Here is a 55,312-nt window from a genome sequence, read left to right as displayed (position 1 = left end):
ATGAAGCTCGCGACAAAGGTGGTGGCAGGGCGGTTGTAGACCTCTTCGGGTGTTGCGAACTGGTCCATCACGCCACCGTTCATCACGATGATCCGTTGCGCCAGCGTCATTGCCTCGACCTGGTCGTGCGTGACGAAGAGCGATGTGATGCCGAGCTCGCGGTGCAGCTTCTGGATCTCCAGACGCGTTTGAGCGCGCAGCTTGGCGTCGAGGTTGGAAAGCGGTTCGTCGAACAAAAACACCTGCGGTTGTCGCACGATGGCGCGACCCATCGCCACGCGCTGCCGCTGGCCTCCGGAAAGCTCGCGCGGCTTGCGTTGGAGCAGGCTGCCGAGTTCGAGAATTTTGGCGGCCTTGTCGACACGCGTCTTGATCTCGGGCACCGGCACCTTGGCGATTTTCAGGCCGTAGGCCATGTTGTCGAACACGCTCATGTGCGGGTACAGCGCGTAGTTCTGGAACACCATCGCGATGTCGCGCTCCGACGGCTCGAGGTCGTTGACCACGCGGTCCCCGATGCGGATTTCGCCCGCTGAAACTTCTTCGAGCCCCGCGACCATGCGCAGCAGCGTCGATTTGCCGCAGCCCGAAGGCCCGACGATGACGATGAATTCATGGTCGGCAACCTCGGCGCTCACGCCGTGGATAACCTGATTCGCCTTCGGCCCGATGCCGTAGCGCTTGATGACGTTGCGTAGTGAAAGAGAAGCCATATTTTCTTTGTCTTATTTTTCAGTGTCCACGAGGCCCTTGACGAACCACTTCTGCATCAAAACCACGACCAGCGCGGGCGGCAGCATCGCGAGGATCGCGGTCGCCATCACCACGTTCCAGTCGTTGGACGCGTCGCCTCCGGCCATCATGAGCTTGATGCCGACCACCACCGGGTACATGTCTTCGCCGGTGGTCGCCAACAGCGGCCAGAGGTACTGATTCCAGCCGTAGATGAACTGGATCACGAAGAGCGCCGCAATCGAGGTTTTCGACAACGGCAGCAGCACGTCGATGAAGAAACGCATCGGGCTCGCGCCGTCCATGCGGGAGGCTTCGGTGAGCTCGTCCGGCACCGTCATGAAGAACTGCCGAAACAGGAAGGTCGCGGTGGCCGATGCGATCAGCGGGACCGTGAGGCCGGCGTAGGTATTGAGCATGTGCAGGTTCGACAGCACCTGGTAGGTGGGCAGGATGCGCACCTCGACCGGCAGCATCAGCGTCACGAAGATCATCCAGAACACGATCTTCCTGAAGCGGAACCTGAAATACACGATGGCAAAGGCCGACAGTAAGGAAATGCTGATCTTGCCGATCGAGATGACCATCGCGGTCACGAAGCTGACCCACATCATGTGGGCCACCGGCGCGTTCGATCCATTGCTGGTTTCGCGGCCGAAGAGCGCCGACTTGTAGCTCTCCCACATGTGGCCGCCGGGCAGCAACGGCATGGGGGCTTGCACGATCTCCTGTGCCGTGTGCGTCGATGCGACGAAGGCCAGGTACAGCGGGAAGCCGACGATCAGCACGCCGAGGACCATGACGACGTGGGCCAGGATGCCGTGGGTGCCGCGTTTTTCGACCATGTCAGTAATTCACTTTCTTCTCGACGTAGCGGAACTGCACCACCGTCAGCGCCACGACGATCACCATGAGCACGACGGACTGCGCGGCGGAGCCGCCCAGGTCCATCGCCTTGAAGCCGTCGTGATAGACCTTGTAGACGAGGATCGAGGTGTCTTGGCCTGGGCCGCCTTGCGTGGCCGCATCGACGATCGCGAAGGTGTCGAAGAACGCGTAGACCACGTTGATGACCAGCAGGAAGAAGGTGGTTGGCGTCAGCAAGGGGAACTGCACCGTCCAGAAGCGGCGCCACGGTTTGGCTCCGTCGATGGCCGCGGCTTCGATCAACGATTTCGGGATCGACTGCAGGCCTGCCAGGAAAAACAGGAAGTTGTACGACAGCTGCTTCCAGATGGCCGCCATCACGATCAATGCCATGGCCTGGCCCGAATTGAGCAGATGGTTCCAGTCGATACCGAACTTGCCCAGCGCATACGACACCACGCCGAGCGAGGGCGAGAACATGAAGACCCACAGCACTGCGGCCACCGATGGTGCGACCGCGTACGGCAGGATGAGCATCGTCTTGTAGAACATGCCGCCACGCACGATGCGGTCTGCGAAAACGGCCAGCATGAGTGCCAGTGAAATACCGATGCTGGCGACCAGTACCGAGAAGAAAGCCGTCGTCTTGAAAGACGCCGCATAGCTCGGGTCGGCGATCAATTGCCTGAAGTTGTCGAAGCCGACGAATTCGATCGAGGTGCCGAACGCATCCTGTTGCTGCAACGACTGAAAAACGGCTTGGGCGGCCGGCCAGAAGAAGAACACCAGGATGACCACCGCCTGCGGCAGGATCAGCAGCCAGGGCAGCCAGCTCGATCGAAAGACGACGCGTTTTTCCATGGGGTCCCTTACGTAAAAATCCCGCCCGGCCGTCCTGAGAGAAGGACCAACGGGGCGGGCGATATTAGCCGGAGCCGGGCACGGCGCCGGACGCGGGCCCGGCGAGGACGACCGCGAGAGTCAGCTCTTGTTTGCCTTCTGGAAACGCTCGAGTTGTTCGTCGCCGCGCTTGACGATTTCGTCGAGCGCTTCCTTGGCGGTTTTCTTGCCGTTCCAGACCTGTTCGAGCTCTTCGTCCTCAATGGTGCGGATCTGCAAGTAGTTGCCCAGGCGAATGCCACGGCTCTTGTCGGTCACCTTGCGGATCATCTGCGTCACTGCGACATCGGTGCCCGGCTTTTCCTTGTAGAAACCCGACTCTTCGGTCAGCTTGTAGGCCGCCGTGGTGATGGGCAGATAGCCTGTGCGCTTGTGGCTGGCCGACTGCACTTCGGGTTGCGAGAGGAAGGTGAAGAACTTGGCGACGCCCTTGTACTTCTCCGGCGTCTTGCCCGACATGACCCAGAGGCTGGCGCCGCCGATCACGGTGTTTTGCGGTGCGCCCGGTACGTCCGGGTAGTAGGGCAGCGGGGCCAGTCCGTAGGCGAACTTTGCGTTCTTGGCGACGTCGCCATAGAAGCCGGACGAGGTCTGGATCATGGCGCACTCACCCGAGGTGAACGACGCTTGCGGCACGCTGCTGCGGCCCTTATAGACGAACAGGCCCTGCTTGGCCATGTTGGCCAGGTTCTCGATGTGGCGCACATGCAATGGCGAGTTGACCTTCAGGCGCGCGTCCAGGCCTTGCAGTCCGTTGCTCTTGCTCGCGAACTCGACGTTGTGCCAGGCCGAAAAGCTTTCGAGCTGGGTCCAGTTTTGCCAAGCGGTGGTGAACGGACATTTGTGGCCGCTGGCCTTGAGCTTGGCGGCGGCGGCCACCACTTCGGGCCAGGTGGTCGGCGCCTTGTCGGTCGGCAGGCCGGCCGCTTTGAAGGCGTCCTTGTTCCAGTAGAAGATGGTCGTCGAGCTGTTGAACGGAAAGCTCAACATCTGGCCGTTCGGCGCGGTGTAGTAGCCCGCCACCGCAGGAACGTAGCCGCTCGGATCGAACTTCTCGCCGGCGTCCTTCATAATTTTTCCGACCGGCACGATGGCGCCCTTGCTGGCCATCATCGTCGCTGTGCCGACTTCGAATACCTGCAGAATGTCGGGAGCGTTACCGGCGCGAAAAGCCGCAATGGCCGCGGTCATCGACTCGGCATATTCGCCCTTGAAGGTCGGGACGATCTTGTATTCCTTCTGGCTTTCGTTGAACTGCTTGGCCAGATCGTTGACCCATTCGTTGTTGACGGCGGTCATCGAATGCCACCACTGGATTTCGGTTTGGGCGTGTGCCGTGTGGAACAGCGTGGCGGCCAACGCCGAAACCAAGGCGAGCGTCTTGAATCGCATGAAGACTCCTGAAAATTGGGAAAACGAAGGGGCGGATGCTAGGTCATCTTTGTGACGGTTCCGCGTTGCTGTTTGTCGCATGGAAGACTTGCTGCAACCAGCCGGGGAAACCCTTTTTGAAGCGCCGCCATCCCGACCGGAGCCCTGCTTGCTGCGATGCACCATGCTAGCCTTTAGATATGAGCAAGACTTCCCTCGACAAAAGCAAAATCAAGTTCCTTCTGTTGGAAGGCATCCATTCTTCGGCACTCGAAGTGATCCGCGGCGCGGGGTACACGCAAATCGAAACCGTGCCCAAGGCGCTCCAGGGCGAGGAGCTGAAAGCCAAGCTGGCCGACGTTCATTTCCTGGGCATACGCTCGCAAAGCAAGCTCACGGCCGACGTGCTGTCGGCGGCGCCCAAGCTGGTGGCGGTGGGGTGCTTTTGCATCGGAACCAACCAGGTCGATCTGAATGCGGCCCGCGAGCGTGGTGTGGCGGTGTTCAACGCGCCGTATTCGAACACCCGCTCGGTCGCAGAACTCGTGCTTGCTGAAGCCATTCTTTTGCTGCGCGGCATCCCCGCCAAAAACGCGCTGGTGCATCGCGGCGGATGGATGAAGTCCGCCGCCAACTCGCATGAAATTCGCGGCAAGACGCTCGGCATCGTCGGCTATGGGTCGATCGGCACGCAGTTGTCGGTACTGGCCGAAGGGCTGGGAATGCACGTCACGTTCTATGACGTCGTGAGCAAGTTGCCGCTGGGCAATGCGCGTCAGATTCCGCAACTGCACGACCTGCTGGCGCAGAGCGACATTGTGAGCCTGCATGTTCCGGAGTTGCCGTCGACGAAATGGATGATCGGGCCAGCCGAGATCGCCGCGATGAAGCCGGGCGGCATTCTGATCAACGCGGCGCGTGGCACGGTGGTCGATATCGATGCGCTGGCCGAGGGCATCAAGAGCCAGAAACTCTGGGGCGCGGCCATCGATGTGTTCCCGGTCGAACCTGGCAGCAACAACGAAGAATTCCAGTCGCCGCTGCGAGGTCTGGACAATGTGATTTTGACGCCGCACGTAGGCGGCTCGACGATGGAGGCACAGGCCAACATCGGCGGCGAGGTGGCTGAAAAGCTGGTCAAGTACAGCGACAACGGCACCTCGGTTTCGTCGGTGAACTTTCCGGAAGTGGCGCTGCCGGCGCATCCGGGCAAGCACCGTCTGCTGCACATCCACCATAACGTGCCGGGTGTTCTGTCGGAGATCAACAGGATCTTTTCGGACAACCACATCAACATCGCATCGCAGTTTCTGCAGACAAATGAAAAGGTCGGGTACGTGGTGACGGACATCGATGCGGCTTCTTCGGATCTGGCTTTGGAGAAGTTGGCGCAGGTGCCTGGGACCATTCGAAGCCGGGTGTTGTTTTAGTTGTCGTCGGTGGGGAGCGTTTTTGTCGATGGTTGGCGGGTGGAAGCTCTGCTGCTGCTCCCCTCGGAAAGCGGGGTCCGCGCAAACATCGGACGCGAAGCGCATCAACACCACCGCTGACCTAAAATCACAGCCCCGGCAAGAGGGTGCGCAGCGCCCGACCGAGGCCCACTTTCCCCGATGAATGCACCGACCGCTTTGACTGCGTTGTTGTCGCAGGCCGCAGAGCCCGCACGATTGCGTGAGATCCCGTACAACTACACCAGCTTTTCCGATCGCGAGATCGTGATTCGCCTGCTGGGCGAACGCGGCTGGGAGTTGCTGCAGAACCTGCGATCCGAGCGCCGCACCGGCCGCTCCGCGCGCATGCTTTATGAAGTGCTCGGCGACATCTGGGTCGTGCAGCGAAATCCATACCTCGTCGACGATCTGCTCGACAATCCGCGCCGCCGCGGTCAGCTGGTCGATGCGTTGAACCACCGGCTGACCGAGGTCGGCAAGCGCCGCACTCCTGATGTCGATGCCGAGCGCGACGCGTTGGTTGGCGAACTCACCGCGCTGGTGAGTCACGCCATCGTAGCGTTCGACGCCATGTTCCGCGATGTCGCCGCCTTGCGTCGTAAAGCCACCCGCGTGCTGCGCCGACTGACAGCCAAAGACAACATCAAGTTCGACGGACTCTCGCGCGTGTCGCACGTGACCGACGCGACCGATTGGCGGGTCGAGTATCCCTTCGTCGTGCTGTGCCCGGACACCGAGGCCGAGATGGCGGGGATGGTCAAGGGCTGCATCGATTTGGGCCTGACCATCATCCCGCGCGGCGGCGGCACCGGCTACACCGGCGGCGCGATTCCGCTGACCTGGAACAGCGCGGTCATCAACACCGAAAAGCTCGAAGCCATGACCGAGGTCCAGGTGATCGCGCTGCCCGGCCTCGATGCACCGGTGGCCACCGTCTGGACCGAAGCCGGCGTGGTGACGCAGCGCGTCGCCGATGCGGCCGAGCGGGCGGGCTATGTCTTCGCGGTCGATCCGACTTCGGCCGAGGCCTCGTGCGTCGGCGGCAACGTCGCGATGAATGCCGGCGGCAAGAAGGCCGTGCTGTGGGGCACCGCGCTCGACAATCTGGCCTCGTGGCGCATGGTGACGCCGCAGGCCGAGTGGCTCGAAGTCACGCGCATCGGTCACAACCTCGGCAAGATTCACGACGCTGAAAACGCCGTGTTCGATCTGCAGTATTTCGCGGCCAATGGAACGACCAAACTGCGCAGCGAGCGCCTGACGATTCCCGGCAAGACCTTTCGCAAAGAAGGCCTTGGCAAGGACGTGACCGACAAGTTTTTGTCGGGCCTGCCGGGCATCCAGAAAGAGGGCTGCGACGGGCTGATCACTAGCTGCCGCTGGATCGTGCACAAGATGCCGGCGCACACGCGCACCGTGTGTCTGGAGTTCTTCGGCAACGCCAAGGACGCGGTGCCGAGCATCGTCGAGATCAAGGACTTCATGTTCGCCGAGCAGAAGCGCAGTGGCGTGCTGCTGGCCGGCTTGGAGCATCTGGACGATCGCTACCTGAAGGCGGTCGGCTACGCCACCAAATCGAAGAAGCACGGTGGCTTGCCGAAGATGGTGCTGTTCGGCGACATCGCGGGTGACGACGCCGACGACGTGGCGCGCACCACCTCGGAAGTGGTGCGCATCGCCAACTCGCGCAACGGCGAAGGTTTCATCGCCATCAGCCCGGAAGCGCGCAAGAAGTTCTGGCTCGACCGCAAGCGCACGGCCGCCATCAGCAAGCACACCAACGCCTTCAAGATCAACGAAGACGTGGTGATTCCGCTGCCGCGCATGGCCGAGTACACCGATGGCATCGAACGTATCAATATCGAGCTGTCGCTGCAGAACAAGATCGCATTCACGGATGCGCTGGAAGCGTTTTTTACGCGCGGTAGTCTGCCGCTCGGCAAGACAGACGATGCCAACGACATACCTTCGGCCGAACTGCTCGAAGACCGTGTGGGCCAGGCAATCGATCTGGTTCGAGAAGTGCGCGCGCTGTGGGCCGGATGGCTCCAAAGCGTCGATGCGCTCTTCCCACAGTTGCAGGACCATTCGTTGCGCGCCAGCTGGAAGACGCAGATCCGTCTGCCGCTGCAAAGCATTTTCACCGGCGCGGAGTTTCAGCCGATCCTCGACGAGTGCAACGCCATTCACCAGCGTGTGCTCAAGGGCCGCGTGTGGATCGCCCTGCACATGCATGCCGGCGACGGCAACGTACACACCAACATCCCCGTCAACAGCGACAACTACGACATGCTGCAGACCGCGCACGCAGCGGTGGTGCGCATCATGAAACTGGCGCGGGATCTGGACGGCGTGATTTCCGGTGAGCACGGCATCGGTATCACCAAGCTGGAATTTCTGACCGATGAGGAACTGCAGCCGTTCACCGACTACAAGATGCGGGTCGATCCTGAAGGGCGGTTCAACAAGGGCAAGCTGTTGCGCGTGACAGCGCAGAGCGCGCTCCACGCGGACCTCACCAACGCCTACACGCCAAGCTTCGGTCTCATGGGCCATGAGTCGTTGATCATGCAGCAGAGCGACATCGGCGCCATTGCCGATTCGGTCAAGGATTGCCTGCGCTGCGGCAAGTGCAAGCCGGTGTGCGCGACACATGTGCCTCGCGCGAACCTGCTCTACAGCCCACGCAACAAGATCCTCGCGACGTCGCTGCTGGTCGAGGCTTTTCTTTACGAAGAGCAGACGCGCCGCGGCGTCAGCATCAAGCACTGGGAAGAGTTCGAAGACGTGGCGGACCACTGCACCGTGTGCCACAAGTGCCTGTCGCCGTGCCCGGTCAAGATCGATTTCGGCGACGTGTCGATGAACATGCGGAACCTGTTGCGCAAGATGGGCAAGAAGAGCTTTCGGCCCGGCAATGCCGCCGCGATGCTCTTCCTCAACGCGACCAACCCGCAGACCATCAAGGCGATGCGCGTCGGCATGGTCGATATCGGCTTCAAGGCGCAGCGCCTGGCAAACGACCTGTTGCGCCGCGTCGCGAAGAAGCAGACCGCCGCGCCGCCATCGACGCTAGGCCCCGCGCCGATCAAGGAACAGATCGTTCACTTCATCAACAAGAAAATGCCGGGTGGCCTGCCGAAGAAGACCGCGCGGGCGCTGCTCGACATCGAGGATGCGGACTACGTGCCGATCATTCGCGACCCGAAGACGACGACGTCGGAAACCGAGGCCGTCTTCTACTTTCCGGGGTGCGGATCGGAGCGACTGTTCTCGCAAGTCGGCCTCGCAACGCAGGCGATGCTGTGGCATGCCGGTGTGCAAACCGTGCTGCCGCCGGGTTACCTGTGTTGCGGCTATCCGCAGCGCGGCAGCGGCCAGTTCGACAAGGCCGAGAAGATGATCACCGACAACCGGGTGCTCTTCCACCGTGTGGCCAACACGCTCAACTACCTCGACATCAAGACAGTGGTGGTGAGCTGCGGCACCTGCTACGACCAGCTGCAGGGCTACCAGTTCGACAAGATCTTCCCGGGCTGCCGGATCATCGACATCCACGAGTACCTGCTCGAAAAAGGCATCACGCTGGCGGGTGCGGTCAATGGCGCGATGAACGGTGCCAAAGATGGCGCGGCAGGCGGCTACCTGTACCACGACCCCTGCCACAGCCCGATGAAACTGCAGGACCCGATGAAGACCGTGAAGGCGCTGGTCGGCAACGCCGCTGGAGACAACGTGCTTAAGAACGACCGCTGCTGCGGCGAGTCGGGCACGCTCGGTGTCACGCGGCCCGACATCTCCACTCAGATCCGCTTTCGAAAGGAAGAAGAACTGAAAAAAGGCGAGACCGACTTGCGCGCGACCGGCACGGTCGCGGCACAAGGCAACGTCAAGATATTGACCAGCTGCCCGAGTTGCCTCCAAGGCCTTAGCCGCTATGGCGACGACCTGAACAACGGCTTGCTCGAAGCAGACTACATCGTGGTCGAAATGGCCAATTTGATCCTCGGCGCAGACTGGCTGCCGAACTACGTGGCCGCGGCCAACCGTGGCGGCATCGAGCGCGTACTCGTATGAACAGGAGTTTCTGATGGCAGGTTTGAAGGTCGGCGCACCGACGCCACAATCGGTCACCGTGCATGGTCAGTCGCGCGTGCTGGAGGTCGGTTTCTCGGATGGGGCGAGCTTCCGGATTCCGTTCGAGCTGATGCGCGTCTATTCGCCGTCGGCGGAAGTGCAAGGTCACGGGCCGGGTCAGGAGATCCTGCAAACGGGCAAGCGCGAGGTGACGCTGGTCGAACTCGAATCGGTCGGCAACTACGCGGTCAAGCCGGTGTTCAGCGATGGGCACGAGTCCGGCATCTACTCATGGGACTTGCTGTACGAACTGGGCGCTAGGCAGGACGACTTATGGGCTGAGTACGAGCGTCGCCTTGCCGCTGCGGGTGTCGATCGCGACGCACCGATGCCCGGCAAGGGCGGCCACGCCTGCGGCAGTCATTGACGCTCTGGGAGCAGAGTCACTGATGCAGTAGCCATTGGCTTTGCGGGGTCGTCGTCTTGATGTCCATGCTTCCGCCCTAACATCGGGCGCATGAGTACCACCCATTTCGGCTACGAGAAGGTCGACGAGAAAGAGAAAGCCAGTCGCGTGCGCGGCGTTTTCGACTCGGTCGCGACACGCTACGACCTCATGAACGACCTCATGTCGGGCGGCCTCCATCGCGCATGGAAGGCCTACACCGTGATGGTCGCCAACGTCGGTGAAGGCTCCAAAGTGCTCGACATCGCGGGTGGCACCGGCGACCTCGCACTCGCGTTTGCCAAGAAGGTGGGCGTCACCGGCGAAGTGGTACATACCGACATCAACGAAGCCATGCTGCGCACTGGCCGCGACCGCCTGCTCGATGCCGGCGTCGCATTGCCGACGATGGTGTGCGATGCAGAAAAGCTCCCGTTTGCCGACAACCATTTCGACGTCGTGGCCGTGGCGTTCGGTCTCCGCAACATGACTCACAAAGACGTGGCACTGAAGGAAATGAACCGCGTGCTGAAGCCGCGCGGCAAGCTGCTGGTGCTGGAGTTTTCGAAGGTCGCCAAGCCGCTCGCCAAAGCATACGACTGGTATTCGTTCAAGGTGTTGCCTGCCCTTGGCAAGCTGGTGGCGGGCGACGACGCGAGCTATCGCTACCTTGCCGAATCGATCCGGATGCACCCCGACCAAGACGACCTCAAGACCCTCATGAAAGAGGGCGGTTTCGGGCACGTGGACTATCACAACATGACTGGTGGCGTGGTTGCCTTGCATGTTGGAATCAAATGTTGAAAAGGCGATTTTTCGCCGAAGAGGAGACGATATGAACAAGCTATGGACGGTATTGGTTGCAGGCGCCCTGGTGCTGGGCAGCGTGCAGGCCGACGCGGCTCGACTGGGCGGCGGCGGCAAGTCTTTCGGTCGCCAGTCGGGCAACGTGACGCAGCGTCAGGCGACCGTGCCAGCTACGACGCCAGGCTCGCCTGCGGCGCCGGCGCAGAACGCCAGCCCGACGGCACCGCGTCCGGCCACGCCCACGCCCGCCGCTGCGGCACCGAAGCGCCCTTGGGGTGCCATGCTCGGTGGCCTCGCCGCCGGTCTCGGCCTGGCGTGGCTCGCGCACTCGCTCGGTCTCGGTGCCGGCTTCGGCAACATCCTGATGATCGGCTTACTCGTGCTGGCAGCCGTGGTCGCATGGCGCACGTTCGCAGCCCGCTCGCGCAACGGCGCATCGGCTGGCGGTAACCGGCAGGGCGGTCTGGCTTTCGAAGGCGCAGGCAACCCGGCCAACGTCAGCGCCCCTGCGCAGTACAGCCCCGGCAATGTCGGCAACGACGCGTCGGCACGGCCTTGGGAGCGTCCTGCGCCCGCCGCTTTCGATGCGACGCCGGCTTCGTCCGGGCTTGGTGGCAGCAGCTTGTCTGCCGCTGGTGCCGCAGCCGGTGCAGCTGGCGGCAGCATGATCGGTTCAGCACTGGGCGGGTCTCAGTCGTGGGGCATCCCGTCCGGCTTCGATGTCGACGGCTTTCTCATTGCGGCCAAGCGTAACTTCGTGACCCTGCAAGATGCCTGGGATCGTGCCGACGTGTCCATGCTGCGCTCGATGATGACGGACGACATGGTCGAAGAAATTCGCACCCAGTTGGCCGATCGCGCCGGTCACACCGGTGGCGCATCGAACAAGACCGACGTGGTCGCGCTCGACGCCAAGCTGCTCGGCATCGAAGAAATGCCCGACGTCTACCTGGCCAGTGTCGAGTTCTCTGGAATGATCCGCGAAGACGCTTCTTCCGGGCCAAGCCCATTCCGCGAAGTCTGGAACATGACCAAGCCGACCAGCGGTACCAGCGGCTGGCTCGTGGCTGGCGTGCAAGCCCTGCAATAGCCGACGGCCTACGCGCTGGCGGCTCACTCGAGTCGCCCGCTCACGCAATAATGGGGACATGGTCAAACCGTCGTCCCCATTCGCTTTTCTGAATGATCTGCTCAACCGCGTCGGAAGTAGATTGCAGCCGCCGCCGTGGGCCGTCCACGAGGTGCAACACCGCGCCGTTCTGTTCCTCAACCACGTCCTGCAACAAGAGCCCGAAGCTCAGCAGCGAGTGTTGCGGCAGCAGGGCAAAGTGGTGCAGTTTCAGTGGCGCTTTGTCAAGATGGCCTTGGTCGCGACGCCGGCCGGCCTGCTCGACTTGGCTGCCGAAGGCGCCGTGCCCGACCTCACGCTCACACTGACCGAGGCATCGCCTTTCGACCTCGCCCGTACCACCTTGAGCGGCGATAAGCCGCCGGTGCAAATCGTCGGCGACGTGCAACTGGCGGCAGAAGTCAACTGGCTGGTCGACCATGTGCGCTGGGACGTCGAAGACGACTTGGCGCGCGTGATTGGCGACGTGCCGGCACACACGGTCAGCAATGCGGCGCGCCGCGGGGTCCAGGCCTTGCGCAAGTTCGTTGGCGACCGCCGCGCCGCCACCGGCGCAGCCCCGGGCACCGACGCGGGCAGCGTCGGGCCCTCAGGCACCGCATGAGTCGTTTCTATCGGGGCATCTTCATCGTCTGGGTGGCACTGCGCTACGGCCTCGACGAGATGGTGCTGACGAGCTTCAAGAAGCCTTGGCTGGGCGTCCTCGCGCGCATGATTTCGGTCGGCCGCAACCTCGATGCACCTCGCGGTCAGCGCTTGCGCGAGGCACTCGAGCGTCTCGGGCCGATCTTCGTGAAGTTCGGGCAGGTGCTGTCGACCCGGCGCGACCTGCTGCCGCCAGACATCGCCGACGAGCTGGCCTTCCTGCAAGACCGCGTGCCGCCGTTTGCTTCGTCGATCGCGATTGCGACCATCGAGCGGGCGTTCCGGCGGCGGGTGAGCGACATCTTCGTGCAGTTCGACGAGACGCCGGTCGCCAGCGCGTCGATCGCGCAGGTGCACTTTGGCAAGGTGCGACTGCGCGACGGCACGTTGCGCGAGGTCGCGGTCAAGGTGCTGCGGCCCAACATGCGCGGCATTATCGAAAAGGACCTTGCGCTGATGGCCATGATGGCGGGCTGGCTGGAGAGCCTGTCGGCCGACGGCAAGCGGCTGAAGCCCCGCGAAGTCATCGGTGAGTTCGACAAGTACCTGCACGACGAGCTCGACCTGGTGCGCGAGGCGGCCAATGCCGCCCAGTTGCGTCGCAACATGGTCAAGCTGGAGCTGGTGATGATCCCGGAAATGTTCTGGGATTTCTGCCACCCGGAAGTCATCGTGATGGAGCGCATGACCGGCGTGCCGATCGCACAACTCGACCGAATCCGGGCGGCCGGTGTCGACATTCCCAAGCTGGCGCGCGATGGCGTGACCATCTTTTTCACGCAGGTGTTTCGCGACGGTTTTTTCCATGCCGACATGCACCCGGGCAACATACAGGTCAGTCTGGAGCCGGCGACCTTCGGACGCTACATTTCGCTGGACTTCGGGATCATCGGCACGCTGACCGAATCCGACAAGGAGTACCTGGCGCAGAACTTCGTCGCGTTCTTCCGGCGCGACTACAAGCGGGTGGCGGAGTTGCATCTGGAAAGTGGCTGGGTGCCCGAGGGCACACGCATCGACGAACTCGAAGGCGCGATCCGTACCGTGTGCGAGCCGTACTTCGATCGGCCGTTGCGCGAGATCTCGCTCGGCATGGTGCTGATGCGGCTGTTCCAGACCTCGCGCCGCTTCCACGTGGAGATTCAGCCGCAACTGGTGCTGCTGCAGAAGACACTGCTCAACATCGAGGGGCTCGGTCGCCAGCTCGATCCTGAGCTTGATCTGTGGGCGACGGCCAAGCCGTTCCTCGAGAAATGGATGGTCGACCAGATCGGCCCGCGCAAGCTCTTCGAGCAGCTCAAAGCAGAGGCGCCGCGCTACGCCAAGCTATTGCCGCAGCTGCCACGGCTTCTGCACGACTACCTGGAAAATCGCCCCGCCGACCATCGTCGCGAGCTGATGGAATTGCTGGCAGCGCAGAAGCGCACCAACAAGCTTTTGCAGGCGATCGTCTACGGTGGCATGGGTTTTGTATTGGGTCTGCTCGCCATGCAGTTGTTGCTGCGGGTACGGATTTTCTAGAGGAGAGCTAGCCGTGCTGCTCACGTTGGTCGCTGTCTACCTGCTGATCACCATCGCCATTGGCCTGTATGCGGCCCGGCGCGTCAAGAACACCACCGACTTCGCAATCGCCGGGCGGCATCTGCCGCTGTACATGATCGTGACGACGACATTCGCGACTTGGTTCGGCTCGGAAACGGTGCTCGGCATTCCGGCCAAGTTCATCGAGGGCGGGCTGCACGGCGTGATCGAAGACCCGTTCGGCGCGGGCACTTGCCTCATCCTTGTCGGGCTCTTCTTTGCCGGCAAGCTCTACCGGATGACGTTGCTGACGATCAGCGACTACTACCGGGAGCGCTACGGCCGCATCGTCGAGGTGGCGTGCTCTCTCATCATCATGCTGAGTTATCTGGGTTGGGTGTCCGCTCAGGTCACCGCGCTGGGGCTGGTGTTCAATGTGCTGTCGGCCGGTGCCATCAGCATCCCGATCGGCATGACGATAGGCGTGGTGTCGATCCTGGCTTACACGCTCTTCGGTGGCATGTGGGCGGTCGCGGTGACCGACTTCATCCAGATGATCATCCTGGTGCTCGGCCTGGCCGTGATAGCGGTGTTCGCGGGCAACATGGCAGGCGGTGCCGGCAAGGTCATCGACTTCGCGACCAGCAAGGACCTCTTCAAGTTCTGGCCCGAGCCGAGCTTCAAGGACATGATTTTCTTCTTTGCTGCGGCCATCACGATGATGCTGGGCTCCATCCCTCAGCAGGATGTGTTCCAGCGCGTGATGTCGGCCAACAGCGTCAAATCGGCAACGCGCGGGCCGATCATCGGTGGGGTGGCGTACATCCTCTTCGCCTTCGTGCCGATGTTCCTCGTAGCCAGCGCGCTTTTGATCATGCCGGAGGAGGCGGCGCAGTTGCTCAAGGACGATCCGCAGAAGGTGCTGCCGACGCTGGTGCTCGAAAAGATGCCGTTCGTGATGCAGGTGCTGTTTTTTGGTGCATTGCTGTCGGCCATCAAATCGACCGCCTCCGCGACGCTGCTGGCCCCGAGCGTGACTTTTACCGAGAACATCTGGCGGCAGTTTCGCCCGGCCGGCAACGACAAATCGAATCTCAAAACGATGCGCGTGACCGTGCTGGTATTCAGCGCTGCCGTGCTGGCCTATGCGATCCGGATGCAGGGCACCCCAATCTATGAATTGGTTTCCGGCGCGTACCAGGTGCCATTGGTGGGCGCCTTCGTGCCGTTGGTGTGCGGGCTGTACTGGCGGCGCGCGACCACGCAGGGCGCCATTGCTTCGATCGTTCTGGGCATCGGCTTTTGGCTATTGTTTCTGGCGATGCCTTGGGGAGCCGTCTTCCCGGCGCAACTGGCGGGCCTCGTAGCCTCGTTTGTTGGGATCGTGGGCGGCTCGCTCGCACCCCAGTGGGTCGGCAACACGCACACTCCGCATCGTCCGCTGGCGACCGAGCAAGCCTGAACGTCAGTAGGGGAGCGCCCTTATAATCGAGGGCTTTGCAAGCGGCGTTCTGCCGCATTTTTGCTTGCCCCTACATGCCCATCTACGCCTATAAGTGCAGTTCCTGCGGCTTCGCCAAAGACTCACTGCAAAAAATGTCCGACGCACCGCTCACGGTGTGTCCGAGCTGCGGCAAGAGCACGTTCGAGAAGCAGGTGACCGCGGCAGGCTTTCAGCTCAAGGGCTCGGGCTGGTACGTGACCGACTTCCGCGAGGGTGGAGGCAAGAAGCCGGCAGACAAATCAGACAAGCCCGGCGACACGCCGGATCAGAAGTCGGATGCCAAGTCGGCCGAACCTGCCAGCGGCAGCGCCGACGCACCGGCTGCAAGCCCCGCAGCGCCGGCCGCTTCGCCCGCGCCCGCCGTGGCCAGCACGCCTGCCGCCGCGCCGCCTTCGCCAAAGCCAGCAGCCAAGGGCGACTGAGACTTTTCATGCACGCGATTCGCAAATGGCTCCTGTCAGGCTTGCTGGTCATCGTGCCGCTGGTCATTACGCTGGGCGTGCTGAACTGGATCATCGGCACGCTCGACCAGACGTTGTGGCTGCTGCCCGACGACTGGCAAAAGTGGCTGTTCGACCACAAGGTGCGCGGTCTGGGCGTGCTGCTTACGCTGGCCATCCTGCTGGCAGTGGGCGCGGTCGCCAGCAATTTCGTCGGCAAGCGGTTGCTGGGATGGGGCGACGCGGTAGTGCGGCGCATTCCGGTCGTGCGGTCTATTTATTCGAGCGTGAAGCAGGTGTCCGACACGCTGTTCTCCGAGAACGGCAATGCGTTTCGTACGGCCGTGCTGGTGCAATGGCCGCGTGAGGGTCTCTGGACCATCGCTTTCGTGACGGGCACGCCGGGTGCCGATGTGCTCGAACACATGGGTGGCGGGGACTACCTCGGAGTCTATGTGCCGACCACGCCCAACCCGACAGGTGGCTACTTCGTGATGCTCAAGCGAAGCGATTGCATTGAATTGAAGATGAGCGTGGACGACGCGCTCAAGTACATCGTGTCGATGGGGGTGGTCGTTCCAGGCGGTCCTTCCACGGTGGCGATCAAGCAGTAAACAAGACAAGACGCGCCCCGCGGGCGCCGGAAATCATCATGCTCATGCGTTCTGAATATTGCGGTCTGGTGACCGAGGCCCGATTGGGTGAAACCGTCAGCCTTTGCGGTTGGGTCAATCGTCGGCGCGACCATGGCGGCGTTATCTTCATCGATCTGCGCGACCGCGAAGGCTACGTGCAGGTGGTGTGCGATCCCGACCGTGCCGGGCAGTTCGCTATTGCCGAAGACTTGCGCAATGAGTTCTGCGTGCAGGTCAAGGGCCTGGTGCGAGCACGGCCTGAAGGCACGGTCAACGACACGCTCAAGAGCGGCAAGATCGAAGTGCTGTGCCATGAAATCAAGGTGCTCAACCCGTCCGTGACCCCGCCGTTCACACTGGACGACGACAACCTGAGCGAGACCACACGCCTCACGCACCGCGTGCTCGACCTGCGCCGCCCCGCGATGCAGCGCAACATGATGCTGCGCTACAAGGTGACGATGGAGGCGCGCAAGTTCCTCGATGCCAACGGCTTCATCGACATCGAAACGCCGATGCTCGGCAAGTCGACGCCCGAAGGCGCGCGCGACTACCTGGTGCCGAGTCGTGTGCACGACGGCAGCTTCTTCGCGCTGCCGCAGTCGCCGCAGCTCTTCAAGCAGCTCCTGATGGTGGCCGGCTACGACCGTTACTACCAGATCGTCAAATGCTTCCGCGACGAAGACCTGCGCGCCGACCGCCAGCCGGAGTTCACGCAGATCGACATTGAAACCTCGTTCATGGCGGAAGAAGAAATCCGCGAGATGTTCGAAAAGATGATTCGGCAGGTGTTTCGCTCGGCGGCCGCCATCGATTTGCCCGTGTTCCCGACGATGACGTACTCGGACGCCATGTTCAAGTACGGTTCCGACAAGCCCGACCTGCGCGTCAAGCTCGAGTTCACCGAGCTGACCGAACTCATGAAGCGCGTCGACTTCAAGGTGTTCTCGAACGCCGCGACGATGGAAGGCGGCCGCGTCGTTGCCCTGCGCGTCAAGGGTGGCGGCGGTGAAGGCGGCATGCCGCGCAGCGAGATCGATGCGTACACAGAGTTCGTCAAGATCTACGGCGCCAAGGGCCTGGCGTACATCAAGGTGAACGATGCAGCGGCCGGCCGTGAAGGCCTGCAAAGCCCGATCGTGAAGAACCTCGACGACGCCACTCTGGCCGAGATCATCGCGCGCACCGGCGCCCGCAACGGCGACATCCTGTTCTTCGGCGCAGACAAGGAAAAGGTCGTGAACGACGCGATCGGCGCGTTGCGCGTGAAGATCGGCCATAGCGCTTTCGGCAAGAAGGCCGGCCTGTTCGACGACCGCTGGGCGCCGCTCTGGGTGATCGACTTTCCAATGTTCGAATTCGACGAAGAAGGTCAGCGCTGGTCGGCCGTGCATCACCCGTTCACCGCGCCCAAGGACGGTCATGAAGACCTGATGGACACGGCACCGGAGAAGTGCATCGCCAAGGCCTACGACATGGTGCTCAACGGCATCGAGATGGGGGGCGGCTCGGTGCGTATCCATCGGGAGGAAGTTCAAAGCAAGGTGTTCCGCGCGCTCAAGATCAACGCCGAAGACGCGCAGCACAAGTTCGGCTTCCTGCTCGACGCGCTGCAATACGGCGCGCCGCCGCACGGCGGCATCGCCATTGGTCTCGACCGCCTGGTGATGCTCATGACGGGCGCCGAATCGATCCGCGACGTCATCGCTTTTCCCAAGACCCAGCGCGCGCAGGACTTGCTCACGCAGGCGCCGAGCCCGGTCGACGAAAAGCAACTGCGCGAGCTGCACATCAAGCTGCGTAACGTCCAGGAAGCCTGACGGCATCGGGAGGCACGATGACCGAACGTGCCTGGAAAATCCCCGAGTCGGTGTTGGTAGTGATCTATACGTCTGCACTCGACGTACTACTTCTCAGACGCGCCGACGCCGATGAGTTCTGGCAGTCGGTTACCGGCAGCAAAGATGCACTTAACGAGCCGTTGGCATTGACCGCCGCACGCGAAGTCGGAGAAGAAACCGGTATCGAGTGCGGCGAAGGCAGCGCGTTGGCATCGCAACTGGTCGACTGGCGGGTACAAAACGTGTACGAAATCTATTCGCAGTGGCTTGGCCGATACGCGCCAGGCACGAGGCACAACACCGAACACCTGTTCAGCTTGCGCGTGCCCGAGAGGTTGGTGCCTAGGCTCGCACCGCGCGAGCACACCGCTTGGAAATGGCTGCCTTACCGGGATGCGGCCGACGCCTGCTTTTCGCCGTCCAACGCCGAAGCTATTCTGTTACTGCCACAATTTGCTCAATGACCGGTTCGAGTTCGACATTGCGTGTGGCCACCTACAACATCCACAAAGGTGTGCAAGGGATTGGCCCCGCGCGTCGTCTGGAAATCCACAACTTGGGGCACGCCATCGAGCAGCTCGACGCCGACATCGTCTGCCTGCAGGAAGTGCGCAAGATGAACCGGCAGGCGGCAGCGCGCTTCAGCCAGTGGCCCGAATTGCCTCAAGCAGATTTTTTGGCGCCCGAGGGATATACGGCGGTCTACGAAACCAATGCGGTGACACGGCACGGCGAACACGGCAATGCGTTGCTCACGCGTTGGCCGGTACTGCGCCAGGGCCACCAGGATATTTCAGACCACCGCTTCGAGCAGCGCGGCTTGCTGCATGTAGTCATCGACATCAACAACCGGCCGGTGCATGCCATCGTGGTTCACCTGGGCCTGATAAAGGGCAGCCGCGTGCGGCAGATCGTGCGACTGCGAGAGTTCATCGAGCGCGAGATTTCGCCCGACGAAGCCGTCATCGTGGCGGGCGACTTCAACGACTGGGGCGCGCGCATGCGCGTCGCAATGAATGCGATGGGCCTGCGTGACGTGCACGGCACGCGCACGCTGACCTACCCATCGCGATTGCCCGTCGCGCAGCTCGATTTTATTTATGGGCGCCATATCGAGCCGGTCGAATGCTCTGCCCCGCGCGGTCCCATCTGGTCGCGCATGTCGGATCACCTGCCCTTGGTGACCGATTTTTTGCTTTGATTGATAGGATTCCAGCATGTTGAAGAAAGCTGATACCGCACAGGGCGCCGACCGCGGCGATGACGACGAAGGCACGCCCGTGTCGGTCAAGATTCGTGAGCGGCTGACCACGGCGCGCAAGCGCTTCAACGCCAACGACAACATCGCCGACTTCATCGAGCCGGGGGAAATAGCGGCGTTGCTCGACGAGGTCGAGGTCAAGATGAAGGGCGTGCTCGAAAGCCTGGTGATCGATGTCGAGCACGATCACAACACCGACAACACAGCGCGGCGCGTTGCCAAGATGTACCTCAACGAGGTGTTCGCCGGCCGCTATGTTCCGCCGCCCAAGCTCACCGAGTTCCCCAATGCCGAGCACTTGAACGAACTGATGATCGTCGGCCCGATTACGGTGCGCAGCGCATGTTCGCACCACTTCTGTCCGATCATCGGCAAGCTCTGGATCGGCATCATGCCGAACGAGCACACCAACGTGATCGGGTTGTCCAAGTACGCACGGCTTGCGGAATGGGTGATGGGTCGTCCTCAGATCCAGGAAGAGGCCGTGGTGCAACTTGCCGACCTCATTCAGGAGAAGACGCAGCCCGATGGCCTCGCCCTCGTCATGGAAGCAGAGCACTTCTGCATGGCATGGCGCGGCGTGAAGGAAATGGACAGCAAGATGATCAACTCCGTCATGCGCGGCGTGTTTCTTAAAGACCCCAACCTGCGCCGCGAATTCCTTTCACTTCTGCCGCGAAAGGGCTGAATGATGCTGGTCCGACTTCTCTATGCAAGCCGCGCGGTCGACACAAGCGCGGCAGCCATCGAATCCATCCTCGGCCCCTCGCGCGCGCACAACACCGCGTGTGGCATTACCGGCATTCTTTGCTATGGGCAAGGCATCTTCTTGCAGGCGATCGAAGGCGGACGCACTGCCATCAGCGAGCTGTACGGGCACATTCAGAAAGATCCCCGTCACAAGGACGTGCTCCTGTTGCATTTCGAGGAAATCACCGAGCGCCGCTTCGGCGGCTGGACGATGGGCCAGGTCAATCTGTCGCGGCTCAACTCTTCCACGCTGCTCAAGTATTCCGAAAAGCCCGAACTCAATCCGTACGCAGTGTCAGGCAAGGTGTCGATGGCCTTGCTGGAGGAGTTGATGGCGGGTGCGGCGATCGTCGGTCGGCACTGACCTGTGGTCTGACGCCGGCTTGAATACGGCGGCCGGTTCAGTGTTCACGCTAGCTTCTGCTCCGGCGCATTCGATCGCAGGCTCGTCGTCATGCTTCTCTTAGGCTGCGACTTTTCTAGCGCGCCAACCTCGCGCAAGCCGATCGTCGTCGCGATCGGCATTCTGGACGGCAGCCATGTCGTCCTCGGCCGCTTCGAACATTTCGCTTCGCTCGATCAATGGGCCAATTGGCTCCATGCGACGCCTGAATGGATCGGAGGATTCGATCTGCCGTTCGGGTTGCCGCGCGAACTGGTCGAGCAACTCGGCTGGCCCGTTGAGTGGGCGGCCTTGATGGCGCACTATGCTGCGCTGACCCGTGCAGACATTCGGCTCGCGTTCTCTGCGTTCTGCGCAGCGCGCCCGGTGGGCGGCAAGTTCGCGCACCGCGCTACCGATGGTCCGGCGGGTTCGAGTCCATCGATGAAGTGGGTCAATCCGCCAGTGGCTTTCATGCTGCACGCGGGCGTTCCGCGACTCATCGCTGCGGGCGCTGCATTCCCGGGCTTGCAGGCTAGACGCGACGAGTCCCGGCGCATCGCCTTGGAGGCATATCCCGGGATGCTGGCGCGTGAACTGATCGGGCGCCGTAGCTACAAGAGCGACGATGTCAAAAAGCAGACGCCCGAACGTGCTGTCGCACGCGCCGACTTGCTGTCTGCTTTGGAGCAGGGAGCAACGCGGCTCGGCCTCGCGCTTAAATTGAGCGACACGCAGCGTGCCCTGCTCCTTGCCGATGCGCGTGGCGACCGCATCGATGCCGCACTGTGTCTGGTGCAAGCAGCGTGGGCGCTTGTGCGAAAAAACGAGCCACCGGTCGGGTTCGGTTTGCCCTCCGGCATCGATCCGCTTGAAGGGTGGATCCTTACGGCGTGAGCTTCGTTGTCCTACGTCGGTATGCGACCTGCGACCCCACCGGCAAACACTCTGCGCAACTAGATTTGCGTCAGTGGTTCTTATTTCTGAGCCACGTGTTCATCCACTTATTTGGAAGGAAAACGTCATGAACAAGGATCAAGTTGAAGGTCGTCTGGATCAAGCCAAGGGCAAGGTCAAGGAAGTCGCTGGCAAGGTCGTGGGCAACGAAAAGCTCCAAGGCGAAGGCTTGGGCGACCAAGCTTCCGGTAAGGTGCAAAGCACGTACGGCGATGTCAAGGAAAAGACAAAAGACGCCATCAAGTCGGGTGCTGACAAGCTCTGACTTCGACGGAACCGCGCCGTGCGCAGGTGCCCGCCAACTTGCGAGCATTTGCGGGCAAATACACGCGATGGACCAAGCGTCGCAATCGGCAGGAGCCTCTCTATGAACGAAACGATTCGCACCTTTCCGCGGCAAATGGCCGCGTTTGTCGCTATCGCGATCGCAGGGGCGGCAGCGCTTTCGGCCTGTGACAGCGGCAACAACCGAACAGTAGGCGAGAAGGTCGACGCGGGCATTGCCAAGACCGAGCAGGCGGCAGAAACGGCGGCGGCGAAGACCAAGGAAATGATAGCGGACCCCAAGCTCAAGGCTGATATCAAGGATGCGGGAATTGCAATCTCCGCCAAGGTCGACGATGCGGCGATCACCGCCGCTGTTTCTGCCGGCCTTGCGAAAGACCCTGACCTGAGCGCGATCAAGATAAGCGTCACTACCACTGCCGGCGTGGTCAACCTCAAAGGCCCGGCGCCTAACGCTGAGGCCAAGTCACGCGCCGAAGACATCGCCAAGAACGTACACGGGGTGACTTCTGTCAGGAACCAGCTGGAAGTCCGAGCCTGAAGTGTGTCGACTTCGGGCAAGAATTAAAAAGCCCGGTCACCCGGGCTTTTTAATTCTTGTGTGCAACATGTCTGGCGCAGGAATGAACTGCGCCTGCAATCACCTGTTCGCGGATTTAGATGCTTCTTCCGGAACGCGGTTTTGCATCAATGTATTCACGACATCGGCAATGTCGGATGTCTTCATGACAGCCGCAATGACCGCAGTCACCGAGAGCAGCCGCCAAGGCTTGGCCAACACCAGCACTGCACCGGCTGCAGTGGCAATTGCGACCAGCTTGAAGGGTTGCTGACGCGCGTAATGCTCCAGCAGTGGCTGGGCAAGCTGTCCCACGGTATTTGCGGGATGGCGGCGCCACCAGCGTTGGCCAACACGCTTGGCCATCGAAGTCCATGCGAAGCGATCGAGCAACCCTGGGCGATCGCCTTTGCCGACGTACGCTTCATTCTCATAGTTGGTGTTGCCGTCGCCGTCCCCAACGCTCTCGCTTACCGAAGGCTCCGGTCGTCCGCCTTGCAGCTGGTGGACCAGCGCTCTGCGAGACAGTGCAAGGCGCTCTTGCGCGGTCAACGCGAAAGATGACGAAGAGGATGCACTAGCGGCCACGGCGCTCTCCAGCTGCGTGAAGAGCACTCATGTCTGCACCGAGTTGCTCGCGGAAGTCGTCGAACGGGTGCAACGCAGAAGGCCGCGCCGCCAGGTAGGCAGATATAGCCGCCACGAACACTGCAACTCCCGGAACAATCACCAGCACCCAATTGAACGAACCATGCAGCACGCCGAGCATGACAGCAATGCCGATCAGGCCAAGCGCCAGCAGGGCGCTGACGATGGCCAGCACGCTGGCGATGATCCGGTGAAAGACACCGCGCCCTGCAGCCGCAGTTTCTTCTTTCAGAAGAGCGGCGTAATTGGCAATGTGGTCGGCGACCAGTTCCGGGTGCCCGAGCACCGTTGAAAAAATGGGATGAAGCATGTCGTGCGTTGGGCGAGAGCAAGCCTGGCTTCAGAGACTAGTAGTCGTCCCGACGGCGGCTTGCGAGCACAATCAATGCGGTGATGGCCGCACCGGCCGCTGCTGCGACAAGCACCGAACGAACCGGCTGGTCGGAGATGTACCGACCGGTGACATCGGCGGCCTTTTCAATGTTGCGTTGCGCACGTGCGCTGGTGCTCGATGCCGCGTCGAGACCGCGCTGAACGGCTTGCTGAACACGTGCCGCCAACTGTTCGACACTGGGTTCGAAGTCGCGCTTCATGTCACGTACTTTTTCACCCGCAGCATTCACTGCGTTTTGTGCGTAGGCACGGGTACTGTCGATGGCGTCGTTGGCCGTTTGGCGTGCATCGTCGGCCAGTTGCGATGCGGTCTTAGAAGCGGTGGTATTCATTGTCGAATTTCCTTTCAGTGAGTGTGACAGCGTAGCGGACGGAGGTAATCTTCGATCAGAGGCCTTTTCCGTAAGGATCCGAACTCCGGCGGTGAATTGAAACCTTTCAGGCGTTCACCCTTTGCGAGAGCGCCCGATGAAGAAGCTGATCAGGGTAAGCACCGCGAAGATAAAGAAGAGTATCTTGGCGATGCCAACGGCGCCGGCAGCGATGCCACCAAAGCCAAACACCGCGGCAATCAGCGCGATGACCAGAAAGACAACTGTGTAGTGCAGCATGACGGGCTCCTTGGAATACCTCCGTCCACCTGCTGAACGGATGCTTTACACAATAAGTGGCGCTACTCAAAACCCCTGTCAGCAGCGGCGGTCGCAGGGCGTAGGAGAGTGACGAATCGGTCAATCCGGTGAAGGAGCTTTGGTCGCGGGCAGCATGGCACTCACCAGAGTCCCTTGTCCATCCGTCGACGTGATGCTCAGCTTGCCGTGTGCTGCTTCCACGCGATGACGCATGCCGGCGAGTCCGTGCGTTGCCGGGCGTACCTTGCGCGGATCGAAGCCCTTGCCGTTGTCTCGAACTTCGGCAATCACATGGTTTTCGTAGTTTTTCAGAACGATCGTCGCCTCGTTGGCCTCCGCGTACTTGCCGATGTTGGTCAGGCTCTCCTGGACCATGCGATAGATGGTGAGCTGAAGCCCCTCGTCCAGCACCACTGGCTCCAGCGCCATCTCGACTCGGATGCCCGAGCGGTCGGCAAATTCGCGACCCAGAATCTCCAGCGATGCAACGAGACCCAGGTTCGACAGCGATGATGGCCGCAAGTCTTCGATGATGCGGCGCTTGAGCGCGATGCCGCTGTTGAGCAGGTCGGTCAGGTGCTGCAATCGCTGCGCCGCGTCGGCCGAATCCGCCAGCTTCGACTTCAGCCGCGCCACGTCCAGCTTGGCTGCGGTCAGCAGCGAGCCGAGTTCATCGTGCAGCTCGCGGGCGAGATAGCCCCGCTCGTTTTCACGGACGTCCTGCAGGTGGGTTGCTAACTCGGCGAGCATGGCCGTGCGGTCGCGCACTTCATCTTCCAGCACGTTGCGTTCTCGCTGCAAGGCTTCTTGCTGGCGCTTGCCGGCCGACTGGAGTGCATGACTCTGCCGCAAGTACAGGTAGAAGGCGACCAGGGCCGCAAGTGCGACGACCGCGATGCCGATGCGTGCCAGCTTCAGGGCTTCGGCGATCTGTGCCTGCCCCTTGAACAGCGCTTCGTTGCTGACGGCCACCAACTGGTCGGCCTGTGTGCGGATGGCGTTCATCTCTTCGCGGCCAACGTCTGTCGTCATCACGAACTTCCATGCGTCTTCAGCGCCTGACTTTCGCAGACGTACGCTCATGTCCATTTCCGCTTGCTTGCGCGCTACGTGGTTTGCCAGCAACGTCAGGCGTGCGAGTTCGGCGGGATGGTCGGCGTAGAGCGTGCCGAGCATAGCGAGCTGCCCGTCGATCTGTTTGGCCGAGACGTCGTAGGGCTCCCGATAGCGTTCTTCGCCGGTCAGCAGATAGCCCCGCTGGCCCGTTTCTGCATCCAGGATGGTCTGCATCAGCCCGTTGAGCACGAGGCGCACCTGCTGCGCGGCGCCGATTTCTGCCAGCGCGCGGTTCGATTGACGAAAGCCGACTTCATTGATGCCGACCAGCGCAAGGGCGGCCAGTGTGGCCAGGGTCAGGCCGAGGGCCATCTTCGGGAACGCTAACCAACGCATGAACTCTCAGGATGCTCCGTGTTCAATTTCGGGAATAATCTGTGGATCAGGGACCGGACAGTCAGCAGTGCATCGACCTGCGATGCAACGTAGAAAGTAACAGATGATCAAGATCGGGATTGTGGACGACCACGCCATCGTGCGCTCGGGCCTGCGCCAGTTTTTCTCCGAACATGTCGACTTGCGCGTAGCAGGAGAAGCGGCGAGCGGTCGAGAGGCCATCGAACTGGTGCGCACCACTGAACTCGATGTTCTCGTGATGGACTTGTCCATGCCGGGTCAAAGCGGAATCGACGCTCTTGCAATGATTCGCGCCAAGGCGCCCGACGTCGGAATCCTGATTCTGAGCGGATACCCTGAAGAGCACTACGCGATGAACCTGATTCGCCAAGGCGCGAGCGGTTACCTCAACAAGGAATGCGATCCGATCGAAATCGTGAACGCGATTCGCACCGTCTCGATGGGCCGCCGCTACATCACGCCGGCCGTGGCCGAGCTGCTGGCGCGTCAGCTCGACCGGAAGGACGACGCAGCGCCGCATGAGCAATTGTCGGAGCGCGAATTTCAGGTGTTCCTGAAATTGGCCAAGGGCGAAACCGCCGGCGACATTGCCAAGACATTGTCGCTGTCGGTCAAGACTGTCAGCACCTACCGCACGCGCTTGATGGAAAAGATGAACCTGTCGTCTAACAGCGATTTGACCTATTACGCATTGAAGAACAAGTTGATCGACTGATCCGGCCTGCTAAACCCTGCACGCCAGCGCGTGCAGAGCGTAGGCAATGCCGCACGCCTTATGCGGCCCGGCACCGACCTTCTTCCGGCCAACAGCCCGGTAATCTCGACGGATGAATGCAAGCGCTACGAGCCCGTCTTCTCGCCCGACGCAGCGCCCGCTCGCGCTCAAAGTGCTGGCAGTGGTCGTCGCGCTGCTCCTCATACTGGTTCTGGTTGTCGTATTCTTTCCGTGGGATGTGCTTCGCGGACCGATCAACCGGTACGTAAGCGAAAAAACCGGCCGCAAGTTCGAGATCACTAGGCACCTCGATGTGGGGATCGGCCTTCGTGGCGCGACAGTAAAGTTCGACGGCATCGAATTCGCAAATCCCTCCTGGGCGCGCGATCCTTACCTGGTGAAGGCGGACCGAGCCGAGTTCGATATCCGGCTTTGGCCGCTGCTCGCCAAGAAGGTGATGATCCCCCGTTTGTCGCTGACCTTACCCGTCCTCGGGTTACAGATGGAGCAGGACGGAAGACGTACTTGGGCGCTCGGCAAAGACACCTCGGACACCAGCACCACGCCGACGATCGGACTGCTCCAGGTCGATGGCGGCGCAGTTGACTTTCTCGCCAAACACCTGGGTGTCGACTTGCATGTCGACTTCAATTTCGACACCAGTCGCGGCGAGATGCCGCTCGACTACAAGGTCAAGGGCACCTACCAAAAGCAGCCGTTGACCGCTGTCGGCCGGACCGGCAACGTCTTGCAATTGAAAGCCGCCGGTGCGCCGCCGTTTCCGCTGGAGATCAAGGCGACCGCAGGTCACACCACCCTGAGCGTGCACGGCACGGCTGCCGAGTTGTCAACGCTGGAAGGCATCGACGCCAAGTTCGACATCAAGGGCCAGAACCTCGGCGACCTGTTCCCGTTGCTCGGCATCGCATTGCCGCAAACCTCGCCTTACGCACTCGGCGGCGAGCTTCGCAAGAACGGCAAGCTCTGGAGCGTGGCGGCCATGAAAGGCAAGCTGGGCTTGTCCGACATCGGCGGCGATATGAAATTCGACCAGGGTCAAAAGCTACCCTACCTTTCGGGTAGCTTGCGCTCGCGTGTCATGGACATGGACGATCTCGGCCCGTTGATCGGCCTACCGCCGACAGAGCGGTCTGCCAACGCGGTAGAAGGCGTTGCGCCTCCGCCCACGATTTCGCAAGTCAAGAAGGCCCAACGCGATCCGGGTACCCGCGTGCTGCCGACCGCGACGCTCGACTTCGAGCGACTGCGCGCCATGAACGCCGACGTCTCCTACGTGGCTGATCGCATCACCAACGTGCGACAGGTGCCGCTGGACCGGGGCAGCGTGAAGGTGAAGTTGGCCGACGGCGTGTTGACGCTCGATCCGCTCGACCTCGGCGTGGCCAGCGGCAGGATCGGCGGTGCGATTCGCATCGACGCGGCAAAGAATCCTGCCGACATCCGCGCGTCGCTCGATGTGCGGGGTATGCAGCTCAACCGGTTGATCCCGAAGGTCGAAACCTTGAAGACCAGCTTCGGCAAACTCGATGGGCGAGTGAATCTGTCGGGTCAGGGCAACTCGGTCGCATCGTGGCTTGCGACCTCGTCGGGCGATATCGCAGCCATCACTGGTAAGGGCCAGTTCAGCAATTTGCTACTCGAATTTCTGGGACTGGACGGTGGCGAGATCATCAAGTTCCTGCTGCGTGGAGACCACAATGTGACGCTGCGATGTGGCGCAGTCGCACTCAACGTCGACAAGGGCTTGATGAGTACACGTACCATCGTCTTCGACACCGATGACACCGTCTTTAACGCGACGGGCAATGCGAGCTTTGCCAACGAGTCTCTGGACTTCGTGATCAAGCCTCAGCCCAAAGACATGAGCATCCTGTCATTGCGTACGCCGTTGACGATCAAGGGTACGTTCGGCTCACCCAAGCCATTTATCGAAGTGGCGCCACTCGCGGGTCGCGGCCTGGTGGCCCTGGCGCTGGGCGCGATCAACCCGTTGCTCGCGCTGGCCGCCACGATCGAAACCGGACCAGGTCAGGATGCCGATTGCCAGGGCGTGCTGGCGGATGCGCAAAAGCCGGGTGCGGGTGCTGCCGCCAGCGGCGCCGCCAAGGCAAAGACTGCCAAGACCGCTGTTCCGTAAACAGGTAGCCGAGCACCGATGCATCGGTAGCGCGACGACAGCCGTCTATTTATCCGCGGCTCGCGCAGACGGGGCAATTCGGATCGCGCGCCACCTTCACTTGGTCGAAGGTCGTCGCCAGGCCATCGAACATCAGCAGCCGGCCCGCCAGGGAAGTGCCTATGCCTGCCAGTAGCTTCAATGCCTCGTGCGCCTGCAAGGTGCCAATTGTGCCGACGACGGGGGCGAAGACGCCCAGCACGCTGCACTGCGTTTCTTCGACCTCGGCATCTGGCGGGAACACGCAGGCATAGCAGGGCGACTGATCGTTGCGGAGGTCATATACGCCAAGCTGTCCGTCGAATCGAATGGCTGCACCGGCCACTAGCGGCCGGAGATGCATGACGCAGGCGCGATTGACGGCATGACGGGTGGCGAAATTGTCCGAGCAATCGACGATCAGATTCGATACAGCGACCAGCCGGTCCAGCAGGCCAACGTCCGCCCGCTCGCCGATCGTTTCGATCTTGATATCTGGGTTGATCGCACGCATCGCTGCTGCAGCGGAGTCGACCTTGCGCTGTCCGACGCGCGCGGTCGTGTGCGCGATTTGACGCTGCAAGTTGGTGAGGTCCACCGTGTCATCATCGATCAGGGTGATGTGGCCGACCCCCGCCGCGGCGAGGTAAAGCGCGACAGGGGAGCCAAGTCCGCCGACGCCGACTACCAGAACACGCGCTGCAGTGAGTCGCGCCTGGCCGTCGATATCGAGTTCTTCCAGAAGCAGGTGCCGGGAATACCGAAGCAAAGCTCGGTCATCCTCGCTGTTACCCCTGGTGTTTCCCCGGCTGTTTGCCTCATCGTCATCCATGGAAAAACAGACTCGCTCAGTTCAATCGCTCAATTTTCTTTCTTCTCTTCCTTGCGCTCGACCTGCGTATTGCTCACTACCACCGGGTTGCCTTTGAGCTTGGCCAGCGCCTGCACCAGAGCGAAGTCCTTGTCGGTGCCGAACTCAGGCACCTTGCGATCTTGCGGCGGCTTCTTGGCTTCCTCTTCGAGGCGCTTGCGCGCGTCATCGCGGGCCTTTTCGCGTTCCGGGTCTTTGACCTCCGCGCCCTGACCGCTGGAAAGATGCTTTTCGAGATCGGCTTCGCGCATACGCAGCGCGGCGAACGGGCTCCCCTCGGCGCTCTCGTCGACCAGCACGTTTGGCACGATGCCCTTGGCCTGGATCGAGGTGCCACTCGGCGTGTAGTAACGCGCCGTCGTGATCTTCAAGCCGGTGTCGGGACCCAGCGGACGCACGGTCTGCACCGAGCCCTTGCCGAAGGTCTGGCTGCCCATGACGGTACCGCGCTTATGGTCTTGCAGCGCGCCAGCCACGATCTCGCTGGCGGACGCAGAGCCTTCATTGACCAGCACCACCAGTGGCACGGTCTTGAGGCCTGCGGGCAGGCCCTTCAACGGATCGCTGCCGGCACGGCGCTGATAGAACTCGGGAGACGCCTTGTAGACCGACTTGCTTTCAGCCAGTTGACCGTCGGTCGTCACCACCGTCACGTTCTCCGGCAAGAAGGCAGCAGAGATGGCGACGGCCGCATCCAGCAAGCCGCCCGGATCGTTGCGCAGATCGAGCACCATGCCCTTCAGGTTGGGCTCCTGCTTGTAGATTTCTTCGACCTTCTTCACGAAGTCGTCGACAGTTCGTTCCTGGAACTGCGACAGGCGAATCCATGCGTAGCCGGGTTCCATGACCTTGCCGCGAACCGACTGCGTGCGGATTTCTTCGCGCGTGATGGTCACGGGAAAAGTGCGGTTCTCGTCCTTGCGAAAGATCGTGAGCAGCACCTTGGTGCCCGACTCGCCACGCATGCGTTTGACCGAGTCGTTGAGGCTCAGGCCGCGCACCGCTGTGTCGTCGATCTTGGTGATCAGATCGTTCGGCTTGAGGCCCGCGCGGAAGGCCGGTGAGCCCTCGATCGGAGATACGACTTTGATGAGCCCGTCTTCCTGAGAAATCTCGATGCCGACGCCGACGAAGCGGCCGGTCGTGCCTTCGCGAAATTCCTTGAAGGACTTCTTGTCGAAGTACTGCGAGTGCGGGTCGAGCCCGGCGACCATGCCGGAAATTGCATCGGAGATGAGCTTCTTTTCGTCGATCGGCTCGACGTAATCGCTTTTCACCATGCCGAAAACGGCCGCGAGTTGTTGCAGTTCTTCGAGTGGCAACGGGGCGAGGGAGCCCCGTGCGACCGTCTGCAAAGAGACGGTGGTCAACACGCCAGCAACGGCGCCGGCGGCGATCCAGCCGGTGATCTTCAGTTTCTGGCCCATTTGAGAGTGTCCTTGTGGCTCAAAACAATATACACAGCTTGGAAGCAATTTGCCTGCCGGGGTTCCCCAGCCTTGGCACAAACAGTCACCGTATCGACAAGCGGCATGCGCTCCTGCGTCAACGGTGGCTTCAGCCCTTGCCTTGCGATGCAACAGCGGCCGCAGCTTTGGCTGCCGCGTCTGCATCGCCGAGGTAGTAGTGTCGCAGCGGTTTTAAATCGTCGTCGAGTTCATAGACGAGCGGAATGCCGTTCGGAATATTGAGACCGACGATATCCGAATCGGAAATGCCATCTAGGTACTTGACCAACGCTCGGATCGAGTTGCCGTGCGCTGCGACGACGAGGCGACGACCGGAGCGGATGGCCGGTGCCATCGACTCGTTCCAGAACGGCAAAACGCGCGCCACCGTGTCCTTCAGGCATTCGGTCAACGGAATCTGCTCTGCCGCCAGCTTGGCATAGCGCACGTCGCCGCGTTCGCTGCGTGGGTCGGTCGGCTCCAGCGGCGGCGGCGGCGTGTCGTAGCTGCGGCGCCAGACCAGCACCTGCTCGTCACCGTATTTCTTGGCCGTCTCGGCCTTGTTCAACCCTTGCAGGCCGCCGTAATGGCGCTCGTTGAGACGCCATGAATGCACCACCGGCAGCCAGGTGCGATCGAGTTCGTCCAGCGTGTGCCAGAGCGTGCGCGTGGCGCGCTTCAGCACGCTGGTGTAGGCCACGTCGAACTCATAGCCTTCGGCCTTGAGCAGGCGCCCGGCCTGCTTGGCCTGGTCGACACCGGTCGGCGTCAGGTCGACGTCGGTCCAGCCGGTGAAGCGGTTTTCGAGATTCCAGGTCGATTCGCCATGGCGAATCAGTACCAGCTTGTGCATTTGGGGCCTTTGGCGACGCTTACGAAACATGCCATTCTAAAATCGGCGGTTTGCCATTCAAGGACTACCGTGAAATTCATCATCGACAATTGGGTGCTCATCCTGATTGCGCTCAGTTCGGGCGCGATGCTCGCATGGCCGCTGATTCGCGGCGGCGCAGGCGGCTCGCTCACAGCGCAGGGCGCCGTGCAACTTATCAACCGCGAGCGTGCAGTGGTCGTCGATGTGCGCGAGCCCGATGAGTACGCTGCCGGCCACGTGACCAACTCGCGCAACGTGCCGTTCGACCAGTTGGAGGCCAAGTTGTCGAACACGGTCAAGAACAAGTCGCTGCCGGTCTTGCTGATGTGCGCGACGGGTGCCCGCGCCGGCCGCGCGCTGGCCATCGCCAAGAAACTGGGTTACGAGCAGGCCCAAGTGGTGGGCGGCGGTCTAAAGGGCTGGAAAGACGCTAACCTGCCCATAGAAAAGGCCTGAGCGCCTCGCCACTGACATGCCTCCCACGGCCCCAGAACTGGATGACCATGCAACCCGTAAAGATGTACACCACCGCCGTTTGCCCCTACTGCATTCGCGCCAAGCAAATTTTGAAAGCCAAGGGCGTAGAGCAGATCGAAGAGATCCGCATCGACAGCGACCCGGCCGCACGCGCCGCGATGATGGAAGTGACACAGCGCCGCACCGTGCCGCAAATCTTCATCGGCGACACGCACGTCGGTGGTTGCGACGAGCTGATGGCACTCGACAGCCGCGGCGGCCTGGTGCCCTTGCTTCAAGGGACGCAGAGCGCGTCCGCCTGATTCCCTGAGTTTGGCGCGGCGATAATCTCCGGCTACCCTCCATTAGCCCGCTGCGGAAATATCTCTCCGGCGGGCATTGTTTTGATCCTCGAAAGTTAGCCATGGCAGACACCCTCGATCCCGTGTTCCAGATTCAACGCGTCTACCTCAAGGACCTGTCGCTCGAGCAGCCGAACTCGCCCGGCATCCTTCTGGAGCAAGAGCAGCCGACCGTCGACATCCAGCTCGGCGTCGATGCCCAGCCGGTGACCGAAGGCATCTACGAGATCACCGTGTCGGCCACCGTGCAGACCAAGATCCAGGACAAGACCGTGTTTCTGGTCGAAGCCAAGCAAGCCGGCATCTTCGAGATCCGTAACCTGCCCGAAGACCAGATGGGTCCGATTCTAGGCATCGCTTGCCCGCAAATCGTCTACCCGTACCTGCGCGGCAACGTCGCCGACGTGATCCAGCGCGGCGGCTTCCCGCCGGTGCACCTGGCCGAGATCAACTTCCAGGCGATGTACGAGCAGCAGCAGGCGCAGGCCGCCGGTCAGCCGTCGGCGATCACGACGCAATAAGCGTTCGGGCTTCGGTAACTCGCTGGGCCTGGAGCTCCCATGCCGTTGGAGCCATGAAGATCAGCGTGATCGGCGCCGGCGCCTGGGGCACTGCGTTGGCGGTCAACGCGGCAGCGCGGCACGAAGTGGTCTTGTGGGCACGCGATGCTGCACAGGCCGACCGCATGGCAGCCGCGCGAGAGAACGTGCGCTACCTACGGGGCATTCACTTTCCCGCAGGCATGTCGGTCCGCGCGGTTGGGCAAGGCCATCTTGTTGCGGATGCCGAACTGGTCATCGTCGCGACGCCGATGGCGGCATTGCGCAGCCAGCTCGTAAGCCTCCGTGGCACTGCGGTGCCGGTTGTATGGCTCTGCAAGGGCGTTGAGTCGGCGTTGGTGGCTTCGGGCTGTAAGCTTGGCGATAAGCCTTTTTTTGGCTTGCTCGCTCATGAAGTCCAGGCGCAGGTCGCGCCAGAACTGCTGGCCGGCGTACTCAGCGGGCCCAGCTTCGCGCAGGAAGTAGCGCAGTCTAATCCCACTGCCTTGGTTGCCGCAAGCCGTCATGCAACCATACGCACGGCGCTCGTAGAAGCTTTCCACGGTCCCAGCCTCCGCGTTTATGCAAACGACGACATCGTTGGCGTCGAGGTGGGCGGCGCCGTCAAGAACGTGCTGGCGATTGCGACCGGTTTGTGCGATGGCCTGGCGCTCGGACTCAACGCGCGTGCAGCGTTGATCACCCGCGGCCTGGCCGAGATGACGCGCTTCGGCGTGGCGCTGGGTGCGCGACCTGAAACCTTCATGGGCCTATCAGGGCTTGGCGATCTCGTTTTGACCGCCACTGGCGACCTGTCGCGCAATCGCAAGATCGGACTGCTGCTGGCAGAAGGTCGTTCGCTCGAACAGTCGGTCGCGTCGCTGGGTCACGTGGCCGAAGGTGTGTACTGCGCGCGCACTGTGGTGCAGCGCGCGCGCTATCTTGGCATCGACATGCCGATCGCAGAAGGCGTCGTGGCCTTGCTCAACGGATCGCAGAGCACGGCCGCGGTAGTCGCCGCCTTGATGGGTCGCGAGGCATCGGCTGAAGGCAGCTGAGAGGGGCTTAAAAGGCGCCTAAGGGTAACGTTGGGACCAGCCGACTTGAAGGAAATGCGTAGTGCGCGTTACGACTCGATGCGCTCGAGAAGACGGGCGCTGCGGGTCGGTGCTACCGCTTCGTATCGAACCCAGCCCCGTTCGTCGGGTGGCGTGTCTTAAGCGTGCGTCGCTGGGGCGGGCGTGTATGCCAGCCTCACATAGATCGGGGCGAATGCCTCGGCCTGCGTGATGTCGATCAACGTTTCTTTCGCAAGCTCGAGCATCGCGATGAAGGTGACGATCAGCACCGGCGTGCCGCGCGTCACGTCGAAGAGCTTTTCGAACTCGACGAACTGGCGCCCCTGCAAGTGCCGCAGCACGATGCTCATGTGCTCGCGCACGCTCAGCTCTTCACGCGAAATGTGGTGGTACTGCACGAGCTTCGCGCGCTTCAGGATGTCGGCCCAGGCGTCGCGCAGATCGACCGCGTCCACATCGGGAAACCGCGGCTTGAGCGACTGCTCGATATAAACCTGCCCTTTCCAGAAATCGCGGCCGTGTTGCGGCGCTGCGCTGAGGGCAGCGGCATGCAGTTTGGTCTGCTCATACTCTCGCAGCCGGCGCACCAGTTCGGCCCGGGGGTCTTCGGCTTCTTCGCCATCGGCCGTCTTCTTGGGCGGCAGCAGCATGCGCGACTTGATCTCGATCAGCATCGCTGCCATCAGCAAGTACTCGGCGGCCAGCTCGAGGTTGGTGTGGCGAATTTCGTCGACGTAGGTGAGGTACTGCCGCGTCAACCCCGCCATCGGGATGTCGAGGATGTTGAAGTTCTGTTTGCGGATGAGGTAGAGCAGCAGATCGAGCGGCCCTTCGAAAGCTTCGAGAAAAACCTGCAGCGCCTCGGGTGGGATGTACAGGTCTTTCGGCATTGCGAACAGCGGTTCGCCATACAGGCGGGCCAGCGCGACCTGATCGACCACCTCGGGCATGAGTGCGACGACCCCGTCGCCGTCGCTGTTGCCGCTCCGCGCGTCTCTGCGCATCGACGCTTACTTGACGATCGTCTGGTAGACGTAGGGCTGCATCGGCACCCGCGCTTCGCCGTACTCGTCGAGGAGGCCGCGGTCGAGGTGCTTGTCCCACAGCAAGGCCCGCCCGGCGCGTTGCTCAGCCTCCAGGGTTGGCTTCTTTTCCTTCATTTCCTCGATGAAGCTGGTGATCTCGGACGTGTAGTGGGGGCGGCGAAAGAAGGACATAGACTGGAACCTCGGTTGGGCCAATTTTACGGGGGGAAGCGATGCGCGGACGAAACTGGATTCACGGGTGGGCGGCCGTCTGCCTTGTGGCACTGCTGACCATGCTGGCGGGTTGCGACAACCAGGCCATCCGCGAGCTGGAAGAGGGCGTTGCGACCGAGGCGGACGTGCGCGCCCGGTTTGGGCAACCCGAGAACGTCTGGGACGCGCCCGGATCGCCTGGCAGTCGGGTGTTCGAATACAACCGCCAGCCGCAAGGCCAAAAGAACTACATGATCACCATCGGCCCCGACGGCAGAATGACCGCGCTGCGACAGGTGCTGACACCCGAGAACTTTGCCAAAGTGCAGGCCGGCATGCCGATGGAAGTGCTCCGCAAGCTGCTCGGCAAGCCGGCCAAGGTCACGCCCTATGCGCTAAAGCGCGAGACCGAATGGGAATGGCGCTGGGTGCAGCCGCCGAATTCGCCGATGGTGTTCACTGCGGTGCTGAACGACGATCAACGCGTGGTGCGCAGCGGCTCTTCTCCAGACAAGGGGACCGAGGCGCCCTGATCGATGCGCAAGTGCCGCCCGCGCGGCGCTCAGTCCTTGCCGGGAATCACCGCATCGGCTGCAGCACCGACCGCCTTGCCGGTGATGCGCGCGGTGCCGATGACCGCATCTGCCCCCAATCCGACGACCCCGGCCCCCACGCTGACCACGGTGCTCGCGACCGACACCACCGCGCAGCCCGACAGCAGCGCACAGCCGGGGAACACGAGTGCCAACGCCGACATGGTGGGTGCGAGCCGCAAGCGCATCATTTCATCGCACCCGCATCCCCGGCACCGCACCCGGCCAAGGTTCCAGCACGTGGATTCCTGGATTGGCTTTTTCGTCCGCATGACTGGCGGCGAGCACCATGCCTTCGCTGATGCCGAACTTCATCTTGCGAGGCGCCAAGTTGGCGACCAGCACGGTCAGCTTGCCGACCAGTTGTGCGGGTTGGTAGGCTGAGGCGATGCCGCTGAACACGTTGCGCATCTTGCCCTCGCCCGCATCGAGCGTGAGCCGCAGCAGCTTGGTCGACCCTTCGACTTTTTCGCATGCAACGATCTTTGCAATGCGCAAATCGATTTTGGTGAAATCGTTGATCGTGATGGTCGAAGCGATGGCTTCGCCGCCCGGCGCGAAGTCGGCGGCCACGGGTTCTACTTCGGTCTTCAGATCGGTCACGGGCACGGCCGCTTCGTTGGGCTCGAACAATACGTCGAGCACCTTGGCATCGACGCGCTGCATCAGGTGCTTGTAGTCGCCGATCACGTGTCCCGCAGCAAGGGGATGGTTGGCATCCACCCAAGTCAACGGCTCGATGGCGAGAAACGCCTCGACGTTCAACGCCAGTGCCGGTAGCACCGGCTTCAGGTAGAGCGTGAGCAAACGGAAAGCCTCGATGCAGACGGTGCATACGTCGTGCAGCCGCGCTTCCATTCCTTCTTTCTTGGCCAGCTCCCATGGCTTGTTGGCATCGACGTAAGCATTGACGCGGTCGGCCAACGCCATCGTGTCGCGCAGGGCGCGCGCGAAGTCGCGATCGTCGTACAGCTTGGCGATATCCGCCGCGCCAGCACGCAGCGCCGCGAGCAGTTCGGCGCCATCACCTGACGCCTCGCCCAGCTTGCCGCCGAAGCGCTTGCCGATGAATCCCGCCGCGCGGCTCGCGATGTTGATGTACTTGCCGACCAGGTCACTATTGACCCGTGCCACGAAGTCCTCGGGGTTGAAGTCCAGGTCTTCGTTGCGGCCGTTGAGTTTGGCCGCCAGGTAGTAGCGCAGCCATTCCGGATTGAGGCCGACCGACAAATACTTGAGCGGGTCGATGCCGGTGCCGCGGCTCTTGCTCATCTTCTCGCCGCTGACCGTCAAGTGGCCGTGCACATAGATCGCGTCGGGCGTCTTGCGGCCGCTGAAGTGCAGCATGGCGGGCCAGAACAGCGTGTGGAAGGTGATGATGTCCTTGCCGATGAAGTGCACCTGCTCCAAATCGGGGTCGGCCATGTACTCGGTGTAAGAGATGCCATCGCCACCGAGCTCGATACAGCGCTTGTCCAACAAGTTCTTTAGCGACGCGAGGTAGCCGACCGGCGCATCCATCCAGACGTAGAAATACTTACCGGGCGCGTCCGGGATTTCAATGCCGAAGTACGGCGCGTCGCGGCTGATGTCCCAGTCGCCCAAACCACCGTTACCGTCTTCGTCCTTGTAGAGCCATTCGCGGATCTTGTTCTGCACCTCGGTCTGCACGTGGCCGGGCGCGGTGGTCCAGTTCTTCAGGTACGCCTCGCAGCGCGGGTCCGACAGCTTGAAGAAAAAATGCTCGGAGCTGCGCAACTCGGGCTTCACGCCGGACAGTGCCGAATACGGGTCGATCAGCTCGGTCGGCGCGTACACCGCGCCGCACACTTCGCAGTTGTCGCCGTACTGGTCTTTCGAGTGGCACACCGGGCATTCGCCCTTGATGAATCGATCGGCCAAGAACATACCTTTGGCCGCGTCGTAGAACTGCTCGACCGTCTTCACTGTCACCAAGCCTGCCTTGTCGCGCAGGTCGCGATAGATCTCCTGTGCGAGTTGGTGGTTCTCCGGTGAATCGGTCGTGCTCCAGTTGTCAAAGGCAATATGAAAGCCGTCGAGGTAGGGCTTGCGGCCGGCCGCGATCTCGGCCACGAAGGCCTGCGGCGTGATGCCGGCCTTGTCGGCCGCGATGGTGATGGCGGCTCCGTGCGCGTCGTCGGCACAAACGAAATTGACCTCCGCGCCCTGCATGCGCTGAAACCGCACCCAGATGTCGGCCTGGATGTATTCCATGATGTGGCCGATGTGGAACTTGCCGTTGGCGTAGGGCAGGGCAGTGGTAACGAAGAGCTTGCGCGGGGACATCGAGGAGGGCGCTTTCCGGGGGGTGAAGCGCACAATTTTAGGCGGCGGGCGCAACACGGCCGACGCAGTGGGTCGACAGCGCGCCGAACGGCGATTACATTACAAGATGTAACTCAAAAGTTCTCTTCTCGAGGGGGCCGCCGTCAAATGTCGATTCTTCAGTTCGAAAGCCATTCCACGCTCGCCACCCTCTATGCCGTCGTGCTCTACGGGGTCACATTGCTCGTCGCGGCTGTGTTGACCCGGCTCCCGGCCGTGGCGCAGGACATCACGACAGGTAAAGGCCGCTATGGCGCGCTCGATGGCTTTCGCGGTGTGCTGGCCGTCGGTGTGTTCGTACACCACTCTTTCGTTGCCAACGTCTTCTTCACGACCGGCCGATGGGAATGAACGACGAGCCCGGTATTGAATCACCTTGGCCAGACGACGGTGGCGCTCTTTTTTATGATCACCGGCTTTCTCTTCGCGCTGAAGGCGATGTCGCCGCGCATCGACTGGAAGGCGCTCTATGTCTCGCGGGTCGCGCGGCTCTTTCCGCTCTACGCGCTGATCGTGCTCATCGTTTTTGCTGCTGCGATGGCATTGTCGGGCGGCGTGCTGCGTGAGCCGCCGATGTTGCTTTTCAAGGAACTCTTGCAGTGGCTGGCCTTCGTCTGCTTCGGACGGCCAGACATCAATGCGTTTCCGATGACGCAGACCTTGATCGCCGGCGTCAACTGGAGCCTTCGCTACGAGGTCTTCTTCTATGCGGTCGCGGTGCCGGCGCTGTTCGTGGCGTCGCGCTGGCTCAGCTCGCGCACGATGCTGTGGCTTTCTCTCGCAGCACTCGCCGTGCTGCTGCTCGTGCGCTTCAAGCTCCAGCAGGTTGAGGGCCATCTGCTCTTCGCGACGCATTTCTTGTGCGGCATCGTGGTCGCTTGCGCCTACCGGCAGCCGCGTTGGCTGGCAGGGATGCAGAGCACGCCTTTCCGCTGGGCGGCGGGTGCTGCTGTGTTGCTGCTCTATTTCCTCCTCACGGCCAATGGCAGCATTGCCATCGTGATCACGCTGTGCCTCTTTGCGGCCGTGGTCGGCGGCCTGTCGGTGTTCGGGCTGTTTCACACGCGCGCCGCGCTTTGGCTGGGCGATATCAGCTACGGCATCTATCTGATCCATGGGCTCGTGCTGTACGCGACTTTGTCGGCGCTGCGGGCCAGCGGAAACCTGACTTCGCTCGGTGTCGTGGGCTATGGGCTCGTGATGTGCGGCGTGGCAGTGGTCGTCGTCGCGCTGGCCAGCGTCTCTTACGTTTGCCTAGAGTTGCCCGTTATGGCAAGGCTCAAAAAATGGAGCACGGGACGCCGAATTCCCGTGGCCGCCAAGCCGGCTTGACGACGGCCTGAGCGCAGGGCTCGCGGCAGATCATCAAATAGGGCGGCGTATGCTGCCAGCCAGCGCGCCCGTCCGGGCGCTGCGCTTTGCGCCGACCTCCGAGAGAACTTTTCTGATGACGACTTCCATCCTTGCAACCCCCGTCCCAGCAACCCTCATTCCCGGCGACGGCATCGGCCCCGAAATCGTCGACGCCACGCTGGCCGCACTCGATGCGCTGCAAGCCCCGTTCGAATGGGACCGCCAGGTCGCAGGCCTCGGCGGCGTCCAGCTGGCCGGCGACCCGCTGCCGGCCGCCACGCTGGACAGCATCCGGCGTACGCGCCTCGCACTGAAAGGCCCACTCGAAACACCGTCGGGCGGCGGCTACCGCTCATCGAACGTGCGGCTGCGCGAAGAGTTCCAATTGTTCGCCAACCTGCGTCCGGCGCGCACGGTCATCCCCGGTGGCCGCTTCGACAAGATCGACTTGTTGGTGGTGCGCGAAAACCTCGAGGGCCTCTACATCGGCCACGAGCACTATGTGCGCATTGACGACGATCCGCACGCGGTCGGCATGGCCACCGGCATCAACACGCGGCAAGGCTGTCGCCACATCCTTAAATACGCCTTCGACACCGCCATCGCCACCGGCCGCAAGAAGGTGACGCTCGTGCACAAGGCCAACATCATGAAGGTGCTGACTGGGCTGTTCCTCGAGACCGGCCTGCAGATGTACGAAGACGCGCAATACAAGGGGAAGTTCGAGCTCGACACCATCATCGTGGACGCCTGCGCGATGAAACTGGTGCTCAACCCGTGGCAGTTCGACATGCTGGTAACCACCAATCTTTTCGGCGACATCCTCTCCGACTTGGTGGCTGGTTTGGTCGGTGGACTGGGCATGGCGCCGGGGGCCAACATCGGTGCGGATGCGGCCATCTTCGAAGCGGTGCATGGCTCTGCGCCCGACATCGCCGGCAAGGGCATCGCCAACCCGATTGCGCTGCTGCTGGCCTCGGCCTTGATGCTCGACCACTGCAAACTGCCCCAGCTGGCGACGCGGCTGCGAAGCGCGATCGACCAGACGCTCAACATCGACAAGGTGCGGACCGGCGACCTCGGCGGCACCGCGAACACGGCGGCCTTCACCAAGGCGCTGGTCGCCCGCATCAACGGAGGCTGAAGCGCATGGCGCAACCTCTGCCAACGCTGTCGCTGCTCGAAACCCGCGTGCTCGGCGTGCTCGCCGAAAAGCAGCGCACCGTGCCCGACAGTTATCCGCTCACGCTCAACGTGCTGGTGTCGGGCTGCAACCAGAAGACCAGTCGCAACCCGGTGATCGAGGCGACCGATACCGAAGTGCAGGGCGCCATCGACAGCCTGAAGGGCTACAGCCTGGTGAGCGAAACCAGCGGCGGCCGGAGCTTTCGGTATGCGCACAATGCCGACCGTGTGCTGCAGGTGCCGTCGCAGTCGATCATCTTGTTGACCGTGCTGATGCTGCGTGGCCCGCAGACGCCAGGCGAGTTGCGCATCGCTTGCGACCGCATGCACAATTTTGCCGATATCTCGTCGGTCGAGGGTTTCCTGGACGAGCTGGCGGCGCGACCCGCGGGCGCGTTGGTGATGAAGCTGGCACGTTTGCCCGGTGCGCGCGAAAGTCGATGGGCCCAGCTGCTCAGCGGCACGCCGGCGGAAGATGCAGCACGGCCCGAGTCGACTGCGAGCGGCGATGTGTCGCTGGGCGAAGTCGCTGCGCTCAAGGCCAACGTGGCGCGGCTCGAAGCCGAAGTCGCCGATCTGAAAGCGCTCGTCGCCCGCATTTGTTCCGAGCTCGGGATGACCTGATCCCGGCCTAAGGAATGGCCGGAGCAGCCACTGAAGACGGGGGTGCGCACTAGACTACCCGCCAATCAGGAGTTATCCATGGCAGTTACCCAAGAGGCGCTGATCGCTGCGCTCAAGCCGGTCGTCGATCCGAACACCGGCAAATCTTTCGTCGACAGCAAATCGCTGAAGAACGTGCAGATCGCGGACGGCGACGTTTCTTTCGACCTCGAACTCGGCTACCCGGCCAAAAGCCAATACCCGGTGCTGCGCAAAGCGCTCGTCGCGGCGGCCAAATCATTGCCGGGCATCGACAACGTGTCGGTCAACATCACCCTGAACGTGGTGAGCCATGCGGTGCAGCGCGGCGTCCAGCTGATGCCCAATGTCAAGAACATCATTGCGGTTGCGTCGGGCAAGGGCGGCGTCGGCAAAAGCACCACCGCCACCAATCTGGCATTGGCGCTGGCCGCCGAAGGCGCTTCGGTCGGCCTGCTCGATGCCGACATCTATGGCCCGAGCCAGCCGATGATGATGGGCATCGAAGGCAAGCCTCCCAGCATCGACGGCAAGACGATGGAGCCGATGCGCAACTACGGCGTGCAGGTGATGTCGATCGGTTTTCTGGTCGACCAGGACCAGGCCATGATCTGGCGCGGCCCGATGGCGACGCAGGCGCTCGACCAGCTCCTGCGCCAGACCAACTGGAAAGACCTCGACTACCTGATCGTCGACATGCCGCCCGGCACCGGTGATATCCAGCTGACGCTCAGCCAGCGCGTACCGATGACCGGCGCTGTGATCGTCACCACGCCGCAGGACATCGCACTGCTCGATGCGCGCAAGGGCATCAAGATGTTCGAGAAGGTCGGCGTGCCGATCCTCGGCATCGTCGAGAACATGGCAGTGCACGTCTGCTCCAACTGTGGCCAGGTGGAGCACATCTTCGGCGCCGACGGCGGCAAGAAGATGGCGGCGCAGTACGACATGGCGTACCTGGGCGCGCTGCCGCTCGACATCAATATTCGCCTGCAGGCCGACAGCGGCAAGCCGACGGTGGTGGCCGATCCCGATGGCGAAGTGGCGGGGCTCTATAAGGCGGTGGCGCGCCAGGTCGCAGTCGGCATCGCCGAAAAGGCCAAGGACTTTTCGGCCAAGTTCCCGACCATCTCGATCAGCAAAAACACCTGAAGACTCAGGGCTCGTCGAAGCAATGAACCTGCTCGCCTCGATGCGCTACCTGGTCGCGTTGAGCGAGCACCGTCACTTCGGCCGTGCGGCCGAGGCGTCGCACATCACGCAGCCGGCGTTGTCGAACGCATTGCGCGCACTCGAAGACGAGTTCGGCGTGGTCATCGTCAAGCGGGGCCGCGCGTATGTCGGCCTTACTCACGAAGGCGAGCGCGTGCTGGCGACAGGCCAGCGCATGCTGCGCGACAACGAGGTGCTGCAGCAGGAACTGCGCAGCGACGAGGCGCACCCGCGCGGGCACCTGCGCATGGCGGCGGTGCCCACCGCCATTCCGATGCTGGCACGCTTCGCCGCGATGCTCCAGCAGCGGCAGCCGGGCATCGTGCCGACGGTTCTTTCGATGAGCTCGCAGCAACTCGAAATGGGCCTGGAGAACCTGTCGCTCGACCTCGCGCTGGGCTACACCGAACGCATGCGGCTGAAAAACGTGAAGCTCACCGCCTGGCCGCAGAGCATCGAGCACTACTACCTGTTGCGCCTCGCGGCCAAGCCTTCAAAAGACAAGCTCGCCATCGGCCCACCGATGCGATGGGCCGATGCCGGCGCGCTGCCCCTGTGCCTGCTCACGCCCGACATGCACAACCGCACGATCATCGATCTGGCACTGCGCGAGGCCGGCGTGGAAGTCGCGCCGGCGATCGAGACCAACTCCGTCTTGACGCTGGCGCTCGCGGTGATCGCAGGCGACGTGTGCAGCGTGCTGCCGGGCGCCATGGTCGCTGCCGTGCGCGGGTTGCGCGAGCTCGAGGCACTGCCGTTGGTCGCGCCTGAAGTGCGCACACCGATCGGCTTTTTGACGCAAGACGGCGTGCGGCCGTCACGCGCGCTCGGCGCGGCGCTCGAATTGCTGCAAACCCCCGAGTGGAAGGCGCAGATCGCCCAGCACAGCGGCGCGCTGGACGCGTAGCAGACGACGCGCCGTTCGGCTATCGTGACGACGATGTCAGTTCCAGCCACCGCTCTCACCGTCCCCACCTCGGCCACCGCACGACGCAACGCTTCCGGCGAGCTGTCGATCCCACCGGTCGAGCGCCGCGCCGTTCGCGTCTACGGCGAAAAATCCGTACCCGCCGAGGGCCTGGTGCGCGACGACACGCTCGCCGCCGAAGTGCCCGTCGCACTTGTCTTCAACGGCGTTTCGCACGCGGTGATGATGGCGACGCCGCAAGACCTCGAAGCCTTCGCACTCGGCTTTGCACTGAGCGAAGGCATCCTCGACACTGCATCCGATTGCCGCGGTATCGAGGTCGTGTCGATCGCAGCGCGCGATGCTGGCTTGCCCGACGGCATGCCCGGCATCGAAGTGCAGCTCGATATTTCGACGCGCAGCTTCGAGCGCCTGAAAGACCGGCGCCGCAGCCTCGCGGGCCGCACCGGTTGCGGCATCTGCGGCGTCGAAAGCTTCGCGGCGCTCGACCTCACGCCGCTGCCATTGCCACCGCGCGACTGGATCGAGCGCATCGACCTCGCGACCGTGCTGCGGGCTTTCGAAGCGCTGCCGCCGCGGCAGACGCTCAACCGGGAAGCCGGGGCCATTCACGCAGCCGGCTGGGCCACGATCGAAGGCGATCTCGTCGAAGTGATGGAAGACGTCGGCCGTCACAACGCGCTCGACAAACTGCTCGGCCACCTCGCACAAACCGGGCAGCTGGGCGAGCCAGGTTTCGTGCTGATGTCGAGCCGCGGCAGCCACGAGCTGGTGCGCAAGTGCGCGCGATTGGGATTGAGCGCGATGGCGACCATCTCGGCGCCCACCGCGATGGGCGTGCGCATGGCCGAACTCACTGGCCTGCGGCTGTGGGGCTTGTGCCGTGCGCCGCGCGCAGTGCTCTATGCATCGGGCGCTTAAAGCCCCAGTACCGCTTCTGCCGCCCGGTCGATCCCTTCCGCCGACAACTCCGCCGCAGGCACTTTGGCACGCCCCGTCCACTGCGCGAAGTGCAGTGATTGCGACTTCTCGTAGTGCGGGTCGTAGTGCAGTGCCATCAATTCAGCGAACAACGACGACAGCTCACCGCCCCTTGCCCATGCCTGCCAACGCGCCACCGTCTCCTTGCCCTGCGCCTCTTTGAGCTTGCCGAGCTGCGTTGCCAGCAACTCTGCGTCATCGCCGAGGTACGCGTAGTCGCGCAGCAGATAGGCGAGGCGGGCTTCGGCACTGGCTTCGATCTCGATACACGGCGCCGCCCGCATATTGCCGACCAACGGGATCGGCACCGACAACCGCCCGATGCGTGCGCTCTCGCCCTCGACATACAGCGGCTTCGACAGATCGAGTGCTTCAAACGCCGTCGCGATGAGCGTCTCGAAGTGCTTTTGCGATGGCTGTTCGATGCCGGGTAGCGCGCCGAGCAGCGACCCCTTGTGGCGCGCGCAATCTTCCAGGTCGAACACCTGCGCACCACGCGCAGCCATGGCTTGCAGCACGCGCGTCTTGGCGCTGCCGGTCGGCCCGCAGATGATGCGCAGGTCGAGCTGCGGCGACATCGTTTCGATCACTGTCAGCACCTCGCGCCGGAAGCTCTTGTAGCCGCCGGCCAATTGCTTGGCGTCCCAGCCGACCAGCCGCAACCAGCTGACCATCGACCCGCTGCGCAAGCCCCCGCGCCAGCAATAGACCAGCGGCTTCCACTTGGCCGGCTTGTCGGCGAACTGTTCGCGCAGATGCTTTGCCATGTTGGCCGCGACCATCGCGCCACCCACGCGCCGGGCCTCGAAAGCGCCGGTCTGTTTGTAGATCGTCCCGACAATGCGCCGCTCGTCGTCGTCGAGCACCGGACAGTTGATGGCACCCGGAATATGGTCGAGCGCGAATTCCGCCGGCGAGCGGGCATCGATGACCGTTTCGAAGGTCTTGCGGTCTCCGACTTCGGTGGGTTTTCTATGCATAGGCTGGCCCCACAACGCGCCGCAACCGGGCGCTCGCGAAATCGACGATGGCCACGAGCACGAACATCGCGATCAGCACGGTCGTCGCCTGTTGTTGTTGAAAGATCGAAAGGTGAAAGTACAAAAGTTGCCCCAAGCCGCCACCACCGACGAAGCCGAGCACTGCGGCCATGCGAATGTTCATCTCCCAACGGTACAGCGTATAGGCCAGCCATTGCGGCATCACGATGGGCAAACTTGCGTAGCCGAAGGCGGCGATGCTGCCCGAGCCCGCAAGCACCAGCGCCTGTTCGGGTTCGCGCGGCGCGTTCTCAAGGCTTTCGGCAAAGAGGCGGCCGAGTACGCCGGTCGTGTGCAGCGCCAGCGCCAGCGCGCCGGCAAAAGGCCCGATGCCGGCCGCCAGCACCATCAGCGCAGCCCAGACCAACTCGGGCACACTGCGCAAGAAATTCAGCAAGAAGCGCGTCGCGCTCTGCGGCACCACGCCCCAGCGACCCGACGCAGGCAAGGCCAGCACCGCGCCGACCAGTGCCGCGAGCAGCGTGCCGAGGGCCGACACCGCGAGCGTCTGCAGGGTGCCCCAGCCGACCTTGCCCAAGAACGCCGGCGACACGTCCGGTGGAAAGAACTCGGCGATGAATTTCGCTATGAGCCGCAGCGATTCGCCCGAGCCCAGCGCGCGAAAGTCGATGCCAAGATAAGCGAAGCTGGCGACCACCGCCACGAGCACCAGCCCGATGGCCGTCCAGCAGCGCAGGCAAGGCGATGGCGCGGGGGGCAAGTCAGGAGAAGCGCTCATGCGAGCAGCTTGCGCAACAGGGTGCTCAGCATGTCGGCAAACAACACGAGCGCCAGGAACACCAGCAGGATGCTGCTGGCCTCGCCGCCGGCCAGCATCTTCATCGACTGGTCCATCAGCTGGCCGAGCCCGCCGGCGCCGACGAAGCCCATCACCACCGACGCGCGCACCGCGCATTCCCATCGATAGACGGTGTACGACGCCAGCTCTTGCCCGGTGTTGGGCAACAGGCCGTAGAGCAGCGCGGCAACGCGCCCGCTGCCGCCTTCGAGTAGCGCGCGCGCTGGCCGCGTGTCGGTCGACTCCAAGATCTCCGAGTAAACCTTGCCCAGCATGCCGCCGTAAGTGATGGCCAGCGCCAGCACACCCGCGGCGGGGCCGAGCCCGAGTGCGCGCACGAAGATCAGCGCCCAGACGATTTCAGGAATGGCGCGCAGCACCATCAGCACCGATCGGCCTGCTTGCCGCACGACCACAGATCGCACCCGGCCCGGCCCCGGACCGATGCGCGACACCGACAGCGCCCGCGTGGTGATGAAGGCGAGCGGCGCTGCGATGACGAAGGCAAGGGCTGTTCCGGCAGTCGCCATCGCCACCGTTTCGAGCGTCGCCTTCTGTAGCAGCTTCAGGAACTCGGGTTCGGTCGATGGCGGAAAGAAGCCCGCCAGAAAGCCGCTCATGACCGACAGGTTGCCGGGCGCGAACAGCGCAGCCGGGTTGAACTCGGCCAACTGCAGCATTGGCCAGCACAACACCAGCGCGAAGACGAGCCAGCCGAGGCGACGCTGCGCCAGCGGATCGCGCAGAGTGCGCTCCGGGGCGCGTGCCGGGATAGGCACCGGGACAGTCATGCGCGGCAGACCGCGAGATGCATCGGCACTGCGCTGTCGGTAGCGCCTTGCGCGGTGTGCTCGTTCGCATACAACGCCGTCAACATCTCCTGCGTGACCTCGTCCCTCGGCCTGTCGAACACGACGCGTCCTTCGCGCATGCCGACGATGCGCGGGAACCAGTGCAGTGCCAGGTCGACCGCATGCAGCGAGGCGATGAAGGTGGCACCGGTCGCTTCGCTCTGCGCGACCAACTCGCGCAGCGTGGCATCTGCCAGCGTCGGGTCGAGGGCGGAAACGGGCTCGTCGGCGAGCAGCAACGCCGGTCGCTGGTACATCGCCCGCGCCACGCCCACGCGTTGCAACTGCCCGCCGGAGAGCCGGTCGCAGCGGTCGAACAACCGGTCCTGGAGCGACACACGCGTCAGCGCTTCGTGCGCGCCGGCGATGTCCGATGGGTGCAACAGCGACGCAATGGCGCGCGGCAGCGTCCATTCCCCCAAGCGCCCCGACAGCACCGCAGTCACCACGCGCAGCCGCGGCGCGATGGGCGGCGCCTGGTGCACGGTCGCGATGCGTGCGCGCAGTTTGCGCAACGCGGACGGCGACAGTTTCCAGGGATCGACGCCGAGCACCGCGACACGCCCTTCGACCGGATGAAGGGCCGCACCCAGCACGCGCAACAGCGTCGTCTTGCCTGCGCCCGAAGGCCCGATCACCGCCAGCCTTTCGCCCGCACCCGCCGACAGCGAAATGCCGGTCAGCGCACGGTGTCCGTTGGCATGAACGAAACCGACGCCGTCGAGCGCGACGCTCACTTGATCAGGCCAGCCGATTTGCCCGCGGTCTCGATGCTGTCGTAGTTGGACGATTGGGTCGGAATGAACTTGCTGGCGCGTTGCAGGCCCATGATTTCCTTCTGTGCCGGATTGGCCGGGTCCAGCTTCAGGAAGGCATCGGTCAGCTTCTTCTGCAGCGCCGGGTCCATGCCGGGGCGCACCGTCCAGTTGTAGTCGTAGAAAGGCGGCGTGGTCGCCAGCACGCGCACCTTGGCGGCATTCGGGTTTTTGGACTCCACCAGCTTGTCCCACACCGATGCGTTGAGCACGCCGGCCTCGGCGCGCGACGCGGCCACGAAGGCCACGGTGGCGTCGTGCGCGCCCGAAAACGCGACCGTCTTGAAGTCTTTTTCCGGGTCGATGCCGGCCTGCAGCAAAAAGTAGCGCGGCATCAGGCTGCCCGAAGTCGACGACGGCGCGCCGAAAGCGAAAGTCTTGCCTTTGAGGTCGGCCAGCGTCCTCGCGGTGCTGTCGATCGGCACGATGAACTTGCTGGTGAACACCTCATCTTCAGCGCGCTGCACGATCGGCACCACGCCGCCGTTGGTGCGAATGCGCGCCTGCACATAGGTGAAGCCGCCAAGCCACGCCAAGTCGATCTTGTTGGAGGCGAGGCCCTCGACCACGGCGGCGTAGTCGGTCACGGGCGTGAACACCACGTCCATGCCCGTTTCCTTCTTCAGGTAGTCGCCCAGTGGCGTGAACTTGCGCTGCAGCTCGGTCGGCGCTTCGTCGGGGATGGCGGACACGCGCAGCACGTTGGCGCTCTGGGCGAGCGCACCGAGGGCTGCGAACGAAACGGAAAACGCGAGCACGAAACGAGCGATTGCGTGGGGAAATGTCTTCATGGGGGAAATGTCCTGCTTAGATAATGCACGTCATGAAACCAACGCTGATGAACCCGCTGGCGCCGCTGCGCCTCACGAACTTTTCTCATGGTGGCGGCTGCGGCTGCAAGATCGCGCCGGGTGTGCTATCGCAAATTCTAAAGAGCGGCGGCAGCGGACTGATTCCGAAGGAATTGATGGTCGGGATCGAGACCGCCGACGACGCCGCCGTGTACCGCCTGAACGACGAACAGGCGCTCATCGCGACCACCGACTTCTTCATGCCGATCGTCGACGACCCGTATGAGTTCGGCCGCATCGCAGCCACCAACGCCATCAGCGACGTGTACGCCATGGGCGGAAAACCCATCATGGCGCTGGCGTTGGTCGCCATGCCCATCGACAAGCTGCCCGTCGAAGTCATCGGCGAGATCGTGCGCGGCGGCCAGGACGTGTGTCGCGCGGCCGGCATCCCCATCGCGGGCGGCCACACCATCGATTCGGTCGAGCCGATCTACGGCCTGGTCGTGATGGGCCTGGTGCATCCCGATCGCGTGCGCCGCAATACCGGCGCCAAGGCCGGCGATGTGCTGATCCTCGGCAAGCCGCTCGGCGTCGGCGTGCTGTCGGCGGCGCTGAAGAAAGAGCAGTTGTCAGAGGCTGGGTATCGGCAATTGATCGACACGACGACCAAGCTCAACACGCCAGGGATTGCACTGGCGCAACTCGACGGCGTGCATGCACTGACGGATGTGACCGGCTTCGGCCTGGCCGGCCATGTGCTGGAACTGGCGCGGGGTGCGGGGCTGACTGCCGTGATCGAGTGGTCGAAGGTGCCGCTGCTGGAGGGCGTCGAAGCAATGGTGGCGGAAGGCTTCGTGACCGGGGCTTCGGGGCGGAACTGGGAAGGCTACGGCGCTGATGTCCAGTTGGCGGAGGGACTTCCGAAGACTGCGCAGAGTCTGTTGAGTGATCCGCAGACTTCGGGGGGGCTGTTGGTGAGTTGTTCGGCTGAAGCGGTGCACGCTGTGCTGGAGGTGTTCAGGGCCGAAGGGTTTGGCGGCGCTGCTGTTGTTGGGCGGATCGAGAGCGGGTCTGCGGGTCTGCAGGTCCACTTCTGAGCCGTGAACGCCAGCTTCAGAAGGCAGACTCAACCGGTCTACGCCAGAGATTCATAAAAAATTCCATCCAAAAGCTGCCGTTCCATTCAAATCAGATCGGCTTTCTTTGAGCGCGCGAGGAGTACGCCCTCAATTGCTTCACAGATGGGTACGGTATCTGAAGCTTTCGCTAAGCGCATCGCGGCAGCCTTGCATCGCGCATTGACCGAGTCCGATGACAGCAACGAGGCCAACGTGGACTCAAGAACTCGGCCTGACGCGCTTGCAGCCTTGATCGAGTGGCCGACCCCAAGCGCTTCCACACGAGCGCCGTTGTCAAACTGGTCATGTGCGAAAGGCATAACCACCTGCGGGATTCCAGATCGCAAGGCCTCGGCGGTGGTTCCTATTCCCCCATGATGAACGATGGCCGCCGCATGAACAAGAAGGCGTCGAAGGGGCACGTACGATTGCCACAGCACCTCACCCGGTAGAGCGGTGGGCAACTGCTTTTGAAATGGCGTCAAAAAGATCGCACGCCGACCGAGTCGAGTGACCGCGTCCAATGCCCTGGAGAAATAGGCGCTGCCGTGCTTGTGTCCGGTTCCTGACGTGAAAATGATCGGCGCGTCACCGTTCGCGAGAAATTGGCGAATTTCATCAGATAGCTCATGTTCCGGATGCGGGTCGAAGAGCGGAAACTCCCCGCTGTGGCGCGGTTGCGGCCAATCCGGCTGGTCCTTGGCAAACCACGACGGAAACAAGGTCAGCGAAAGATCCGCGACGGTATGCATATGCTCGACCAAGTGCGCCACTGGCTCAAGCCCTTTGCGTTGACGCTCTTTGTTCAAGTCTGGGACGGCGATCCGATCGATCAGTTTGGCGTCAATGCCGTTCCAGATCCAACGACGCCAACTCATCGGCAGCCACGCAGGAATACCAATCGGCCCTATCGTCAGAGGATCGTGGAGGGTTCGCATATTCGCCGGCGCCAGATAGCCGCCAACGATCGGCAAGTCGGGCCGTTCAGCCCGCGCCAGCGATGCCGCGGGCAGCGCGAAGGGATGAGTGAGCAGCAGGCACTGCTCATCTGCTGGCAAGGCTCTGATGAAGGTCGGGATCTCCACCAAGATGGAAAGGACACCGCGCCACAGCGTTTCGAACGCCTTCCGTGAATCCCAAAGGTCGGGATTATTGATGAGAGCGAAATAGTCCTCGCGGCTCCCAAGCGCATGAAACGCGAATCCAGCCTCTCGAACTAGTTCTTCATGAACGGCCGGGGCCAGGAACGTGATCCGGTGTCCTCTCCGTTGCAGGGCCTGCCCAAGGCTGATGAATGGATTCACATTACCAAGTGTGCCAATTGAGACCACGACGATATGAGCTGGTAGGCGCGCAGATTTTGTCAAAGGAATGAAAGTTGACCGACGGTACGTTTTTTCGTACGCTATCGAATGTTTGGAGAACACCATGATCACCCCTATCACTGCGAGCGAAGCTCGTGCAAGCTTGTACCGTCTGATCGATCAAACCAGCGAGTCGCATCAGCCGATTCTTATCTCGGGCAAGCGCAGTAGTGCGGTCCTTGTTTCGGCCGATGACTGGCAGGCGATACAGGAAACGCTGTATCTGCTGTCCGTCCCCGGCATGCGCGAATCCATCAAGAAAGGCATGGCCGAGCCGTTGGACAAGAGCGCCAAGAAGCTTTGCTGGTGATGTGGGAAGTCGTTTATGCGAAGCACGCAACCAAGGATGCCAAAAAGCTTGCTGCGGCGGGCTTGAAAGGCAAGGCTCTGGAACTGCTCGAAGTACTGGTCGTCGATCCATTTCAGAATCCGCCACCGTACGAAAAGCTTGTCGGGGATCTTGATGGCGCGTACTCGCGGCGAATCAACATCCAGCATCGCCTTGTGTATGAAGTTTTCAAAAAGGAGCGCATCGTTCGCGTGCTTCGAATGTGGAGTCACTACGAATGAATCAGGTTCGAATCGGCGGCGGGTCTGAATATGTTCTCTTCGAACTCCTTTCGCACGAAGTGACTGATGGCTGGTATGAAATGCGGGCAAGTGTCGCTGTCCCTGGTTTCACTTCCGCAGTCAACGCGTTCCTTGAACCGACCGACTTCGCTCAATTCGAGCAGCAACTCAAAGTGCTGTACGACACACTTCAGGGAACGGCTGAACTTCATCCACGTGAGTCGCAAATCAACGTCGTTCTCACTGGAAACGGCCGCGGCGGCATTGAAGTGACCGGCGACATTTCTTCAATCAGTTGGACGAACAAGCTTCAATACGGCTTCACGATCGACCAGACCTTTCTGGTAGACACACTGGCCCAGCTTGAGCAACTCGGTTCAGGCGTTTGAGGCTTGCAGAATTGGCTTGCTTGCCCGCATCACTCATACAGGAACTGCGTCCGAAGACTCCGCTCCACCTTCTGTGCAAACACTTTTTGCGCTTCCATGTCCGTCCCCGCACACACCGGCTGCGTCGCGACCATCGTCATGGTCCGCACGAGCTTGAGTGATCCGGCTTCGCGCTGAACTGTCTGCCGATACTCGATGCGGCTGCCGGTCAAGTCGAGCGTGTGGTGTTCGGAAGGCGGGTCTCGCAGTAGGCGCACGTTGTCGGGTAGCTTGAGCTCGACTGTCTCGCTGACTTCGCCGTTGGGGCAACCGTAGGGATAGTGGCGCTCCGTCCTCAGCGATGCCACCCAGGGCGCCAGGGCATTGAAGCCTGACGGGGGCATGCGGATCGCACCGGGTCCGGGCAAGTCCAGAAAGCTTTTTGTGTCGTAGTCCAGGCCGAATTCTGCTTCTGCGCTGTCTGCACGCAGGTCAGGCCGGCGCAGTACGCCCGTGCCGTTGGCGCCTGCTTGGGCGAGCATTGACGTCACCACCTGCGCATCGGAAATCGATTGCATCGCCGCGAATGTCCCGCGCAATGTGGCGGCACCCAAGCCGGTGCCACGAACGGAAGTCTTGACGGCGGCCGATTCATCTCGCGCGACATCGATCACCTGCTTCACCGCCGTCAACCCGCCGTCGGACAGCGGGGTGCTGGCCCATTGGCCCGACTGCACATGGAGCACCTGCTTGCCGCCGTCGGCGAAAGGCAAGGTGCCAAAGGCGTTGTAGCGTGCCGTGCTGTCCAAGTACAGGTTCAGCTGTGGCACGTAAGTGATCATGTGGTTGAACGCCTGGAGTGTTCCGGCGCGCGGCATCCAGAACGCGTTGCCCGCGCCGATCAACACGGGCGTGCTGTCGATTCCCTTGGCGCGCAGCAATGCGCCGAGCAAGACCGCCTGGTCCTTGCAGTCGCCATAGGCGTTCGAAAGAATGCTGTCGAGCGGTCTCGGAATGAAGCCACCGCGTTCGAGGACAACGTTCACATAGCGGATGTTCAGACGCACCCAGTTGTAGAGTGCCTCGGTCTGTTTGCGCGGGTCCGACACGCCCTGGGTCAGTTGATTCGCCAGCGCAATGACGCGCGCAGTGGGCGCAGAAATATCGCCAGTCAATTGACCGTAGGCGGTGGCAAGGGCAGCACCGTCGGCCATGGTGCTGACGACCATCCTCGGGCTGTAGTCGCTTCGCGCCACGCTGCCTGCTTCGGGCGCGACCGCCTTTGCGTTGTCGCTGCTAAAGACATGCTTCACCCGGCCATCGGCCAGCGTTTCCTGCACATGCGGAAGGTCGATGGTTTGCACGTCCAGCGGCATGTCCGCAGGGGCGGTAACCGTAAAAACAAAATCCTGTCGCGCGGAGTGCGGCGAGATGAACTCCATGGCGCTGAACTGGCCTGGCAGGATCGGAACGCGCTGAGTCACACGCGTCTTCAACAGGATTTTTGCGCCTGGCGTGACTTGTGGAAAAACGATGGTCTTGACCTTCTGGTCACTGAACATCGGCGCGGCCTGCGATGCATAGGGTTCCTGCACGAAGATGGCGGAAGTCGGGACGTCGATCTCCTTGCCGTCCGGCGTGATCAGCCGCGCCAACACGATTTCGGCGGTTTCCAGGCTGGCGCTGTACGACTGCGAGATTTGCGCGACTTCGCGCACGCCGGCATCGTTGAGCACCACTCGGATCGAGTCGATTTCCTTGACGAAGCGGCCGTCGCGTTCGACGATGTAGTCGACATGGCGCCGCTCGTAGGCAATGCCGGGCGTGAAGCCGGTCTCCGCACTTGATGCAGCCGGCAACGCTGACTGCGCGACGGCGTGGTGAGAATCCACCAGCAAAGCAAGAACCATCCAGTAGCGGATCATTTTTTTCTCCCTGTGCGTTTTCTGCTGGCTTGGGCGGTGAGGCCTTGGCTGTGCGGCGCAGTTTAGTTTGCGCGGCGAAAGATGCAACAGGAGGTGTGCTGCGCGCAGTTCCAGTCAAACGACTCCAACCGCACGCGAAAGATACCTGTGATTGCCGCGGTAGTCGGCAAAGGCCGGCGTCTTGTCGTCGACCATTTCGAGAAAGCCGCGCGGCCCGCCGCGGTGCTGAACGTAGGATCAGCCGGTTGTTGACACCGTGGCTATGTAGAAACTGTTTTGCGACCGGCGTTTAGACGTTACGCCAACGACCGGATGATCTTGTCCAGCGTCAGCGGATAGTCCCGCACCCGCACGCCACAGGCGTTGTAGACCGCGTTGGCGATGGCCGCCGCGCTGCCGCACAAGCCCAGCTCACCGACGCCCTTGGCCTTCATCGGCGACGATTTGTCGTCCACCTCGTCGAGGAAGAACACGTCCTGCTTCGGCACGTCGGCGTGCACCGGCACGTGGTACTCGGCCAGGTCGTGATTGACGAAGTAGCCATAACGCGTGTCGACGACCAGCTCCTCCATCAGCGCTGCGCCGAGTCCCATAGTCATCGCGCCGATCACCTGGCTGCGGGCCGTCTTCGGGTTGAGGATGCGGCCGGCCGCGAAGGCGCCGCTCATGCGCCGCACGCGCACTTCGCCAGTGGCCGCATCGACGCCGACTTCGGCAAAGTGAGCGCCGAAGGTGGCCTGCGCGTAGGTCTTGGTCAGGTCGCCAAACTCGATGCCGTCTTCCACGGTGATGCCTTGCCGGCCCGCCAATTCGGCCAGTGTGAAGCTGCGGCTGCCCGAGATGATCTGGCCTTCGTCGAAGCGCGCGTCGCCGGCCATCAGGCCGGCTTTGCGGGCGATGGCTTCGCGCAGTTTCATGCACGCCGCGTAGACGCCCGCCGTCGAGCTGTTGCCGCCCCATTGCCC

60 protein-coding genes (1 of these 60 cut by a window edge) are annotated in these 55,312 nt (G+C 62.4%); 36 read left to right on the top strand and 24 right to left on the bottom strand.

Annotation, left to right across the window (positions count from 1 at the left end):
- From ugpC to ugpB, 4 genes are all read right to left on the bottom strand, one after another.
- Positions 1–713 carry the 5' portion of a sn-glycerol-3-phosphate ABC transporter ATP-binding protein UgpC gene (gene ugpC, locus QN397_RS01675; protein ID WP_323495516.1) on the bottom strand. The gene continues 295 nt to the left of window position 1, outside the view, so the window shows 713 of its 1,008 coding nt (coding positions 1–713); its start codon is at positions 711–713; the stop codon falls past the left edge of the window.
- 12 nt (positions 714–725) lie between these two features.
- Positions 726–1,577, bottom strand: a complete 852-nt coding sequence (gene ugpE / locus QN397_RS01670) for a sn-glycerol-3-phosphate ABC transporter permease UgpE (RefSeq protein WP_323495515.1) — start codon at positions 1,575–1,577, stop codon at positions 726–728.
- A gap of 1 nt (position 1,578) precedes the next feature.
- Positions 1,579–2,460 carry a sn-glycerol-3-phosphate ABC transporter permease UgpA gene (gene ugpA, locus QN397_RS01665; protein ID WP_323495514.1) on the bottom strand — a complete coding sequence of 294 codons (882 nt, stop codon included), beginning with the start codon at positions 2,458–2,460 and terminating at the stop codon, positions 1,579–1,581.
- A 120-nt stretch (positions 2,461–2,580) separates the two neighbouring features.
- Positions 2,581–3,891 (bottom strand): sn-glycerol-3-phosphate ABC transporter substrate-binding protein UgpB, encoded by a 1,311-nt coding sequence (gene ugpB, locus QN397_RS01660; RefSeq protein WP_323495513.1) that lies wholly within the window; start codon positions 3,889–3,891, stop codon positions 2,581–2,583.
- Positions 3,892–4,070: 179 nt separating this feature from the next.
- Here ugpB and serA point away from each other — a divergent pair, with 179 nt between their 5' ends.
- The 18 genes from serA to QN397_RS01570 all read left to right on the top strand — a co-directional run bounded on the left by serA (position 4,071) and on the right by QN397_RS01570 (position 22,541).
- Complete coding sequence (gene serA, locus QN397_RS01655) at positions 4,071–5,300, top strand: phosphoglycerate dehydrogenase (RefSeq protein WP_323495512.1); 1,230 nt, start codon at positions 4,071–4,073, stop codon at positions 5,298–5,300.
- Positions 5,301–5,480: 180 nt separating this feature from the next.
- Positions 5,481–9,398: an FAD/FMN-binding oxidoreductase gene (locus QN397_RS01650; RefSeq protein ID WP_323499902.1), complete on the top strand. Its 3,918-nt coding sequence runs from the start codon at positions 5,481–5,483 to the stop codon at positions 9,396–9,398.
- Positions 9,399–9,411: 13 nt separating this feature from the next.
- Entirely contained in the window at positions 9,412–9,825 is a 414-nt protein-coding gene (locus tag QN397_RS01645) for a DUF971 domain-containing protein (protein ID WP_323499901.1), read from the top strand.
- A 90-nt stretch (positions 9,826–9,915) separates the two neighbouring features.
- A complete protein-coding gene (ubiE, locus tag QN397_RS01640) occupies positions 9,916–10,647 on the top strand; it encodes a bifunctional demethylmenaquinone methyltransferase/2-methoxy-6-polyprenyl-1,4-benzoquinol methylase UbiE (protein ID WP_323499900.1) in 732 nt (243 codons plus the stop codon).
- A 31-nt stretch (positions 10,648–10,678) separates the two neighbouring features.
- Positions 10,679–11,740: a Tim44 domain-containing protein gene (locus QN397_RS01635; RefSeq protein ID WP_323499899.1), complete on the top strand. Its 1,062-nt coding sequence runs from the start codon at positions 10,679–10,681 to the stop codon at positions 11,738–11,740.
- Positions 11,741–11,798: 58 nt separating this feature from the next.
- The gene (locus tag QN397_RS01630) at positions 11,799–12,383 is read left to right on the top strand and encodes a hypothetical protein (protein ID WP_323495507.1); all 585 of its coding nucleotides are present in this window, start codon (positions 11,799–11,801) and stop codon (positions 12,381–12,383) included.
- Positions 12,380–13,945 carry a ubiquinone biosynthesis regulatory protein kinase UbiB gene (gene ubiB / locus QN397_RS01625; protein ID WP_323499898.1) on the top strand — a complete coding sequence of 522 codons (1,566 nt, stop codon included), beginning with the start codon at positions 12,380–12,382 and terminating at the stop codon, positions 13,943–13,945. Before QN397_RS01630 ends, ubiB begins: the two co-directional genes overlap by 4 nt.
- Positions 13,946–13,958: 13 nt before the next feature.
- Entirely contained in the window at positions 13,959–15,407 is a 1,449-nt protein-coding gene (locus tag QN397_RS01620; RefSeq protein ID WP_323499897.1) for a sodium:solute symporter family protein, read from the top strand.
- A gap of 74 nt (positions 15,408–15,481) precedes the next feature.
- The gene (locus tag QN397_RS01615; protein WP_323499896.1) at positions 15,482–15,871 is read left to right on the top strand and encodes an FmdB family zinc ribbon protein; all 390 of its coding nucleotides are present in this window, start codon (positions 15,482–15,484) and stop codon (positions 15,869–15,871) included.
- Between the two features lie 8 nt (positions 15,872–15,879).
- Complete coding sequence (locus QN397_RS01610) at positions 15,880–16,503, top strand: DUF502 domain-containing protein (RefSeq protein WP_187054608.1); 624 nt, start codon at positions 15,880–15,882, stop codon at positions 16,501–16,503.
- 38 nt (positions 16,504–16,541) lie between these two features.
- The gene (gene aspS, locus QN397_RS01605) at positions 16,542–18,344 is read left to right on the top strand and encodes an aspartate--tRNA ligase (RefSeq protein ID WP_323499895.1); all 1,803 of its coding nucleotides are present in this window, start codon (positions 16,542–16,544) and stop codon (positions 18,342–18,344) included.
- A gap of 17 nt (positions 18,345–18,361) precedes the next feature.
- Positions 18,362–18,829 (top strand): dihydroneopterin triphosphate diphosphatase, encoded by a 468-nt coding sequence (gene nudB, locus QN397_RS01600; protein ID WP_323495501.1) that lies wholly within the window; start codon positions 18,362–18,364, stop codon positions 18,827–18,829.
- Positions 18,826–19,566 carry an endonuclease/exonuclease/phosphatase family protein gene (locus tag QN397_RS01595; protein ID WP_323499894.1) on the top strand — a complete coding sequence of 247 codons (741 nt, stop codon included), beginning with the start codon at positions 18,826–18,828 and terminating at the stop codon, positions 19,564–19,566. The genes nudB and QN397_RS01595 overlap by 4 nt, the downstream gene beginning before the upstream one ends.
- A 16-nt stretch (positions 19,567–19,582) precedes the next feature.
- Positions 19,583–20,314 carry a GTP cyclohydrolase I gene (gene folE / locus QN397_RS01590; RefSeq protein WP_323499893.1) on the top strand — a complete coding sequence of 244 codons (732 nt, stop codon included), beginning with the start codon at positions 19,583–19,585 and terminating at the stop codon, positions 20,312–20,314.
- A 3-nt stretch (positions 20,315–20,317) separates the two neighbouring features.
- Positions 20,318–20,740, top strand: coding sequence for a BLUF domain-containing protein (locus tag QN397_RS01585; RefSeq protein WP_187054902.1), 423 nt, complete (start codon positions 20,318–20,320; stop codon positions 20,738–20,740).
- A 90-nt stretch (positions 20,741–20,830) separates the two neighbouring features.
- Positions 20,831–21,655: a DUF429 domain-containing protein gene (locus QN397_RS01580; RefSeq protein ID WP_323495498.1), complete on the top strand. Its 825-nt coding sequence runs from the start codon at positions 20,831–20,833 to the stop codon at positions 21,653–21,655.
- A gap of 127 nt (positions 21,656–21,782) precedes the next feature.
- Entirely contained in the window at positions 21,783–21,980 is a 198-nt protein-coding gene (locus QN397_RS01575; protein WP_323495497.1) for a CsbD family protein, read from the top strand.
- 102 nt (positions 21,981–22,082) lie between these two features.
- Positions 22,083–22,541 carry a BON domain-containing protein gene (locus QN397_RS01570; RefSeq protein ID WP_323495496.1) on the top strand — a complete coding sequence of 153 codons (459 nt, stop codon included), beginning with the start codon at positions 22,083–22,085 and terminating at the stop codon, positions 22,539–22,541.
- A 99-nt stretch (positions 22,542–22,640) separates the two neighbouring features.
- On the opposite strand, the gene QN397_RS01565 is transcribed toward QN397_RS01570, so the two are convergent.
- The 5 genes from QN397_RS01565 to QN397_RS01545 form a co-directional block, all read right to left on the bottom strand.
- A complete protein-coding gene (locus tag QN397_RS01565; RefSeq protein ID WP_323499892.1) occupies positions 22,641–23,147 on the bottom strand; it encodes a hypothetical protein in 507 nt (168 codons plus the stop codon).
- Positions 23,137–23,517 carry a hypothetical protein gene (locus QN397_RS01560; protein ID WP_323495493.1) on the bottom strand — a complete coding sequence of 127 codons (381 nt, stop codon included), beginning with the start codon at positions 23,515–23,517 and terminating at the stop codon, positions 23,137–23,139. Before QN397_RS01560 ends, QN397_RS01565 begins: the two co-directional genes overlap by 11 nt.
- Before the next feature lie 37 nt (positions 23,518–23,554).
- Positions 23,555–23,932: a hypothetical protein gene (locus QN397_RS01555; RefSeq protein ID WP_187054618.1), complete on the bottom strand. Its 378-nt coding sequence runs from the start codon at positions 23,930–23,932 to the stop codon at positions 23,555–23,557.
- Between the two features lie 114 nt (positions 23,933–24,046).
- Positions 24,047–24,211 (bottom strand): DUF1328 domain-containing protein, encoded by a 165-nt coding sequence (locus tag QN397_RS01550; RefSeq protein WP_323495492.1) that lies wholly within the window; start codon positions 24,209–24,211, stop codon positions 24,047–24,049.
- A gap of 120 nt (positions 24,212–24,331) precedes the next feature.
- The gene (locus QN397_RS01545) at positions 24,332–25,684 is read right to left on the bottom strand and encodes a CHASE3 domain-containing protein (protein ID WP_323495491.1); all 1,353 of its coding nucleotides are present in this window, start codon (positions 25,682–25,684) and stop codon (positions 24,332–24,334) included.
- Positions 25,685–25,787: 103 nt separating this feature from the next.
- Between QN397_RS01545 and QN397_RS01540 the strand changes: the two genes are divergently transcribed.
- Both QN397_RS01540 and QN397_RS01535 read left to right on the top strand, forming a co-directional pair.
- The gene (locus tag QN397_RS01540) at positions 25,788–26,420 is read left to right on the top strand and encodes a response regulator transcription factor (protein ID WP_187054620.1); all 633 of its coding nucleotides are present in this window, start codon (positions 25,788–25,790) and stop codon (positions 26,418–26,420) included.
- Between the two features lie 112 nt (positions 26,421–26,532).
- Positions 26,533–28,578 (top strand): AsmA family protein, encoded by a 2,046-nt coding sequence (locus tag QN397_RS01535; protein WP_323495490.1) that lies wholly within the window; start codon positions 26,533–26,535, stop codon positions 28,576–28,578.
- Between the two features lie 49 nt (positions 28,579–28,627).
- Here the strand turns inward: QN397_RS01535 and QN397_RS01530 are convergent, their stop codons facing one another.
- The 3 genes from QN397_RS01530 to gpmA form a co-directional block, all read right to left on the bottom strand.
- On the bottom strand, positions 28,628–29,428 hold the full coding sequence (locus tag QN397_RS01530) for a molybdopterin-synthase adenylyltransferase MoeB (protein WP_323495489.1): 801 nt from the start codon (positions 29,426–29,428) through the stop codon (positions 28,628–28,630).
- Positions 29,429–29,457: 29 nt separating this feature from the next.
- A complete protein-coding gene (locus tag QN397_RS01525) occupies positions 29,458–30,894 on the bottom strand; it encodes a S41 family peptidase (protein WP_323495488.1) in 1,437 nt (478 codons plus the stop codon).
- A 130-nt stretch (positions 30,895–31,024) separates the two neighbouring features.
- Positions 31,025–31,768, bottom strand: a complete 744-nt coding sequence (gpmA, locus tag QN397_RS01520; RefSeq protein ID WP_187054624.1) for a 2,3-diphosphoglycerate-dependent phosphoglycerate mutase — start codon at positions 31,766–31,768, stop codon at positions 31,025–31,027.
- Between the two features lie 69 nt (positions 31,769–31,837).
- On the opposite strand from gpmA, the gene QN397_RS01515 reads away from it, so the two are divergent.
- From QN397_RS01515 to QN397_RS01500, 4 genes are all read left to right on the top strand, one after another.
- Complete coding sequence (locus QN397_RS01515) at positions 31,838–32,245, top strand: rhodanese-like domain-containing protein (protein WP_187054625.1); 408 nt, start codon at positions 31,838–31,840, stop codon at positions 32,243–32,245.
- A 47-nt stretch (positions 32,246–32,292) separates the two neighbouring features.
- Positions 32,293–32,568 carry a glutaredoxin 3 gene (grxC, locus tag QN397_RS01510; RefSeq protein ID WP_323495487.1) on the top strand — a complete coding sequence of 92 codons (276 nt, stop codon included), beginning with the start codon at positions 32,293–32,295 and terminating at the stop codon, positions 32,566–32,568.
- A 101-nt stretch (positions 32,569–32,669) separates the two neighbouring features.
- Positions 32,670–33,128, top strand: coding sequence for a protein-export chaperone SecB (gene secB / locus QN397_RS01505; RefSeq protein ID WP_323495486.1), 459 nt, complete (start codon positions 32,670–32,672; stop codon positions 33,126–33,128).
- Positions 33,129–33,181: 53 nt separating this feature from the next.
- Positions 33,182–34,204 (top strand): NAD(P)H-dependent glycerol-3-phosphate dehydrogenase, encoded by a 1,023-nt coding sequence (locus QN397_RS01500; protein ID WP_323495485.1) that lies wholly within the window; start codon positions 33,182–33,184, stop codon positions 34,202–34,204.
- Between the two features lie 158 nt (positions 34,205–34,362).
- Here QN397_RS01500 and QN397_RS01495 read toward each other — a convergent pair whose 3' ends face one another.
- Entirely contained in the window at positions 34,363–35,229 is an 867-nt protein-coding gene (locus tag QN397_RS01495; protein WP_323495483.1) for a ScpA family protein, read from the bottom strand.
- A 6-nt stretch (positions 35,230–35,235) separates the two neighbouring features.
- Positions 35,236–35,442 carry a DUF3460 family protein gene (locus QN397_RS01490; RefSeq protein ID WP_323495482.1) on the bottom strand — a complete coding sequence of 69 codons (207 nt, stop codon included), beginning with the start codon at positions 35,440–35,442 and terminating at the stop codon, positions 35,236–35,238.
- Positions 35,443–35,483: 41 nt separating this feature from the next.
- Here QN397_RS01490 and QN397_RS01485 point away from each other — a divergent pair, with 41 nt between their 5' ends.
- Positions 35,484–35,996, top strand: a complete 513-nt coding sequence (locus tag QN397_RS01485) for an outer membrane protein assembly factor BamE (protein WP_187054631.1) — start codon at positions 35,484–35,486, stop codon at positions 35,994–35,996.
- Between the two features lie 29 nt (positions 35,997–36,025).
- Here the strand turns inward: QN397_RS01485 and QN397_RS01480 are convergent, their stop codons facing one another.
- Complete coding sequence (locus tag QN397_RS01480; protein WP_323495481.1) at positions 36,026–36,238, bottom strand: hypothetical protein; 213 nt, start codon at positions 36,236–36,238, stop codon at positions 36,026–36,028.
- A 10-nt stretch (positions 36,239–36,248) separates the two neighbouring features.
- Positions 36,249–38,363 (bottom strand): methionine--tRNA ligase, encoded by a 2,115-nt coding sequence (gene metG / locus QN397_RS01475; RefSeq protein ID WP_323495480.1) that lies wholly within the window; start codon positions 38,361–38,363, stop codon positions 36,249–36,251.
- A 147-nt stretch (positions 38,364–38,510) separates the two neighbouring features.
- Here metG and QN397_RS01470 point away from each other — a divergent pair, with 147 nt between their 5' ends.
- From QN397_RS01470 to fdhD, 7 genes are all read left to right on the top strand, one after another.
- Positions 38,511–38,753, top strand: coding sequence for a hypothetical protein (locus QN397_RS01470; protein WP_323495479.1), 243 nt, complete (start codon positions 38,511–38,513; stop codon positions 38,751–38,753).
- 15 nt (positions 38,754–38,768) lie between these two features.
- The gene (locus QN397_RS01465; RefSeq protein ID WP_323495478.1) at positions 38,769–39,734 is read left to right on the top strand and encodes an acyltransferase family protein; all 966 of its coding nucleotides are present in this window, start codon (positions 38,769–38,771) and stop codon (positions 39,732–39,734) included.
- Positions 39,735–39,849: 115 nt separating this feature from the next.
- Complete coding sequence (locus tag QN397_RS01460; RefSeq protein WP_323495477.1) at positions 39,850–40,899, top strand: isocitrate/isopropylmalate dehydrogenase family protein; 1,050 nt, start codon at positions 39,850–39,852, stop codon at positions 40,897–40,899.
- Positions 40,900–40,904: 5 nt separating this feature from the next.
- Positions 40,905–41,564, top strand: coding sequence for a YceH family protein (locus QN397_RS01455; protein WP_323495476.1), 660 nt, complete (start codon positions 40,905–40,907; stop codon positions 41,562–41,564).
- Between the two features lie 78 nt (positions 41,565–41,642).
- Positions 41,643–42,734 (top strand): iron-sulfur cluster carrier protein ApbC, encoded by a 1,092-nt coding sequence (gene apbC, locus QN397_RS01450; protein WP_323495475.1) that lies wholly within the window; start codon positions 41,643–41,645, stop codon positions 42,732–42,734.
- 22 nt (positions 42,735–42,756) lie between these two features.
- Positions 42,757–43,701, top strand: a complete 945-nt coding sequence (locus QN397_RS01445; RefSeq protein WP_323495474.1) for a LysR family transcriptional regulator — start codon at positions 42,757–42,759, stop codon at positions 43,699–43,701.
- 33 nt (positions 43,702–43,734) lie between these two features.
- Entirely contained in the window at positions 43,735–44,643 is a 909-nt protein-coding gene (gene fdhD / locus QN397_RS01440) for a formate dehydrogenase accessory sulfurtransferase FdhD (protein WP_323495473.1), read from the top strand.
- On the opposite strand, the gene mnmH is transcribed toward fdhD, so the two are convergent.
- Genes mnmH through QN397_RS01415 form a run of 5 tightly spaced genes read right to left on the bottom strand, consistent with a single transcriptional unit; the run spans position 44,640 to position 48,999 of the window.
- Complete coding sequence (gene mnmH, locus QN397_RS01435; RefSeq protein ID WP_323495472.1) at positions 44,640–45,683, bottom strand: tRNA 2-selenouridine(34) synthase MnmH; 1,044 nt, start codon at positions 45,681–45,683, stop codon at positions 44,640–44,642. The genes fdhD and mnmH overlap by 4 nt on opposite strands.
- On the bottom strand, positions 45,676–46,482 hold the full coding sequence (gene phnE / locus QN397_RS01430; RefSeq protein ID WP_323495471.1) for a phosphonate ABC transporter, permease protein PhnE: 807 nt from the start codon (positions 46,480–46,482) through the stop codon (positions 45,676–45,678). The genes mnmH and phnE overlap by 8 nt, the downstream gene beginning before the upstream one ends.
- Positions 46,479–47,333 (bottom strand): ABC transporter permease, encoded by an 855-nt coding sequence (locus tag QN397_RS01425; RefSeq protein ID WP_323495470.1) that lies wholly within the window; start codon positions 47,331–47,333, stop codon positions 46,479–46,481. Before QN397_RS01425 ends, phnE begins: the two co-directional genes overlap by 4 nt.
- A complete protein-coding gene (locus QN397_RS01420) occupies positions 47,330–48,130 on the bottom strand; it encodes a phosphonate ABC transporter ATP-binding protein (protein ID WP_323495469.1) in 801 nt (266 codons plus the stop codon). Before QN397_RS01420 ends, QN397_RS01425 begins: the two co-directional genes overlap by 4 nt.
- The gene (locus QN397_RS01415) at positions 48,127–48,999 is read right to left on the bottom strand and encodes a putative selenate ABC transporter substrate-binding protein (RefSeq protein ID WP_323495468.1); all 873 of its coding nucleotides are present in this window, start codon (positions 48,997–48,999) and stop codon (positions 48,127–48,129) included. The genes QN397_RS01420 and QN397_RS01415 overlap by 4 nt, the downstream gene beginning before the upstream one ends.
- A 32-nt stretch (positions 49,000–49,031) precedes the next feature.
- On the opposite strand from QN397_RS01415, the gene selD reads away from it, so the two are divergent.
- A complete protein-coding gene (gene selD / locus QN397_RS01410; protein WP_323495467.1) occupies positions 49,032–50,099 on the top strand; it encodes a selenide, water dikinase SelD in 1,068 nt (355 codons plus the stop codon).
- 86 nt (positions 50,100–50,185) lie between these two features.
- Here the strand turns inward: selD and QN397_RS01405 are convergent, their stop codons facing one another.
- On the bottom strand, positions 50,186–51,550 hold the full coding sequence (locus tag QN397_RS01405; RefSeq protein WP_323495466.1) for a glycosyltransferase: 1,365 nt from the start codon (positions 51,548–51,550) through the stop codon (positions 50,186–50,188).
- A 1-nt stretch (position 51,551) separates the two neighbouring features.
- On the opposite strand from QN397_RS01405, the gene QN397_RS01400 reads away from it, so the two are divergent.
- From QN397_RS01400 to QN397_RS01390, 3 genes are read left to right on the top strand one after another with little or no spacing between them, the layout of a single operon-like run.
- On the top strand, positions 51,552–51,794 hold the full coding sequence (locus QN397_RS01400) for a type II toxin-antitoxin system Phd/YefM family antitoxin (protein WP_187054905.1): 243 nt from the start codon (positions 51,552–51,554) through the stop codon (positions 51,792–51,794).
- On the top strand, positions 51,791–52,054 hold the full coding sequence (locus tag QN397_RS01395) for a Txe/YoeB family addiction module toxin (RefSeq protein WP_323495465.1): 264 nt from the start codon (positions 51,791–51,793) through the stop codon (positions 52,052–52,054). The genes QN397_RS01400 and QN397_RS01395 overlap by 4 nt, the downstream gene beginning before the upstream one ends.
- Positions 52,051–52,443 carry a hypothetical protein gene (locus QN397_RS01390; protein ID WP_323495464.1) on the top strand — a complete coding sequence of 131 codons (393 nt, stop codon included), beginning with the start codon at positions 52,051–52,053 and terminating at the stop codon, positions 52,441–52,443. Before QN397_RS01395 ends, QN397_RS01390 begins: the two co-directional genes overlap by 4 nt.
- A gap of 29 nt (positions 52,444–52,472) precedes the next feature.
- On the opposite strand, the gene QN397_RS01385 is transcribed toward QN397_RS01390, so the two are convergent.
- Positions 52,473–54,347, bottom strand: coding sequence for a DUF3857 domain-containing transglutaminase family protein (locus tag QN397_RS01385; protein WP_323495463.1), 1,875 nt, complete (start codon positions 54,345–54,347; stop codon positions 52,473–52,475).
- A 296-nt stretch (positions 54,348–54,643) separates the two neighbouring features.
- A partial coding sequence (locus QN397_RS01380; RefSeq protein WP_323499890.1) for a molybdopterin cofactor-binding domain-containing protein occupies positions 54,644–55,312 on the bottom strand: 669 nt, incomplete at its 5' end.

Source organism: Variovorax sp. RTB1 (assembly GCF_035018765.1).
In the GTDB taxonomy this organism is placed as follows: domain Bacteria; phylum Pseudomonadota; class Gammaproteobacteria; order Burkholderiales; family Burkholderiaceae_C; genus Variovorax.
This window is presented reverse-complemented; position numbering and strand designations above follow the sequence as displayed.

What these genes read in the sequence shown, in the direction of transcription:
- ugpE (WP_323495515.1), bottom strand. Translation starts at nt 1,577, where the DNA reads ATGGTCGAAAAACGCGGCACCCACGGCATCCTGGCCCACGTCGTCATG.
- ugpA (WP_323495514.1), bottom strand. Translation starts at nt 2,460, where the DNA reads ATGGAAAAACGCGTCGTCTTTCGATCGAGCTGGCTGCCCTGGCTGCTG.
- ugpB (WP_323495513.1), bottom strand. Translation starts at nt 3,891, where the DNA reads ATGCGATTCAAGACGCTCGCCTTGGTTTCGGCGTTGGCCGCCACGCTG.
- serA (WP_323495512.1), top strand. Translation starts at nt 4,071, where the DNA reads ATGAGCAAGACTTCCCTCGACAAAAGCAAAATCAAGTTCCTTCTGTTG.
- QN397_RS01650 (WP_323499902.1), top strand. Translation starts at nt 5,481, where the DNA reads ATGAATGCACCGACCGCTTTGACTGCGTTGTTGTCGCAGGCCGCAGAG.
- QN397_RS01645 (WP_323499901.1), top strand. Translation starts at nt 9,412, where the DNA reads ATGGCAGGTTTGAAGGTCGGCGCACCGACGCCACAATCGGTCACCGTG.
- ubiE (WP_323499900.1), top strand. Translation starts at nt 9,916, where the DNA reads ATGAGTACCACCCATTTCGGCTACGAGAAGGTCGACGAGAAAGAGAAA.
- QN397_RS01635 (WP_323499899.1), top strand. Translation starts at nt 10,679, where the DNA reads ATGAACAAGCTATGGACGGTATTGGTTGCAGGCGCCCTGGTGCTGGGC.
- QN397_RS01630 (WP_323495507.1), top strand. Translation starts at nt 11,799, where the DNA reads ATGGTCAAACCGTCGTCCCCATTCGCTTTTCTGAATGATCTGCTCAAC.
- ubiB (WP_323499898.1), top strand. Translation starts at nt 12,380, where the DNA reads ATGAGTCGTTTCTATCGGGGCATCTTCATCGTCTGGGTGGCACTGCGC.
- QN397_RS01615 (WP_323499896.1), top strand. Translation starts at nt 15,482, where the DNA reads ATGCCCATCTACGCCTATAAGTGCAGTTCCTGCGGCTTCGCCAAAGAC.
- QN397_RS01610 (WP_187054608.1), top strand. Translation starts at nt 15,880, where the DNA reads ATGCACGCGATTCGCAAATGGCTCCTGTCAGGCTTGCTGGTCATCGTG.
- aspS (WP_323499895.1), top strand. Translation starts at nt 16,542, where the DNA reads ATGCTCATGCGTTCTGAATATTGCGGTCTGGTGACCGAGGCCCGATTG.
- nudB (WP_323495501.1), top strand. Translation starts at nt 18,362, where the DNA reads ATGACCGAACGTGCCTGGAAAATCCCCGAGTCGGTGTTGGTAGTGATC.
- QN397_RS01595 (WP_323499894.1), top strand. Translation starts at nt 18,826, where the DNA reads ATGACCGGTTCGAGTTCGACATTGCGTGTGGCCACCTACAACATCCAC.
- folE (WP_323499893.1), top strand. Translation starts at nt 19,583, where the DNA reads ATGTTGAAGAAAGCTGATACCGCACAGGGCGCCGACCGCGGCGATGAC.
- QN397_RS01585 (WP_187054902.1), top strand. Translation starts at nt 20,318, where the DNA reads ATGCTGGTCCGACTTCTCTATGCAAGCCGCGCGGTCGACACAAGCGCG.
- QN397_RS01580 (WP_323495498.1), top strand. Translation starts at nt 20,831, where the DNA reads ATGCTTCTCTTAGGCTGCGACTTTTCTAGCGCGCCAACCTCGCGCAAG.
- QN397_RS01575 (WP_323495497.1), top strand. Translation starts at nt 21,783, where the DNA reads ATGAACAAGGATCAAGTTGAAGGTCGTCTGGATCAAGCCAAGGGCAAG.
- QN397_RS01570 (WP_323495496.1), top strand. Translation starts at nt 22,083, where the DNA reads ATGAACGAAACGATTCGCACCTTTCCGCGGCAAATGGCCGCGTTTGTC.
- QN397_RS01560 (WP_323495493.1), bottom strand. Translation starts at nt 23,517, where the DNA reads ATGCTTCATCCCATTTTTTCAACGGTGCTCGGGCACCCGGAACTGGTC.
- QN397_RS01555 (WP_187054618.1), bottom strand. Translation starts at nt 23,932, where the DNA reads ATGAATACCACCGCTTCTAAGACCGCATCGCAACTGGCCGACGATGCA.
- QN397_RS01550 (WP_323495492.1), bottom strand. Translation starts at nt 24,211, where the DNA reads ATGCTGCACTACACAGTTGTCTTTCTGGTCATCGCGCTGATTGCCGCG.
- QN397_RS01545 (WP_323495491.1), bottom strand. Translation starts at nt 25,684, where the DNA reads ATGCGTTGGTTAGCGTTCCCGAAGATGGCCCTCGGCCTGACCCTGGCC.
- QN397_RS01540 (WP_187054620.1), top strand. Translation starts at nt 25,788, where the DNA reads ATGATCAAGATCGGGATTGTGGACGACCACGCCATCGTGCGCTCGGGC.
- QN397_RS01535 (WP_323495490.1), top strand. Translation starts at nt 26,533, where the DNA reads ATGAATGCAAGCGCTACGAGCCCGTCTTCTCGCCCGACGCAGCGCCCG.
- QN397_RS01530 (WP_323495489.1), bottom strand. Translation starts at nt 29,428, where the DNA reads ATGGATGACGATGAGGCAAACAGCCGGGGAAACACCAGGGGTAACAGC.
- QN397_RS01525 (WP_323495488.1), bottom strand. Translation starts at nt 30,894, where the DNA reads ATGGGCCAGAAACTGAAGATCACCGGCTGGATCGCCGCCGGCGCCGTT.
- gpmA (WP_187054624.1), bottom strand. Translation starts at nt 31,768, where the DNA reads ATGCACAAGCTGGTACTGATTCGCCATGGCGAATCGACCTGGAATCTC.
- grxC (WP_323495487.1), top strand. Translation starts at nt 32,293, where the DNA reads ATGCAACCCGTAAAGATGTACACCACCGCCGTTTGCCCCTACTGCATT.
- secB (WP_323495486.1), top strand. Translation starts at nt 32,670, where the DNA reads ATGGCAGACACCCTCGATCCCGTGTTCCAGATTCAACGCGTCTACCTC.
- QN397_RS01500 (WP_323495485.1), top strand. Translation starts at nt 33,182, where the DNA reads ATGAAGATCAGCGTGATCGGCGCCGGCGCCTGGGGCACTGCGTTGGCG.
- QN397_RS01495 (WP_323495483.1), bottom strand. Translation starts at nt 35,229, where the DNA reads ATGCGCAGAGACGCGCGGAGCGGCAACAGCGACGGCGACGGGGTCGTC.
- QN397_RS01490 (WP_323495482.1), bottom strand. Translation starts at nt 35,442, where the DNA reads ATGTCCTTCTTTCGCCGCCCCCACTACACGTCCGAGATCACCAGCTTC.
- QN397_RS01485 (WP_187054631.1), top strand. Translation starts at nt 35,484, where the DNA reads ATGCGCGGACGAAACTGGATTCACGGGTGGGCGGCCGTCTGCCTTGTG.
- metG (WP_323495480.1), bottom strand. Translation starts at nt 38,363, where the DNA reads ATGTCCCCGCGCAAGCTCTTCGTTACCACTGCCCTGCCCTACGCCAAC.
- QN397_RS01470 (WP_323495479.1), top strand. Translation starts at nt 38,511, where the DNA reads ATGTCGATTCTTCAGTTCGAAAGCCATTCCACGCTCGCCACCCTCTAT.
- QN397_RS01460 (WP_323495477.1), top strand. Translation starts at nt 39,850, where the DNA reads ATGACGACTTCCATCCTTGCAACCCCCGTCCCAGCAACCCTCATTCCC.
- QN397_RS01455 (WP_323495476.1), top strand. Translation starts at nt 40,905, where the DNA reads ATGGCGCAACCTCTGCCAACGCTGTCGCTGCTCGAAACCCGCGTGCTC.
- apbC (WP_323495475.1), top strand. Translation starts at nt 41,643, where the DNA reads ATGGCAGTTACCCAAGAGGCGCTGATCGCTGCGCTCAAGCCGGTCGTC.
- QN397_RS01445 (WP_323495474.1), top strand. Translation starts at nt 42,757, where the DNA reads ATGAACCTGCTCGCCTCGATGCGCTACCTGGTCGCGTTGAGCGAGCAC.
- fdhD (WP_323495473.1), top strand. Translation starts at nt 43,735, where the DNA reads ATGTCAGTTCCAGCCACCGCTCTCACCGTCCCCACCTCGGCCACCGCA.
- mnmH (WP_323495472.1), bottom strand. Translation starts at nt 45,683, where the DNA reads ATGCATAGAAAACCCACCGAAGTCGGAGACCGCAAGACCTTCGAAACG.
- phnE (WP_323495471.1), bottom strand. Translation starts at nt 46,482, where the DNA reads ATGAGCGCTTCTCCTGACTTGCCCCCCGCGCCATCGCCTTGCCTGCGC.
- QN397_RS01425 (WP_323495470.1), bottom strand. Translation starts at nt 47,333, where the DNA reads ATGACTGTCCCGGTGCCTATCCCGGCACGCGCCCCGGAGCGCACTCTG.
- QN397_RS01415 (WP_323495468.1), bottom strand. Translation starts at nt 48,999, where the DNA reads ATGAAGACATTTCCCCACGCAATCGCTCGTTTCGTGCTCGCGTTTTCC.
- selD (WP_323495467.1), top strand. Translation starts at nt 49,032, where the DNA reads ATGAAACCAACGCTGATGAACCCGCTGGCGCCGCTGCGCCTCACGAAC.
- QN397_RS01405 (WP_323495466.1), bottom strand. Translation starts at nt 51,550, where the DNA reads ATGGTGTTCTCCAAACATTCGATAGCGTACGAAAAAACGTACCGTCGG.
- QN397_RS01390 (WP_323495464.1), top strand. Translation starts at nt 52,051, where the DNA reads ATGAATCAGGTTCGAATCGGCGGCGGGTCTGAATATGTTCTCTTCGAA.
- QN397_RS01385 (WP_323495463.1), bottom strand. Translation starts at nt 54,347, where the DNA reads ATGATCCGCTACTGGATGGTTCTTGCTTTGCTGGTGGATTCTCACCAC.